The organism is Pseudomonas sp. GW823-FHT02C05, assembly GCF_058797595.1.
On record NZ_JBXAJU010000001.1, the window covers coordinates 600930 to 654973 of the forward strand.

Genomic DNA, 54044 nt, shown 5'->3' on the forward strand with positions numbered 1-54044 from the left:
GGGACTGTTCCAGGGGGGCGGGGGCAAAGTCCTGGGCCAGGAACTGCTGCATGCCTTCGGTGCTCCAGATCGCGGCGAAGTGCTCGCGGTAGGTGGCGCAGCCAATGGCCTGGAGGGTGTCGATGTCGCGGCTGTCGGCTTCACGGATGGTGATCATGCGTCATTCCTCGAGGGGCGGCTGGCCGGTGTCGCCGGGCTGGCGGCTGGCCCGCAATCCGGACGGGGCAGCTTACTCCGTTGCCCAAAGGGGCTCCAGCGTTCGGGCCGGGGCACGATGGCGGCGCGCCGTGGTCGTAGTTGCAGCCCCCTTTTTACCGGCGTGCGGGATGTTTGGCGCAGCGTCGGGTTCTTCCGGAGATGCCATGAGCCAGGCCGTACTTGCCACCGAAACCAACCGCCGCCAATTGCAGCAGATCATCTCCGGCCTGTCCGACGGGGTGATCCTGATCGAGACCGACAAGCCCCGGACCCTGCTCTGGGCCAATGAAGCGGCCCTGGCCATGCACGGCGTCAGCACGGTCGAGCAGTTGGGCGGCAATCTGCGCGAATACGCCCGGCGCTATGCCTTGCGCTACCGCAACAACCATCCACTGGGCCTGGACAGCTACCCCATCAACCGGGTGGCTGCCGGAGAGACCTTCAGCGACGTGGTGGTGGAGGTCCAGGCCGAGATCGACGGCGAACCCCGGCACTGGGTGCACCGGGTGCGCAGCATGATCCTCGAGGACCGCAATGGCGCGCCGGAGTCCCTGGTGCTGATCCTCAGTGACGCCACCGACTGGGCCAGCGCCGAGCAGCGCTTCGAGAAGACCTTCAACGCCAACCCGGCGCCGGCGGTGATCTGCCGCCTGGGGGATTTGCGCTACATCAAGGTCAACCAGGGCTTCCTGGAGATGACCGGCTATGCCCGGGACCAGGTGATCGGCCGTTCGGTCTACGAGCTGGACGTGCTGGAAGACGCCGAGCACAAGGAACTGGCCGTCGAACGCCTGGGGCAGGGTGCGACCATCCCGCAGATGCAGGCCGAGCTGCGCCTGCCCGAGGGCGGCAGCAAGCTGGTGATCGTCGCCGGCCAGCCGCTGGACATCAACGACGAGGACTGCATGCTGTTTTCCTTCATGGACCTGGAGCCGCGGCGCAAGGCCGAGATCGCCCTGCGCCAGAGCGAGGAGCGTTTCGCCAAGTCGTTCCGCCTGACCCCGGTGCCGACCCTGGTGTGCAGCGCCGAGCAGCAGATCGTCGATGTCAACGAAGCCTTTCTCGACACCTGCGGCTACAGCAGCGAAGAACTGCTGGGCAAGACCGTGCAGGACATCGGTTTTATCGCCGAGCCCCAGGCAGCCGAGCAGTTGTTCGGCCGCCTGGAGAAGAGCGGCAACGTCATGGGCCTGGACCTCAAGGTGCGCAAGAAGGGCGCCGAGCAGGTGGACTGCGTGGCCTACGCCGATACCGTGCTGATCCAGGACAGCCCCTGCTACCTGCTGGTGCTGATGGACATCAGCGAGCGCAAGCGCTCGGAGCTGGAGCTGGTGGGCGCCATCGAGGAGGTGATGCGTGATGCCTCCTGGTTCAGCCAGACCCTGATCGAAAAGCTCGCCAATGTGCGCAACACCCGCAGCGCGCAAGCCCCGGCGGTAACCTCTGCCGAGCTCACCACCCGCGAGCGCGAGGTCCTGGGGCTGATCTACCAGGGGCTGGCGGACAAGGAAATTGCCGCGCAACTGCAGTTGGCCCCCAACACCGTGCGCAATCACGTGGCCACTCTGTACTCCAAGCTCGATGTGCACAGCCGCGGCGAGGCCATTGTCTGGGCCCGGGAGCGCGGGCTGTTTGCCGGCAGTGCCGGCTGACCCAGTGCAAATGCACCAGTGCAACCAGTGCAAATGCGCCTTTTGCCCAGGGGCGGGCCTTTCTATCCTGTGATTCTGCGCAGGGCTCTGTATCGGGCCTCTGCCATTCATGAACCGCAGTAGAAGGAGCGCCAGCATGGCTAGCGAACAGATCAAGGGCACAGTGGGCAAGGTGGCCGGCAAGGCCGAGGCCGTGGTGGGTGAGTGGCTGGATGATGAGCAACTGCAAGCCCGCGGCATGGCCCGGGAAGCCGCCGGGCAATTGCAGGAAAAGTACGGCCAGGCCCTGGACCAGGGCGAGCGCTGGGTCCGGGACAAACCGCTGTTGAGCGTGGCCCTGCTGGCCGGCGTCGGCCTGTTGGCGGGCCTGCTGCTGCGGCGCCGCTGAAATGCCGGCGGCCGTCACCCTGGCGCAGTTGCGCGCTTGTATCGAGCAGCGCCTGGCGCCCCTGGCCTGCAGCTTCAGCAACGCCGGTGACGGCACCCTGACCCTGCGGGTGTTCGAGCCGGCCAGCGGCCGGGTCGACCTGGTGGTGACCGGGCTCAGCGCCCGGGCGCTGCAGAGCGAGGCCGATGTGCAGAAGATCATCGACGAACTGCTCTATGAGCTGGGCAGCAACTCCCTGGGCCAGCTCGATCTGGCGCCCTGAACCCGGCCTTGCACCGGGGCCGGTCGATGGCGACAGCCCACGGCCTGAACTATAAGCAAAGGGTCGACGGTCGGGTTCCCGGCCGTCATCTCCAGCCTTTTGCAGGTGCCCGGGCATGCCTTCAACCCTGTTGCCGCGCCGTATTTTCCTGATCACCTCGCTTTTCTGGATGGGCCCATGAACGCCCGGGCCCAGGGCTTGCCCCGGCGCCTGGAAAACATCGTGCTGGTGGCGGATCTGGCGGGCACTGCGGTGTTTGCCGTAGAGGGCGCGATCAGCGCCATGCGCGCCCAGCTGGACCTGCTGGGGGTGATGGTGATCGCCTTTATCGTCGCCCTTGGCGGAGGGGTGACCCGTGACCTGCTGATTGGCGCCACGCCGCCCAAGGCCGTGGCCGACTGGCGGTACCCGGCGCTGGCGCTGCTGATGGGCGGGCTGGCCTTCGTGGCACGGGACTGGGTGCTGGGGTGGTCCGGGCCGCTGCTGATTCTGCTGGACGCCGCGGGGTTGGGGCTGTTTGCCGTGGCGGGCACGCAGAATGCGCAGAACTTCGGCATCTCGCCCTTTGTCTCGATGCTCATGGGTACGGTGAGCGGGGTGGGGGGCGGGGTGATTCGCGACATTGTCCTGGCCCGCATTCCCCTGGTGCTGCAGGTCGACCTGTATGCCAGCTCGGCCTTTGTCGGCGCGGCCAGCCTGGTCATCGCCCGGCGCCTGGGCGTGCCGCCTTTATGGTCGGCCTGGCTGGCGGGCACCGTCTGTTTCGCCCTGCGCATGCTCTCGGTGCGCTACGGCTGGCAACTGCCCAAGGCCTTGTAGCCGCTGCCGCAGGCTGTGAACGGCTTGGGCGGCATTGCGACGCAGAAGACACCGGGAGCGTGAGAGCGCGGAAGGTTTGGCGCAAGATCGTCAAGCAAGGCCCTGCGTACCGAACGCGGCCCGGCCTTTCGCAGCTTCGCAGGCTCAGCAGTGGCTACAGGATCACAGGGTCACAGGCACCGGATCACAGGGGCGTGGAGGCCGGGCTCAATTGTCGGCAATCAGGCTCGGCCGGCAGTCCAGGCTCAGGCGCGCGCCGCCGCGTTCGCTGCTGCCCACCTCAAGCTTGAAACCGTGCAGGCTGACAATCGCCGCGACGATCGACAGGCCAAGGCCAAACCCGCCCTGGGCATTGTTTTCATCCACCCGGTAAAAGCGCCGGAACACCGCCGCCCGTTCCGCTGCGGGTATTCCGGGGCCTGAGTCGAGCACTTCCAGGCGCGGGCTGCCGTCGTCGTCGATCCCCCGCAGGATCACTTCGCCCCCCGGTGGGGTGAACTTGATGGAGTTGCTCAGCAGGTTGGCCAGGGCCTCGAACAACAGGGCGCGGTCACCGGTGAGGCTGGGCAGGCTCGCCGGTACATCCAGCACCAGGGTCAACTGGCCTTCCTCGGCCAGGGGTAGGTAGAAGTCATAGAGCTCGTGCAGCAGGGGCAGGGGGTCGAGCACCAGGAAGCCCGAGCGCCGCTGCTGGTCCTCCAGTTCGGAAATCCGCAGCAACCCGCGAAAGCGCGCCATCAGGGTGTCGGCCTCGGCCAGCAGCTGGTCCATCTGCAGGGCCTGGGGCGAGCCTTCCTCGGCCTGTTGCTGCAGGCGATAGAGCTGGGCCCGCAGGCGGGTCAGCGGGGTGCGCAGGTCGTGGGCGATGTTGTCGCACACGCCCTTGACCTCATGCATCAGCCGTTCGATGCGTTCGAGCATGGCGTTGACGATGGCCGCCAGCATGTCCAACTCGTCGCGCCGGTCCGACAGTGGCAGGCGCCGGGTCAGGTCGCCGGCGACTATGGCTTCGGCGCTGGCCTGGATCTGGCGGATGCGCCGCAAGGGCCGGCGGCGCAGCAGGTGCCAGCCGGCGGCGCCGGGAATGATGGTCAGGGAAATGCCCCAGAGCAGGGCGTGGAGAATGATCCGGGTCACCGCGAACAGCGAGCCGTTGTCGCGCACCAGCACCAGCCAGCGGCCATCCCGGGTGTGGGTGGCCACGGCGTCGCAGCTGTCGCGGGGCAGGCTCGGGTCGTCGGAGTCGATGCAGTTCTTCAGTTCGTGGATCTTGCCGTCCAGGGGCAGGTCGTCGGGTATCTGCCGGATCGGCCCGCTCAGGGGCCGGCGCTGCTCATCGAACAGGCCGTAGGCGTCGATGGCCCGCATGTCGAAAGTCATGCTGGTGGTCAGGGCTTCCACCAGCTGGTCGCCCTCGAAGCGCGCGAACAGGTGCTGGCGCTGCATCAGCGAGTGCTTGGCCAGGCTGTCCAGGTAGGTGGAGACCTCGTAGTACAGCACCCCCATGAGGATGCAGCTCCAGGCCACGAACAGCGTGCTGTAGAGCGCCAGCAGGCGGCTGCTGGAGGAACGCCAGCCTTTAGAGGGGTTCAGCAATGACATAACCCGAGCCTCGCACGGTGCGGATCAACGGGGTCATGCCGGGCGGGTCGATCTTCTTGCGCAGGCGGCCGATGTGCACGTCGATCAAATTGGTCCCGGGGTCGAAGTGATAGCCCCAGACCTCCTCGAAGATCATCATCCGCGAGAGGATCTGCCCGGTGTTGCGCATGAGGAATTCCAGCAGCTTGTATTCGGTGGGCAGCAGGCTCAGCAACTGGTCGGCGCGGGTTGCCTCGCGGCTGATCAGGTTCAGTTCCAGGTCCGCCACCCGCAGGCTGGTGTCGAAATCCTTGACCGTGTTCTTGCGCCGCAGCAGCACTTCGACCCGGGCCGCCATCTCGTCGGAGGCGAAGGGCTTGGTCAGGTAGTCGTCGCCCCCGGCCCGCAGGCCGCGCACCCGTTCATCGACGTCGGAGAGGGCGCTGATCATCAGGATCGGCGTCGACACACCGATGGTGCGCAGGGTGGTGACGATGGCCAGGCCGTCCAGTTCCGGCAGCATGCGGTCCAGGGTGATCAGGTCGTAGTCGCCGCTCACGGCGCGCACCAGGCCCTCACGGCCATTGTCCACCCAATCCACGTCGAGGCCGTGGCTGCTCAGTTCGGCGACGATTTCCCGGGCGGTCACGGCGTCGTCTTCGATGGTCAGAATGCGGGTCATAGGCGTTACCTGTTTGGCGGTTCGTGACACAGGCGGGCATTTTGCCAAGAAACGGCGGCCGCAATTCTAAAAAAACTTTCATCTGCGCCTCCAGGACTCTCTCCAGACCTTGAACAAGCCCCTGCCAGAGGCCGCGCTGCCTGATATTATCGCGCCACTTTTATGGCCAGGAGGCACATCCATGACGGGCCTGCCCCGGGTTGGCTGGAAGCCATTGTCCTTTCTCTGCCTGATGGTGCTGTGCAGCAGCGCGGTGCTGGCGGCCAACCAGCCCTGTTCCGGGCGCAAGGGCGGCATCGCCCGTTGCGACGGCGAGCTGTTCCTGTGCAACGACGGCTCCATCAGCGCGTCGAAAAAGAACTGCGCCCTGATGTCCGGCCAGCGCTCCACTACCCCGCGGGCCGAGCCCCTGCTGCGCGACGCCCAGGGATGCAGCTGTGGCAGCGGCAGTTTCTGCACCGGGCCCCGGGGCGGGGTGTACTGCCTGACCCCCAGTGGCAACAAGAGCTACAAGCGGCATTGAAAACCCGATTGACCTTCTGTGTATCAAGGTGTTGTGCAATGAACTACGCATCACGTTTCAAAGGACTGCTGTGGCTGCTGGTGGCCAGCCTGCTGTTGAGCCTCGCCGTGGATCTGGCGCTGCGCCTGCCCGGTTACCTGGAGGCCTATGCTGCCGACCCTCGCTATGCGCGCTGGATGCTGGCGTATCGCGGCCTGGACGTCCTGGTCATCGCCCTGATGGCGGTGGCCGTGCCGGGAATCATGCGGCTGCTGGATTTTCGTCGTTCGGCCTGGCTGGCATTGCCGCTCTTTACCTTGTGGGGGCAGGGTATCGGGCAATTGGCCCTGGTGGGCAACCTGCTGCTGGCCCTGTGGGTCCTGGTACTGGTGGTGCACCTGTGCTGGACCCGCGGCCGGGAGCTCTACCGGAGCCGGCAGGCCTGAGCACCGGGCGGGCCGTGCAGAACGCCCGCCCGAAAACTCCCGGGCCGGTAAATTGCACGATCCGGGATTGTCTTCTTATCGCAAGTCATTGAAATAAAAGCGCTTATAAAGTTCGTGCAACTGGCACGGTGGCTGCACTTGTCCCTTCGAGACGTGTAACACCATTTTTCATGCCTGGAGCTGAACAACAATGAACAGACCCTCTGAACACCTGCTGGCCACCGCAGATGCCTCGAGTCATCACTCGGGCGTGTCCTGGGCGGCGATCTTTGCTGGCGCCGCGGCGGCCGCCGCTCTTTCGCTGATCCTCCTGTTGCTGGGCTTCGGCCTGGGCTTTTCCGCGGTTTCGCCCTGGGCCGGCAGCGGCATCAGCGCCAAGGGCCTGGGCATTTCCAGCATTGTCTGGCTGGCCGTGACGCAGATCATCGCTGCCGGCCTGGGCGGTTACATCGCCGGGCGCCTGCGGGTGAAGTGGGCCAACCTGCATGGCGATGAAGTGTATTTCCGCGACACCGCCCATGGCTTCCTGGCCTGGGCCGTGGCCACCCTGGTCACCGCGACTTTGGTGGTGGGGTCGGTCAGCAGCGTCATCAGCGGCGGCGTGCATGCCGGCGCCCAGGTGGCTTCCGGCGCCGCCGGTGCCATGACCCAGGTGGCCGGCCATGCTGCCGCCCAGGGTTCCCAGGATGACTACGGCTACTTCGTCGACAGCCTGTTCCGCGACGATCGCCCGGCGGCGGTCAGCGATGACGCGGCCCGTGGCACGGTATCGCGGATCTTCGTGCGCACCCTGAGCAACGACGGCCAGTTGGCCCCTGAGGACCGCAGCTACCTGGCGCAATTGGTGGCCCAGCGTACCAACCTCAGCCAGGCCGATGCCGAGCGTCGGGTCGATGAAGTCTTCGCCAAGACCCGCCAGGCCGTGGAAGAAGCCAAGCAGGCCGCCAAGGAAGCTGCCGACACCGCAGCCAAGGTGGCTGCCTGGTCGTCGCTGTGGATGTTTATCGCGCTGTTGTGCGGGGCCTTCTTCGCCAGCCTCGCGGCGACCTTTGGCGGTCGTCGTCGGGACGCCGTGGTCTGGCTTGAAAGCGATGTCCAGCCGCGCACCGTAGCCCCCACCCCCGTTCACTGATCCAGGAGATTTCCCATGCGCTCATTACTCTTGTGGTTCCTCGGTGTGCCGATCCCGGTGATTATCCTGATCGCCCTGTTCATGCACTGATTCAAGCTATAAAGCCCGGCCCGAACGGGCCCGGGCCTTCCCGAACGCCGCTGCCGGCCATTGCCGCCAGCGGCGTTTTTGTGCGCGGTATCGCAGTTTTGCAAGGGCTGGCCACCGTCGGGTGCGAGGCAGCCGTTTGCTTGGCCCAGATCAATATCCGTGTCCGACAAACCGACTAGATTGGCCCGCGCTCGGTTCTGACAAACAGCTTGGGACCGGGACGTTGCCCGGTCCCGACCGCAGCAGCATGGACGGCGGGACGCCGGCAACCCCATTCATTTTTCACGGATGAACCCACAATGCGTCAGATAGACCGCAACTTCGATATTCAGCCGCTGCAGCATGCGGACATGACCATCAGCCTCAATGGCCAGCCAGTCACTGCCGCCCTGGGTGAAACCGTCCTCAGCGTGATCCAGGCCACCGGCCTGCGCCAGGTAGCGCGCAACGATCACGGGCAACTGGTCGGCGCCTACTGCGGCATGGGCGTGTGCCATTGCTGCCTGGTGCAGATCGACGGCCGGCACAAGCGCCGCGCCTGCCAGACCCTGGTCAAGCCGGGGATGCAGGTGCAGACACTGAGCAACCGCATCACTGAAACGGAGCCCACGTTATGAGCCTGAACCCGGTGATCGTCGGCGGTGGGCCGGCGGGCATGGCGGCCGCCATCGAACTGGCCGAGCACGGTGTGCGCAGCACCCTGATCGAAGAGGCCTCGCGCCTGGGGGGCGTGGTCTACCGCGGGCCGTTGCGCGACGGCGTGCAGCTGGATTACCTGGGGCCGCGCTACTGCGAAATGCTGGCCAAGCTGCACGGCGATTTCGCCGACCACGAACAGATGATCGACGTGCGCCTCAACAGCCGGGTAGTGGGCGCCGAGGGCACCCAGAGCCTGGTGCTGCTCGATGGCGAAGAGCAGGTGCAGCAGGTCAGCTACGAGCAGTTGATACTGGCCGCCGGCTGCCATGAGCGCAGTGTGCCGTTCCCCGGCTGGACCCTGCCCGGGGTCAAGCTCCTGGGTGGCCTGCAATTGCAGATCAAGAGCGGGGTGGTCAAGCCCCAGAGCCCGGTGGTGATCGCCGGTACCGGCCCCTTGCTGCCCCTGGTGGCGTGTCAGCTGCATGCTTCCGGCGTGCGCGTGGCGGGGGTCTACGAGGCTTGTGCCCTGGGCAAGATCGCCAAGCAGAGCCTGGCCATGCTCAACAAGCCGCAACTGTTTCTCGACGGCCTGAGCATGCTCGCCTACCTCAAGCTGCACGGCATTGCCCTGCGCTATGGTTGGGGCGTGGTCGAAGCCCAGGGCCAGGACGCCCTGAGCGTGGTCACCGTGGCGCCGTACTCCAGCGACTGGCAGCCGGACATGGCCAAGGCCCAGCGCATTGCTGCCCAGACCCTGGCGGTGGGCTACGGCTTCATCCCGCGCACCCAGTTGAGCCAGCAGATGGGCCTGGAACACAACTTCAGCGACGACGGCTACCTGCGCGCCAGCGCCAACGCCTGGCAGCAGAGCAGCGAGCCCCACGTGCACTTGGCCGGCGACATGGGCGGCATCCGCGGCGGCGAGGCGGCCATGCTCAGCGGGCGTATCGCCGCGCTGTCGATCCTCATGCAGCGTGGCGTACTGAGCAACGAAGCGGCCCTGCAACGGCGCCAGGGTTACGAGCGCAAGCTGGCCTCGATCCTGCGTTTTCGTGGTGCGGTGGACCGCTATACCGCGCGTGGCGCCGGGCAGGTAGAGCTGCCCAAGGGCGACACCGTGATCTGCCGTTGCGAACACACCACCCGCAACGACATCGAGCGTGCCCTGAGCCAGGGCGTGCAGGACATGGCCAGCCTGAAAATGCGCACCCGGGTGAGCATGGGCGACTGCCAGGGGCGGATGTGCGTGGGCTATTGCAGCGACCGCCTGCGCCAGGCCACCGGGCGCAAGGACGTGGGCTGGATCCGCCCGCGCTTCCCCCTGGACCCGATTCCGTTTTCCGCGTTCCCGCCGTCTGACCAGGAGGTCTCCCAGCATGATTAAGCATTACGACGTGGTCATTGCCGGTGGCGGCGTGATCGGCGCTTCCTGCGCCTACCAGTTGTCCAAGCGCAAGGACCTGAAGGTGGCGCTGATCGACGCCAAGCGCCCGGGCAACGCCAGCCGCGCTTCGGCCGGCGGCCTGTGGGCCATCGGCGAGTCGGTGGGGCTGGGCTGCGGGGTGATCTTCTTTCGCATGATGTCGGCCAACCGCAAGCGCGAGGCCCAGGGTTCGGCGGTGGTGGTGGATTCCAGCACTCCGCACATCCTGCCGCAGTCGTTCTTCGACTTCGCCCTGCAGTCCAACGAGTTGTACCCGCGCCTGCACCGCGAGCTGATGGGCCTGCACAACATGGATTTCAAGTTCGAGCAGACCGGGCTCAAGTTCGTCATCTATGACGAGGAAGACCGGCTGTACGCCGAGCACATCGTCGGCTGCATCCCGCACCTGAGCGACCAGGTACGCTGGCTCGACCAGGCGGCCCTGCGCGCCGCGGAACCCAATGTCAGCCATGAAGCCCAGGGCGCCCTGGAGTTCCTCTGCGACCACCAGGTCAACCCGTTCCGCCTCACCGACGCCTACACCGAAGGCGCACGCCAGAACGGCGTGGATGTGTACTTCAACACCAACGTCACCGGGGTCCTGCACCAGGGCAATCGGGTCAGCGGGGTGAAGACCGACGTTGCCGGGTTGTTCCGCTGCACGACCCTGATCAACGCCGCCGGCGCCTGGGCCGCCGAGCTGAGCCTGCAGGCCACGGGCATCGAGATTCCGGTGAAGCCGGTGAAGGGCCAGATCCTTCTCACCGAGCGCATGCCCAAGCTGCTCAACGGCTGCCTGACCACCAGCGACTGCTACATGGCGCAGAAGGACAACGGCGAGATCCTGATCGGCAGTACCACCGAGGACAAGGGCTTCGACGTCACCACCACCTACCCGGAGATCAACGGCCTGGTGCAGGGCGCAGTGCGCTGCGTACCGGAGCTGGCCCATGTCAACCTCAAGCGCTGCTGGGCGGGGTTGCGCCCGGGTTCGCCGGATGAGCTGCCGATCCTCGGGCCGATGGATGGGGTCGAAGGCTACCTCAATGCCTGCGGGCACTTCCGCACCGGCATCCTGACCTCGGCCATCACCGGCGTGTTGCTGGACAAACTGGTGAACGACGAAGCCCTGCCGCTGGACATCACCCCCTTCCTGGCCCGGCGCTTCGCCACTACCCCCGTGAAGAAACAGCCCGAACCGGCCTGACCGCTCTGTAGGCGCTGGCTTGCCAGCGAAGGCGTTTTCGCCGGCAGCCGGCTCCTACGGGGATATGGGGTTGCTGTAGGAGCTGGCTTGCCAGCGAAGGCGTTTTCGAAGGCGCTGCAAGGCTTGCGGGCCTCTTTGCCGGCAAGCCGGCTCCTACGGGGATATGGGGTTGCTGTAGGAGCTGGCTTGCCAGCGAAGGCGTTTTCGAGGGCGCTGCAAGGCTTGCGGGCCTCTTCGCCGGCAAGCCGGCTCCTACGGGGAGGGTGTGGCTCAGGTGGCGGGGGTGGCGAGGAACACCGGCAATTGTTCGGCGTACTCGGCAAAGCCGCGTACTGCCGGGAATTGCCCGGGGTTGAACTGGTCCGCCACCATCATCTGGCTGAAACTCCAGGCCACCGCCAGGCTGATGCCGGCCTGGCCCAGGGAGCCGTCCCGGGGCAGGGGCTGTTTCTGCAACTCCTGCTCCAGCTCGCCATAGGCGGCTTGCAACTGGCCGCCAACCCGCTCCAGCCAGGGGCCGTGCTGTTTCTCCGCGGGGCGCAGGTTGCGCTCGTAAACGATCTGTACCGACTTCTCGCAGGCCGCCAGGGCCAGGCCGACCAGCCGCAGTTCACGCAGGCGCTGGGGCAGGGCGGTGGGCATCAGGCTGCGTTGCGGGCCGGCCAGGGTTTCCAGGTAGTCGATGATCAGGCTCGAATCCATCAGCACTTCACCGCCCTCGCAGACCAGGGTCGGGGCCTTGACCACCGGGTTGATCGCCTTGAACTGCTCGAAGGTGCTGAACACCGAAAGCGAGTGATGCTCGAAGGGCAGGCCCAGGCTCTTGAGGCTGATGGCGACGCGGCGCACGTAGGGTGAATCGAGCATTCCAATAAGCTTCATCACGTATTTCCTTGTCTTGAACGGCACAACGGATGGGAAAGGCGCGGCCAATTTAGCGGTATTGAAGCGGCCTTGCACAGTGCAAACCTGTAGCCGCTGCCGCAGGCTGCGAACGGCTCCGAAGGAGATGCGGGGATATTGAAGGCGCTAGAGGTTCGGCTGGAGGCCGCCACGCAAGGCCCTGCGTACCGAACGCGGCCCGGCCTTTCGCAGCTTCGCAGGCTCAGCAGCGGCTACAGGGGTGCAGGAAGGCGTTCCGAGCCGGCGCCTATTGCCGCCGTGGCCGCAGGCACCACCAGGCCAGCCCCAGGGCCAGGCTGAACAGGCCGGTCAGGGCCTGCAGCGAGCCCGCCGGGCTGTCCGCCAGCAGGCTGGCCAGCAGCCCGCAGCCGGCGGTCATGGCCATCTGGATAAAGAAGAACAGACCCGAGGCGGTGCCCGCCACCGCCGCATAGGGCTGCAGGATCGCCAGCTGGCAGGCGGGAATCGCCAGGCCCACCGAGAGCATCAGCGCCAGCATCGGCAGCACGATGGCCCACAGGCTGTCGGGCCACAGGTTGCGGGTGAGCAGCAACAGGCCGGCGCCGGCCAGGTTCAACAGGCAGGCCGCAGTGATCAGGCGGTCGGCACTGTGGCGTACCCCCAGGCGCTGGAACAGTCGCGACCCCATCAGGTAGCCGGCCACGGTGGCGGCGAACACCAGGGCGTAGGCCGTGGGCGACAGCCCCAGCTGGCGCTGCAACAGCGCCGGCGATTGCACAATGAACGGGAAGTAGGTGCAGTACAGGCAGCCGATGGCCAGGGAATAGCGCATGAAGTAGGCCTCGCCCAGCAGGCGCAGGTACAGGCGCGGCAGGCTTTTCACGGCCACTGGCGCGAGCTGCGGCGGGCGGGTTTCGGCCAGCCGCTTGAACATCAGCAGCCAGGCCGCCGCGGCCACCAGGCTCAGGCACAGGAACAGGCCACGCCAGCCCAGCAACTGGTCGATCAGGCTGCCCAGGGGCGGTGCCAGCATCGGCGACAGGGCAATGCCCATGGACAACAGCCCCAGCAGCCGCGGCTGCTCCTCGGGCGGGCAGCGGTCGCGGACCATGACCCGGCCCACCAGGGTGCCGCAGCAACCGCCCAGGGCCTGCAGCAGGCGGGCGGCCATCAGTACTTCGACACTGGCGGCCAGCATGCAGGCCAGGCTGGCCGCGAGAAACAGCGCTGTGCCCGCCAGCAGTACCGGGCGCCGGCCATAGCGGTCGCACAGCGGGCCACCCAGCAGCATCGACAGGGCATAGCCGAGCATGTACAGGCTCAGGGTCAGTTGCAGCTGGGCGTCGCTGGCCCCCAGTTGGTCGGCCATGGCCGGCAGCGCCGGCAAGTACAGGTCGATGCTGATCCGCGGCAGGCAGACCACCACCAGCAGCAACAGGGTCCAGAGCCAGGGGGCGAGGGGGCGTTCAACAGCGATGGAGCGGGTGGTGATGGGGCTGGCGGGCGGCATGGCAGGCTCGGGGCAGAGGGCGATGGCGCTGAAATTAAGGGGTTTGTGGTTTAATGCCGAGCACCATTTAGGCCGCTTTTGACTGGACCACTATGAGCCGTGGAAAACACCCCGTGCCCCTCGACCTGCCGCTGCCCCAGCACTGCGATGAAGCCCTGGGCAAACAGGACAGCGCCTACAGTGCCCTGCGCCAGGCGATCCTGGAAAAACGCCTGCCGGCCGGCTGCCGCTTGCCCTCGACCCGCACCCTGGCCCAGCGCTGGGGCCTGTCCCGGGGCACCCTGGAAGTGGTCTTCGACCGCTTGCGCAGCGAAGGTTATGTGAGCCGGGCCAGCGGTTCCGGGACCCGGGTCTGCGCGGTGGTGCCGGACCTGTACCTGAGCGCCCCGGCACGGGCGGCGGCACCCATCGTCAGCGAGAGCGAGACGCCGTACCTGCCGCTCAGCGTGCGGGCCGGCCAGCCGTTTGTCGCCCGGCTGGCCGACCCGGCGCTGTTTCCCCTGCAACGCTGGACCCGCTCCCTGACCCGGGCCCTGGGCAATGCCTCGGCGCAGTCGCTGTGGGACGCCGACCCCGGCGGCCTGCCGGCCCTGCGCCAGCAGATCGCCCAGTACCTGGGGCAGCACCGGGGCATCGCCTGCGAGCCGCAGCAGGTGATGATCACCACCGGCATCCGCCATGGCCTCGACCTACTGGCCCGCAGCCTGCTGCAAGCGGGCGACAAGGTGTGCCTCGAAGACCCCGGCTACCTGTCGGCCCGGAGCCTGTTCGCCCTGGCCGGAGCGCGGCTGGTGCCGATTCCGGTGGAGGAGGACGGGATCGATGTACAGCAGCTGCAACACCATCAGGATGCCCGCATGGTCTATGTCACCCCGGCCCATCAGGCGCCCCTGGGCATGACCATGCCGGTGTCCCGGCGCCTGGCCCTGCTGGAGTGGGCCCGGCACAGCGAGGCCTGGGTGGTGGAGGACGACTACGACAGCGAATTCAACTACCAGAGCGCGCCCCTGGCGGCCCTCAAGTCCCTGGACCGGGACGACCGCGTCATCTACTGCGGCAGCTTCAACAAGACCCTGTTCGCCGGCCTGCGGGTGGGCTTCATGCTGCTGCCCGAGCGCCTGCGCCCGCGGTTGCTAGCCACCTTGCAGGACACCGGGCGCTCGGTGGGGGTGATCGAGCAACTGGCCCTGGCCGACTACATCGCCAGCGGCGCCTTCCTGCGCAATCTGCGGGCGGCGCGCCAGGCCTATCAGGAACGCCGCGACCTGCTGCTGGCGATCCTCGCCAGTGAAGCACCGGGCTGCTACAGCATCAGCGGCCAGCAGGCCGGGCTGCATCTGCTGCTGACGTTGCCGCCGGGCAGCGATGAGGCGCGCTTTCGCCAGCGCGCGGCCCAGCAGGGCCTGCTGTTGCAGGGCCTGGCCGAGCACTGCCAGCAGGTGCGCCGGCCGGCGGCGGTGATCGTCGGCTACGCGGCCCTGAGCCTGGCGCAGATCCGCTTCAGCGGCTCGCGGCTGGCGGCGCTGCTGGTGGCCGAGGCAGGGCCTGTAGAGGGCCGCTGACTGTCATCTGGCTGTCATGTGGCTCAGGCACCCTCGGCGCCCCGGCCTCCGGCCTTTGTGGATTACAGGGACGTCATGATCATTGTCACCGCCGGCGCGACCTATCTGGATATCGACGCCTACGCCGGCTGCATTGCCTATGCCGAATGGCTCAACCTCAGCGGCCGCCCGGCCCGGGCCCTGAGCAGCGCGCCGCTCAACGAGAGCATCCCGGGCACTTTCCGCCAGCGTCTCAAGGGGCTGGACGCCCATGTTCCGCAAGGGACCGAGCAGTTCGTGCTGGTGGACATTTCCAACCACCTGCACCTGGACCCGCTGGTGGACCTGGACCGGGTGGTGGAGGTCATCGACCATCACCCGGGTTTCGAGGCCTTCTGGAACGAGCGCCTGGGCCAGCACGCGGATATCCGCCAGATCGGTGCCGCCTGTACCCAGGTCTACCAGCGCTGGCGCGACTCCGGGTTGCTGCCCAGGATCAGCCGCGACAGCGCGCAACTGCTGGCGGCGGGCATTCTCGACAACACCCTGAACTTCACCGACCAGGGGTGCACCGCGGCGGACCGCCAGGCCTACGCCGACCTGACCGCGCTGGCCGGCCTGGGCCCCGACTGGCCCGAAGACTATTTCAAGCAGTGCCAGCAGCAGATCGAAGCGCAATTGCCCGAGGCCCTGCTCAAGGACCTGAAAGTGTTCGAAGCGTCCAGCAACCTGCCGCGGCGTTTCGCCCAACTGACCCTGTGGCATGCCCAGGGCCTGCTGGTGCGCCAGCGCAGCCTGATCGAGCAGGTGCTGGGGCAGTGGGGCGATGACTGGCTGCTGAACCTGATCAGCCTCGGCGAAGGCACGAGCTACCTGCTGACCGGCAGCCCGGGCAGTGCCCGCAAGCTGGAACGGCTGCTAGAGTGCAGCACCCTGGACGGCGTGCATTGCCCGGGCCGGCCGATCCTGCGCAAGGAACTGCTGCGCAAGGGCCTGGCGCTCCAGGCAACGTCCTGACGCCGGAGAGCCCCAATGGACCTTGAACAACGCTTGCAGCAGGTGCATGACGAGCAGAGCTTCCTCGACTTCGTCCAGGCGCTGATTGCCGACCGCCGCCAGGCGCAGCGCATGGCCCAGGCCGGCGAGGCCGACAGTTGGCAGAACCATTGCATCGAGGATTTTCTCGACGGCGCCCACGCCTGGGCCGAGGCCACCGGCATCGGTGCCACCCAGGGGCTGGTGGAGGCTTCGCCCTGGCAGCGCTTCGCGGTGTTCCTGTACTGCGGCAAGATCTACGAATAGCGCCGCGCCAGCCGAAGGGTTAGTCGTCGAAGCCGCCCTGTTCGTGAATCTCGTCCATCTTCAGTTCCAGGCGGTAGGCCACGGCAATGAACAGCGCCTGGCACAGGCACAGGGTGGCGCTCAGTGAGCGGAAGGCGAAGGAGCTGCCCTCGTTGACCAGCAGCACGCTGTTGGCGCGCTTGGCCAGGGGCGACAGGGTGCTGTCGGTGATGATCAGGGTCTTGGCCTGGTTGTGCTGGGCAATGCGCAGGCAGTGCTGGGTTTCCTTGGCGTAGGGGGTGAAGCTGATGGCGATCACCAGGTCGTTGGGGCGGATACTGCGCATTTGCTCGCGGTAGCTGCCCCCCAGCCCCGACACCAGGTGGATGCGCTTGTTGGTGTGCTGCAGGTTGTACACCAGGTAGTCGGCCACGGCGAAGGAGCGGCGCACCCCCACCACGTAGATGTTGTCGGTATTGACCACCAGGTCCACGGCCTGCTCGAAGGCCGCGTCGTCCAGTTCCAGGCCCAGGCGCTCGATCCCCGACAGGGTGGCGCTGATGCAGTCGCGCGCCAGGTCGCCGTCGCTGGCCTTCTGCGACTTGTTGGCGATCAGGCTGCGGATGCGCTGCTGGTAGTTCTGCACCGGCGTGGCCTTGTGGGTGTAGGCCTGGCGGAACAGCGCCTGCATTTCACTGAAGCCGCTGAAGCCGAAACGCTGGGAAAAACGCACGATGGCCGAAGGGTGCACCTCGCATTCGCGGGCGATGTCGCTGATCCGGTCGACCATGATCCGGTCGCTCTGCTGGCTCATGTAGCTGGCGATGCGCTTGAGCTGGCGCGGCAGGCTCTCGTACTCCTCGGTGATCAACTGCAGCAGCCGCTCGGCATTGGCCGGAGGGCTGGCAAGGTCGCTCTCGGGCGTGCGATCGGACAGGGCCGGCTGATCGGTGCGGGACATAACGGATCCTTCTGAGGGTACTGATGGGAGCGACCGCGGGCGTCGCCCCCTGACAATAAATGGGCTGCGGGCAGTCTACAGGGTCGGCGCCGGGAAAATCTTGAGGGGCCGGGCCCCGGGCGCCTTGCTGAAACGATGCACGGCACAGCCTTGGGCTTTGCAGAAAAGTTTAATGGAAAAAATATTCCACGCAAAAAATTTATAGAATAAATATTGATTGGTGCCGGGAGACGTTCTAGTCTGCATCCACCAAGTAGGCCTGCCGGGGCAGTGCGCGACGGCAGGCAGCGGCTGATAAAAATAACAGGAGCCAGCATGGGCCAGACTCGTTTTGCCAGTGGGCGTCAATTGGATCTGATCTGCCTCGGACGCCTGGGCGTCGACCTCTACGCGCAGCAAGTGGGGGCCCGGCTGGAGGACGTCGCAAGCTTTGCCAAATACCTCGGCGGCTCGTCGGCGAACATTGCCTTCGGCACCGCACGGCTGGGCCTCAAGTCGGCGATGCTGAGCCGGGTCGGTGATGACCACATGGGGCGCTTCCTGCTGGAGTCGCTGGTGCGCGAAGGCTGCGACGTCAGTGCCGTCAAGGTCGATCCGCAGCGCCTCACCGCCCTGGTCCTGCTGGGCCTCAAGGACCGTGAAACCTTCCCCCTGGTGTTCTACCGCGAGAACTGCGCGGACATGGCGCTGTGCGCCGCCGACATCGACGAAGCCTTCATTGCCTCCAGCAAGGCCCTGCTGATCACCGGCACCCATTTCTCCACCGACGGCGTCTACCGGGCCAGCCTGCAGGCCCTGGACTACGCGCAAAAGCACGGGGTCAAGCGGGTCCTGGACATCGACTACCGGCCGGTGCTCTGGGGCCTGGCGGGCAAGGCTGACGGCGAGACCCGGTTCGTGGCCGACCCGCAGGTCAGCCAGCATGTGCAGGGCATCCTGCCGCGCTTCGACCTGATCGTCGGCACCGAAGAGGAATTCCTGATTGCCGGCGGCAGCGACGATCTGCTGACGGCCCTGCGCACCGTACGTTCACTGAGTGCCGCGACCCTGGTGGTCAAGCTTGGTCCGCAAGGGTGCACGGTGATCCACGGCGAGATTCCGGAGCGCCTGGAAGACGGGGCGATCTACCCCGGTGTGCGGGTGGAGGTGCTCAACGTGCTGGGCGCCGGCGATGCTTTCATGTCCGGCTTCCTCAGTGGCTGGCTGGAAGAGGCCAGTGATGAGCGCTGCTGCCAGTTGGCCAACGCCTGCGGCGGCCTGGTGGTGTCGCGCCACGCCTGCGCCCCGGCGATGCCGACCCGGGCCGAACTGGACTATCTGTTCAGCAGCCCGGTGCCCATCACCCGTCCCGACCAGGACCCGGTGCTGCAACGCCTGCATCAGGTCAGTGTGCCGCGCAAGGCCTGGAAGCCCCTGTTCGTCTTTGCCTTCGACCACCGTGGGCAACTGGTGGAACTGGCGCAGCAAGGTGGGCGCGAGCTCAAGGCCATCGGTCAGCTCAAGCAACTCTTCATAGAAGCGGTGCAGCGGGTCGAAGCCGACCTGCGGCGCCGGGGCATCGAGGCCGATGTCGGCCTGCTGGCCGACCAGCGCTTCGGCCAGGAGGCGCTGAACGCCGCCACCGGGCGCGGCTGGTGGGTGGCGCGGCCGGTGGAAGTGCAGGGCTCGCGGCCCCTGGCGTTCGAGCACGGGCGTTCGGTGGGCAGCAACCTGATCGCCTGGCCCCAGGAGCAGATCATCAAGTGCCTGGTGCAATTTCACCCGGACGACGAACCCCTGCTGCGCCTGGAGCAGGAAGCACAGATCCGGGGCCTGTACCAGGCGTCCCAGGTCAGCGGGCATGAACTGCTGCTGGAAATCATCCCGCCCAGGGACCTGCCCGGCGCTCATCCCGAGGTGCTCTACCGCAGCCTCAAGCGCCTGTACAACCTGGGCATCTACCCCGCGTGGTGGAAGATCGAAGCGCAGTCGGCCGAGGAATGGAAAAAGCTCGATGAGCTGATCCAGGAGCGCGACCCCTATTGCCGTGGCGTGGTGCTGCTGGGCCTGAATGCCTCGGCCGAAGCCCTCGCCGAGGGCTTCCGGCAAGCGGCCGACAGCCGCACCTGCCGGGGGTTTGCCGTGGGCCGCACGATTTTCCAGGAGCCCAGCCGAGCGTGGCTGGCGGGGGAGATCGACGACGACATCCTGATCCGGCAAGTGCAGGGCACCTTCGAGCAACTGATCAACGCCTGGCGCAGCGCCCGCCCTGTGTAGGAGCCGGCTTGCCGGCGAAGAGGGTCTTGAGCCTGGTGCCAGGCTCGCCGGTGCCTTCGCTGGCAAGCCAGTTCCTACCAGTGCAAGGCCGTTCTCCACGCTTTCATGAATAACAACAAAAGGTGCAGCCATGCCCGCGATCCGAATTGGCATCAACCCGATCTCCTGGAGCAACGACGACCTGCCGGCCCTGGGCGGTGAAACGCCCTTGAGCACCGCCCTCAGCGAAGGGCGCGAGATCGGTTACCAAGGCTTCGAACTCAACGGCAAGTTCCCCAAGGACGCCAAGGGCGTGGGCGATGTGTTGCGCCCTTATGACCTGGCGCTGGTCTCGGGCTGGTACTCCAGCCGCCTGGCCCGGCGTTCGGTGGCCGAGGAAATCGACGCCATTGCCAGCCACGTCGAACTGCTCAAGCGCAACGGCGCCTCGGTGCTGGTCTACGGCGAAGTGGCCGACTCGATCCAGGGCTTGCCGGTGCGCCTGATCGAGCGCCCACGGTTCCACAGCGAGCAGGCCTGGCAGGACTACGCCGACAAACTCACGGAGCTGGCGCGTTTCACCCTGTCCCAGGGCGTGCGCCTGGCCTATCACCACCACATGGGCGCCTACGTCGAGTCCCCGGCGGACATCGACACGCTGATGCGCCTGACCGGCGAGGAAGTCGGCCTGCTGTTCGATTCGGGCCATTGCTACATGGGCGGCGGCGAACCCCTGGAGGTGCTGCGCCGGCATATCGGGCGGGTGTGCCATGTGCACTTCAAGGACGTGCGCAAGCCGGTGGTGCAACTGGCGCGCAACAACCTGTGGAGCTTCCCGGACTGCATCATCAACGGCACCTTCACCGTGCCCGGCGATGGCGACATTGACTTCGCCGCCTTGCTCGATGTGCTGCTGGACGCAGGCTACCAGGGCTGGCTGGTGGTGGAGGCCGAGCAGGACCCGGCGGTGGCGCCGAGCTATGTCTACGCGAAAAAAGGTTACGACACCCTGCGGGCCCTGCTGGACGCTGGCCTGCAACGCAGGAGGGCTGCCCAATGAGCCTGCTGGTTAAAAGCGCTGCAAAGGGCCGGACCATGGTCCAGTTGCAAGAGGGCGCCCTGGAATACGTGGGGTTCAGTGCCTACCGCCTGGGCCTGGGGGAAAGCCTGCCGGTCAGCGCCGGCGACAAGGAGCTGTGCCTGGTGCTGCTCAGCGGCCGTATCGATGTGCAGGGCGAAGCGCCCCAGGGCGCCTTCCAGTGGTCCAACCTGGGTGACCGGCAATCGGTGTTCGAGGACAAATCCCCCTTTGCTGCCTACCTGCCGCCGGGCAGCCGGGCCCGGGTCACGGCCTTGAGCGATGTGCAGATCGCTGTGTGTGCCGCCCCGGGGGCAGTCGATAACGACCTCGGCCCTCGGCTGATCCGCCCGGAACAGTGCAGGCGCAGCGTGCGTGGCAAGGGCGCCAATACTCGCTACGTCTGCGACATCCTGCCCGACAGCGAGCCGGCCCATTCCCTGCTGGTGGTGGAGGTGCGCACGCCGTCCGGGCATTCCTCCAGCTACCCGCCGCACAAGCACGACACCGACGACCTGCCGCACCAGAGCTTTCTGGAAGAGACCTATTACCACCAGCTCAACCCGCCCCAGGGCTTCGTCTTCCAGCGGGTCTACACCCACGACCGCAGCCTGGACGAGGCCATGGCGGTGGAGCACCACGACCTGGTGGTGGTGCCCAGGGGGTACCACCCGGTCAGCGTGCCCTATGGCTACGAGTCCTATTACCTGAACGTGATGGCCGGGCCGAAGCGGGTCTGGCAGTTCCATAACGACCCCCGGCACAGCTGGCTGCTGGATCTGTGAGCGACGCACCTTTGCCGATTTTCGGGGAGCTGGAAGATGACTCAGCCTTTGCGTTTTGCCTTGAACCGAATGGTCGCACCGCACCTGCCTCTGGCGGATTTTCTTGACCTGGCACTGGCCTTGAAGATCGATGGGGTGGAGCTGCGCAATGACCTCAAGGGTGTGGAGATCGAGGATGGCACGCCCCCCGAGCAGGTCCGCGAGCTGTGTGAGCAGCGTGGCATCCGGCTGCTGTCGATCAATGCCCTGTACCCCTTCGACCTGTGGGATGAACAGCGCCGCCAGCAGTTGCTGCACCTGGCCGGTTATGCCCGCGCCTGCGGTGCCGAGGGCCTGGTGTTGTGCCCGCTGAACGACCCCGGCGACCGGCGCAGCGCGGGCCAGCGGGCCCAGGGGCTGGCGGCCGCCCTGACCCGGATCGCGGAGGTTCTTCGCCAGCATGGCCTGCGCGGTTTTGTCGAACCCCTGGGGTTTGCCGAGTGCGCCTTGCGTGACAAGCGCAGCGCCGTGGACGCGATCCGCGCCGTTGGCGCGCTGGATGTGCTGAGCCTGGTGCACGACACCTTCCACCACACACTGGCCGGCGAACCCCAGCTGTTCGCCGAGCTTACCGGGCTGGTGCACCTCTCCGGTGTCGAGGGGCCGCCACTGCCTCTGGCAGCGCTGCGGGACGGTCATCGGGTGCTGGTGGGCGCGGCGGACCGGCTGGGCAACACGACGCAGATCGCCGCGTTGCTGGCGGGCGGTTACCGCGGCTACCTGTCCTTCGAGCCCTTTGCCGCGAGCGTTCACGATCGACCGGACCTGCAGCAGGCTCTGGAACGCAGTATCCAGCACTTGCGCCAGGCCCTGGCCTGACCCCCCTTGTAGGCGCCGGCAAGCCGGCTTCCGCACAAAGAACAGTGAGAGTGCTGTATGGCCATTGAAGGAACACAGATGAGCACGATTCGACTGACCATGGCCCAGGCCCTGGTGAAATTCCTCGATAACCAGTACGTCGAGGTGGACGGGCAGCAGAGCCGGTTCATTGCCGGGGTCTTTACGATCTTCGGCCACGGCAATGTGCTGGGCATCGGCCAGGCGCTGCAGCAGGACCCGGGCCAATTGCGGGTGCACCAGGGCCGCAACGAGCAGGGCATGGCCCATGCCGCCATCGGGTTTGCCAAGCAGCACCTGCGGCGCAAGGTCTATGCCTGCACCGCTTCGGTGGGCCCCGGCGCGGCCAATATGTTGACCGCTGCGGCCACCGCCACGGCCAACCGCATTCCCTTGCTGCTGTTGCCCGGCGACGTGTTCGCCAGCCGCCAGCCGGACCCGGTGCTGCAACAGATCGAGCAGTTCCATGACCTGGGCATCAGCACCAACGATGCCTTCAAGGCGGTGAGCAAATACTGGGACCGGATCAACCGCCCGGAGCAGTTGATGAGCGCGGCGCTGCAGGCGATGCGAGTGCTGGCCGACCCGGCCCAGACCGGCGCGGTGACCCTGGCGCTGCCCCAGGATGTGCAGGCCGAGGCCTACGATTACCCGCTGAGCTTCTTCGCCCGACGGGTGCATCGCATCGACCGGCGGCCACCCACCGAAGCGATGCTGGCGGACGCCGTGGCGCTGCTGCGGGGCAAGCGCAAGCCGTTGCTGATCTGCGGTGGCGGGGTCAAGTACGCCGCGGCCAACCAGGCCCTGCAGGCCTTTGCCGAGCGCTTCGCGATCCCGGTGGCCGAGACTCAGGCCGGCAAGAGCGCGCTGCTGTCCAGCCATCCATTGAACGTGGGCGGCATCGGTGAAACCGGCTGCCTGGCGGCCAACCTGCTGGCCCGGGAGGCCGACCTGATCATTGGCGTCGGTACCCGCTACAGCGATTTCACCACCTCGTCCAAGTGGCTGTTCCAGCACCCCCAGGTGCAGTTTCTCAACCTCAATATCAACCCCGGCGATGCCGTGAAGCTCGATGGCGTGCAACTGCTGGCCGATGCCCGGGCCGGCTTGCAGGCACTGGGCGAGGCCCTGGCCGGCAGCGCCTACCGCGCCGGCTGGGGCACTCGGGTGGCCGAGGCCAGGGCGCAGCTGGATGCCGAGCTGGAGCGGGTCCACGGCGTGCATTATCAGGGCGAGGATTTTGTGCCGGAGGTCAAGGACGCGCTGGACCCGGCGGTGCTGCGCGAGTTCATCGAGCTGACCGGCTCCTGCCTGACCCAGAGCCAGGTGCTGAGGGTGCTCAACCAGACCCTGGCCGACGATGCGGTGATTGTCGCCGCTGCCGGCAGTTTGCCCGGGGACCTGCAACGCAGCTGGCGCAGCAAGGGGCTCAACACCTACCACGTGGAATATGGCTATTCGTGCATGGGTTATGAAATTGCCGCGGCCCTGGGGGTCAAGCTCGCCGCCCCCGAGCGCGAGGTCTATGCCCTGGTGGGCGACGGCTCCTACCTGATGCTGCATTCGGAGCTGCTGACCTCGATCCAGGAGCAACGCAAGATCAACGTGGTGCTGCTGGACAACATGGCCTTCGGCTGCATCAACAACCTGCAGCTGGGCCAGGGCCTGGACAGCTTCGCCACCGAGTTCCGCTACCGCAACCCAGACAGCGACCAGCTCGACGGTGGCCTGATCCCGGTGGACTACGCCATGAGCGCCGCGGCCTACGGCTGCAAGACCTACAAGGTGAGGAACCTGGAGCAGCTCCACGCCGCCCTGGCGGACGCCCGGCTGCAGCGGGTCTCGACCCTGATCGATATCAAGGTGCTGCCCAAGACCATGCTCCACGGCTACCTGTCCTGGTGGCATGTGGCGGTGGCCGAGGTCAGCGGCAGTGAGAGGGTGGCCGCCGCGGCCGCCGCCATCGATCAGCAGTTGGCCAAGGCGCGCCAGTACTGAAACTCCCCAACCGAACAACCACAGGAGTACACCCATGTCTTTGCAGCTAGGCGTTATCGGCACTGGTGCCATAGGTCAGGATCACATTCGGCGTTGCAGCCAGACCCTGCAGGGCTGCCGGGTGGTGGCGGTAACCGACATCGACCCGCAGCAGGCGGCCCGGGTGCTGGCCGGGCTCACGCTTGAGGCCGAGGTCTACCCCGACGGCCATGCCCTGATCCAGGCGCCGGAGGTCCAGGCGCTGCTGGTGACGTCCTGGGGCCCGAGCCACGAAGAGTTCGTGCTGGCGGCCATCGCCGCCGGCAAGCCGGTGTTCTGCGAAAAGCCCCTGGCGGTGACCGCCGCCGGCTGCCGGCGCATCGTCGAGGCCGAGATTGCCCACGGCCGGCGCCTGGTGCAGGTGGGGTTCATGCGCCCCTACGACGCCGGCTACCAGGCGCTCAAGGCGGTGCTGGACAGTGGGCGCATCGGTGAGCCGCTGATGCTGCACTGCGCTCACCGCAACCCGCGGGTGGGGGAGAACTACAAGACCGACATGGCCATCACCGACACCCTGATCCACGAGCTGGATGTGCTGCGCTGGCTGCTGGCGGACGACTATGTGTCGGTGCAGGTGCTGTTCCCGCGCAAGACCGGCAAGGCCCACGCCCAACTGCGCGACCCGCAGATCGTGCTGCTGGAAACCGCCCGGGGCACGCGGATCGATGTGGAGATCTTCGTCAACTGCCAGTACGGCTACGACATCCAGTGCGAAGTGGTGGGAGAGAGCGGCATCGCCCGCCTGCCGGAGCCGCCCCAGGTCCAGCTGCGCAGCGCGGCCAGCCTGTCCAGCGCGATCCTGATGGACTGGAAGGAGCGCTTCATCGCCGCCTATGACGTCGAGTTGCAGGCCTTTGTCGATGGCGTGCGCGCTGGCCGGGTGGGTGGGCCCTCGGCCTGGGACGGCCTGGCCGCGGCGGTGGCGGCCGACGCCTGCATCGAGGCCCAGCAGAGCGGGGCGATCGTCCCCATCAGCCTGCCCCAGCGCCCGGCGCTCTACGCCTGAACCCCGGGATTTCTGTAGGCGCCGGCTTGCCAGCGAAGGTGTTTTCCAGGGCGCTGCAAGGCGTGCGGGCCCCTTCGCCGGCAAGCCGTCTCCTGCGGGAAGCGAGGGATCTGGCTGCTGGAAATGCAATTGCAGTAAAATTCTAAAATGAGTTGATATAGAAATTATTTTCCAATAAAGTCGTTTCCAGGTAGCCGACCCTACAAGGTTCCCATGGCCTTCAAGCCCCGCTTGAGCCCTGGAGAACCCACCAACAAGAACAAACAGGTGCCGTCGATGAAAACCTTCCGCTCTGCTCTGCAATGGCTGTCCCGTACCCGGGGCGCCGCCTCCCGCGATCTGCCCGTCACTCCCTGGTCCTCTCGTTTATTGACCCTGCTCAGCGGCCTGTGTGTCGAACACCAGGGCGCGCTGCTGGGCTGCATGCCCGGGGCCCCGGTTCTGTATTCGCCGGCCTGAGCACGGCCACCCACCAACAAGCATGTGGAGAACGACTCTTAATGAACATTCAGAACCGAGTGGCGTGTCTTGCCCTGTCGCTGATGCTGTTCAGTGGCGCGGCGCTGGCCCAGGTGCGCATCGGCGTGAGCATGTCGCAGTTCGACGACACCTGGCTGACCTACCTGCGCGAGTCCATGGACCAGAAGGCCAGGTCCATGCCCGAAGGCGTGCAGTTGCAGTTCGAGGACGCCCGCAGTGACGTGGTCAAGCAGCTGAGCCAGGTGGAAAGCTTCATCAGCCAGAAGGTCGACGCCATCGTGGTCAACCCGGTGGATACCGCCGCCACTCGCAAGATCACCGAGGCGGCAGTCAAGGCCGGGATTCCCCTGGTCTACGTCAACCGTCGCCCGGACGACCTGAACCTGCCCAAGGGCGTGGTCACCGTGGCCTCCGACGACCTGGAGGCAGGCAAGATGCAGATGCAGTACCTGGCCGAGAAAATGGGCGGCAAGGGCAGCATCGTGATCCTTCTCGGCGACCTGGCGAACAACTCCACCACCAATCGCACCAAGGGGGTCAAGGAGGTGCTGGCCCGGTACCCCGGGATCAAGGTCGACCAGGAACAGACTGGCGTCTGGCTGCGGGACAAGGGCATGACCCTGGTCAACGACTGGCTGACCCAGGGCCGCGAGTTCAATGCGGTGGTGGCCAACAACGACGAGATGGCCATCGGTGCGGCCATGGCCCTGAACCAGGCCGGGGTGGCCAAGGGCAGCGTGCTGATCGCCGGGGTCGACGGCACCCCCGACGGGCTGCGCGCGGTGCAGCGCGGCGAGCTGGCGGTGTCGGTGTTCCAGGACGCCAAGGGCCAGGCCGACGGCTCGGTGGAAACCGCGGTGAAGATGGCCAACAAGCAGCCGGTGGACGCCGCGGTGTGGATTCCCTACCGCCTGATCACGCCGGAAACGGTCGCCCAGTTCAAGTAGGCGCCGGCCCTTCAATCACACGCGGGCCGGGCGGCGCTGGCTGCCCGGCCGCTGGAGTAGCTGATCATGAACGCTTGTGCTTCTGCTTCGAGCCTGCACTCCCTGAGCCCGGCCGTGGCGCCCCAGGAGCCCTACCTGCTGGAAGTGCTGAATGTCAGCAAGGGCTTTCCCGGGGTGGTGGCCCTGGCCAACGTGCAACTGCGGGTACGCCCCGGCACGGTCCTGGCGCTGATGGGCGAGAACGGTGCCGGCAAGTCGACCCTGATGAAGATCATCGCGGGCATCTATCAGCCCGACTCTGGCGAACTGCGCCTCAAGGGCCGGCCTGTGACCTTCGCCACGCCGCTGGCGGCGCTGCAGGCGGGGATCGCCATGATCCACCAGGAACTCAACCTGATGCCGCACATGAGCATCGCCGAGAACATCTGGATCGGCCGCGAGCAACAGAACCGCCTGGGCCTGATCGACCACCGGGAAATGCACCGCTGCACCGCCGCCTTGCTGGCGCGCCTGCGCATCGAACTGGACCCCGAGGAGCAGGTGGGCAACCTGAGCATCGCCGAGCGCCAGATGGTGGAGATCGCCAAGGCGGTGTCCTACGACTCCGACGTGCTGATCATGGACGAACCGACCTCGGCCATCACCGACAAGGAGGTGGCGCACCTGTTCTCGATCATTGCCGACCTCAAGGCCCAGGGTAAGGGCATCGTCTATATCACCCACAAGATGAACGAAGTGTTCGCCATCGCCGATGAGGTGGCGGTGTTTCGCGATGGCGCCTACATCGGCCTGCAACGGGCCGACAGCCTGGACGGTGACAGCCTGATCTCGATGATGGTGGGGCGCGAGCTGAGCCAGCTGTTTCCCCAGCGCGAGAAGCCTATCGGCGAGCTGCTGCTCAAGGTCCGCGACTTGCGCCTGGACGGGGTGTTCAAGGGCGTGTCGTTCGATCTGCATGCCGGGGAGATCCTCGGCATTGCCGGGCTGATGGGCTCGGGGCGGACCAATGTCGCCGAAACCCTGTTCGGCATCACCCCAAGCGATGGCGGCGAGATTGTCCTCGACGGCCAGCCCCTGCGCATCGGCGACCCGCACCGGGCGATCGAGAAGGGCCTTGCCCTGCTGACCGAGGATCGCAAGCTCAGTGGCCTGTTCCCCTGCCTGTCGGTCCTGGAAAACATGGAAGTGGCGGTACTGCCGCACTACGCCGGCGGCGGTTTTGTCCAGCAGAAGGCCTTGCGCGCCTTGTGCGAGGACATGTGCAGGAAGCTGCGGGTCAAGACCCCGTCCCTGGAGCAATGCATCGACACCCTGTCCGGGGGCAATCAGCAGAAGGCCCTGCTGGCGCGCTGGCTGATGACCCAGCCGCGGATCCTGATTCTCGACGAGCCGACCCGGGGCATTGACGTGGGGGCCAAGGCTGAGATCTACCGCCTGATCGCCAGTCTGGCCGGTGAGGGCATGGCGGTGATCATGATTTCCTCGGAACTGCCCGAGGTGCTGGGCATGAGCGACCGGGTCATGGTCATGCACGAAGGGCAACTGATGGGCACCCTGGACCGCAACGAGGCGACCCAGGAACGGGTCATGCAACTGGCTTCGGGCCTGAACTAGACGACATTCAACCCAAGGGTGGTGGCTGGCAATGAACGCGATAATCGACAACAAACCCGCGGCGGTGGCAGTCAAGCCCCGGCGACGACTGCCCACCGAGCTGAGCATCTTCCTGGTGCTGATCGGTATCGGCCTGGTGTTCGAGCTGTTTGGCTGGATCGTCCGCGACCAGAGTTTCCTGCTCAATTCCCAGCGCCTGGTGCTGATGATTCTCCAGGTCTCGGTGATCGGCCTGCTGGCCATCGGCGTGACCCAGGTGATCATCACCACCGGCATCGACCTGTCTTCCGGTTCGGTGCTGGCCCTGTCGGCGATGATTGCCGCAAGCCTGGCCCAGACCTCGGACTTCACCCGGGCGGTGTTTCCATCCCTGACCGACCTGCCGGTGTGGATCCCGGTGCTGGCCGGGCTCGGGGTCGGCCTCCTGGCGGGGGCGATCAACGGCAGTGTGATTGCCTTGACCGGCATTCCTCCCTTTATTGCCACCCTGGGGATGATGGTCTCGGCCCGGGGGCTGGCGCGTTACTACACCCAGGGCCAGCCGGTGAGCATGCTCTCCGATTCCTACACCGCCATCGGCCACGGGGCGATGCCGGTGGTGATCTTCCTGGTGGTGGCACTGATCTTTCATATCGCCCTGCGCTACACCAAGTACGGCAAGTACACCTATGCCATCGGTGGCAACATGCAGGCGGCGCGGACCTCGGGGATCAACGTCAAGCGCCACCTGGTGATTGTCTACAGCATTGCCGGGCTGCTGGCGGGGCTGGCCGGGGTGGTGGCCTCGGCGCGGGCCGCCACCGGGCAGGCGGGGATGGGCATGTCCTACGAGCTGGACGCGATTGCCGCGGCAGTGATCGGCGGCACCAGCCTGGCCGGCGGGGTGGGGCGCATCACCGGCACCGTGATCGGCGCGCTGATCCTCGGGGTCATGGCCAGTGGCTTCACCTTTGTCGGGGTCGATGCCTACATCCAGGACATCATCAAGGGCCTGATCATCGTGGTGGCGGTGGTCATCGACCAGTACCGCAACAAGCGCAAGCTCAAGCGCTGAGCAGGGGAGAGGCGCCGGCTGGTGCAGGAGCCGGCGTGCCAGCGCATACGCTCCCGAGCCCTGACCCGCTCCAAAGGCCTCTTCGCCTGCCGGCCGGTGCCCCTGGAAATCGTTGAAAACGGCCAGAATCCGCCGTCCGGCACTGCCGTTTGTCTTCTAACAGACCCATGGCTATGGAATTTTTTGTTATAAACGCACTCCAATAAACGCCACCAAAGCCCGCATTTGCGGGCTTTGTGCGGTTTGTCGGACAGATTCGCTGTCATTTCAGTTGCTGCGCCCTCAAACCGGCCTTAGACTGCCGCCCCTCGTAAATTGAGTGCCGGGTGGCGCTTGGAAGGTATGGCGCCTTTCTGATGACCTGACGGGTCAACCGGAAACAGTTTGAATTCGCCTTAATGCACGTATTTTTTATAGAGAAATCAATGACCAAGGAAAAGTTGCTGGCCATGCCGGCGGATGACTACATGAATGCCGAGCAGCACGCTTTTTTCAGCGACCTGTTGCAAGCCATGAAGGTGGAAACCCACGAGCGCATCGAACAGAACCGGATCGCCATTGAAAGCCTGGACACCCCGGCTGACCCGGCCGACGCCGCTTCCGTCGAAGAAGAGCGCACCTGGTTGGTCAACGCCATTGATCGCGACCAGCGCATGCTGCCGCAACTGGAACAGGCCCTGGGCCGGATCAGCGACGACAGCTTCGGCTGGTGCGACGACAGCGGCGAGCCGATCGGCCTCAAGCGCCTGCTGATCAGCCCCACCACCAAGTACTGCATCGAGGCCCAAGAGCGCCACGAGCAGATCGACAAGCATCAGCGTCAAGCCTGATCGCCAGCCCCCGCCACAGCGGGGGCTCTGTTTTTTCGGGCAGTGCCCGCCCGCACATTCTCTTGATCTGCTGCAAACCCGCGACTAAGGGACCATGGATAATGGCCCTCTAGTGGCGTCTAATGCCGCAAACAATTAGAACGATGTGGGGTGACACAGATGTCAAGAGATGGATCTCTAGCGGCGCCGGTCGCACAGCCGCTGGCAACACCCGAAACCGCCGCCCGCTGGTGGGCGCCGTCCTTGCAGAGCGCGGCGCTGATGGCGCTGTTCGCCGGCCAGGCCCTGGGCGGCTGGTCGCTGTACCTGTGCCTGCCCGTGGCGGTGCTGGTGATCTGGCTGCCGCGGTTGCGCGGGCGCGGGCGGCCCCTGGTGGCGAACGCGACGGCTGACGATCAGTTGTCGGCGCTGACCCGCGACCTGTCCTACGGCACCACCCATAACGCACTGTCCGCGGCGGGCGTGGCCTACTCGGTGACCCAGCTGGCAGGCAAGCTGCAATCCCAGCTCGACGCCGCCGCGCGCATCGTCGGCAACGCCGAAGTGATGATCAAGACCGAGCAGGTCACCTCCCAACTCAGCCAGCAGGCCCTGGGCGCCGCCAGCGAGGCCCATGCCAGCAGCGCCGAAGGGCGCACGGTGCTGGGGGAATCCATCAGCCGCATGCACCTGCTCAGCCAGCGCGCCAATGGCAGCCGTGAGCTGATCGAGGCCCTGAGCCAGCGCAGCGAGGAGATCCAGCGGGTGACCCTGGTGATCCAGTCCATCGCCAGCCAGACCAACCTGCTGGCGCTGAATGCGGCCATCGAGGCAGCCCGGGCCGGGGAACACGGGCGCGGTTTCGCGGTGGTGGCCGATGAGGTGCGCGGGCTGGCCGGGCGCACCGCCGCGGCCACCGACGAGGTCGGGGTGATGGTGGCGGATATCCAGCAGCGCACCAGCGACGTGGTGGAGCAGATCCGCCAGCTGGCCGACGACCTCAACCTGGGGGTCGAGCAGGTGGAGCACACCGGTCGTCACCTGGACAACATCGCGCGCCTGGCGGCCGGGGTGGAAGGGCAGGTCAGCGAGATCGCCCGGGGCGCCGAGACCAACCGCGAGCAACTGGACAGCCTGTTTCATGCCGTGGAGCAGATGCGCAGCGACCTGGCGGTCAGCGACCAGCAGACCCGCAGCCTGGCGCAGGCCGCGGTGCAGATGGAAGGGCAGGCGGAAACCATCAGCGAACGCCTGGCGGCGGTGGGCCTGGATGACTATCACCAGCGCATCTACGACCTGGCCCGCGAAGGCGCGCGGCGCATTGCCGAGCAGTTCGAGGCCGACCTGGAGCAGAACCGCATCAGCCTCGACGATCTGTTCGATCGTCACTACCAGTTGATCGCCAACACCGACCCGGCCAAATACCAGACCCGCTTCGACCGCTACACCGATCAGGTGCTGCCGCCGATCCAGGAATCCCTGCTGCCGCGCCACGATGGCCTGGTGTTCGCCATCGCCTGTACCCAGGAAGGCTACGTGCCGACCCACAACAAGGTTTTTTCCCAGCCGCTGACCGGCGATCCCGAGGTGGACAACCTGCATAACCGCAGCAAGCGCAAGTTCGCCGACCGCACGGGGATCCGCTGTGGCAGCCACCAGCAACCGCTGCTTCTGCAGACCTATACCCGGGATACCGGCGAGCTGATGCATGACCTTTCGGTGCCGATCATGGTTCGCGGCCGGCACTGGGGCGGGCTGCGCCTGGGTTACAAACCCGAGCAGGCGCCAGGCTCGGGCAAGGGCTGAGGCCTCCATTGTTACGCTATCGGTAATGCTGCAATGCAGGAACAGGCTGTTCCAGGGGCCGGCAAGTTAGTTAGTATGCCAACATCGTTAGGCAGCTAACTAATTTTCTGGAGGTAGCTCCATGCACAGCAAAGTCGATGTAGCGGTGATGATTGGCAGCGGCGTGCCAGCCAGCCTGCGGGCCCAGGGCCGTCGTGCGTGCTGGGTGGTTCTGGTCAATGGCGAACAGCGCGGCACGGCCTTTGCCAGCCGCGCCGAGGCCGAGGAGTGCCGGCTGGCCTGGCAGCAGCAGCTGCAGGTGCTGCTGCCCGGCGGCCGGCACCTGCGGCATTCGGCTTAACCGGCCTGGTGCAGGCGCAGATTGAGCTCGTCCACCACGGGCGCCCAGTCGGCGTCTTCGCGCAGTTGCTGTTTGAGAAAGGCCGCTTGCTGGGGCGTCCAGAAGGGGGCGTCGATCATTTTCAGGTCTTCGTCCAGGGGCGAGTGCCGGGCGATGAAACCATCGATGGCGGCGGGGCTGGAATCCAGGCCCAACTGGTCGAACAGCCCTTCGAGGTTATGGGTGGGCGCTTCCATGGTGATCTCCTTGGGTGACGGGCAGCACCGGCGCTGCCTCAGTGCATCTGAGGCATGGCGGGCGCGCAAGTTCGATCCAAGGGTTCAGGCCAGGGTGCCGCTCTCGGCCTGGAACAACGCCGTCTGGGCCATGGACAGGGCAGTGCTGTAGGCCATGACTTGGGCCCGGGCGGACGACAGGGCCATGGCCCGGCCGGTGTCGGAGCCGGAACTGGCGCCCTTGACCGTGGCCAGGCGGGCCTTGGCCCGCTGCAGTTTCTGTTGCAGCAGCTCGATCTGCTTTTTCAGTTGGCGGATGCGTTTTTTCTTCGCCAGCAACAGCGCCTCTTCCGGGGTTTGCGCGCTGGAGCGGCTCAGGACCAGGGTCTCGCCGTCGTCCGAGGCTTCCAGTACCGCAGTGCTTGGATCCGGCTTGAGAAAGTCGGCCAGGCGAGATGGGGGTTTCAAGTCGATCATCATGATGCTCTTAAACGGATCTCGCCTTTGTATCGGTCGCGCTGTCGGATCCTTGACTGGCGCTGTCTGTCAGGCGTTCAGGGCGCCCTGGTCGATGGCCTGCTTGAGGGCCTTGGCCGACGCTCTGGCTGCCGCGGCAGCGTCTTCCGAGGTCTTGAACCAGCGATCGCGTTCCACCTGGTGGAAGGTGACCTGGGTCAGTGGGGGTTTGGCGCGCATGGCAATCACGGCCTGGAACTCGCCTTCGACTTCTCTGCACTCGCCACGAATGAAAAACTCGCCAATATCTAGTTCGGTCACTTCTAGCCTTCCCTTGGAGATGAGTGAGTGCTTGAACGCCCCCCAAGAGGGGGGCATTCAATCAATGGCGGAGTATGGCAGTTGTTGGGTGATGGCGGGCTGAGTTATATCATTTGGATTCTAGGTGGCGATTATTCTGATGATCTAATCTGAAACTTCCTGCTTCTGTTGCTGGGTAATATTACCGGCTGCGCGTCAACTCCGGCTTTTGCTGAAGTGGGTGCGCGCGAAGCCGGTGTGCGCTTTAAATAGTCGAAATGCACAAAGTTGCTCTAGAATTGCCTCTGCAACCCGAAGTGGCTGCCGACCGGGGGAATCGTGACCCGGGTGCATCCGGCCAGCAGGCCTGTTCCAGCACCCACCCCCGACGACGCGCCGCCACGCTTTGCGGGTCAGAGCTCACTCCTCACGCCTTCGACATGTGCCTGATGCATCGGCGAAATGCCCCTTGCTCAGTGCCGCCGCCAGCGTCGTGGCCAGGAGTGCCAGCTGCACTTGTGTGTATTGGGTAACCGATTGGGGTGACTACGCCGTCATGGCGGTTTTTTCGTGCCGTCCGTTTTTTTCCGGGCGACATCATTTTGAGTATCGGGGAGTGTTCCTTGGCAGTAAGTAATCTTGAAATGCATGCATTGTTCGTGTTGGGTGATTTGCGCGCAAAGCTGGTCAAGCAGTTCCAATCTCGTTTTGTCTACCTCACCGAACAGTCCGCCGAAGGCATCTACGTCGCCGAGATCGACACCGAGACGGCCCTGGTGGTGGACGACAAGCCGCGCCTTGAACTCAAGGTCGGCGATCATTTTCGCGCCGCCGTGCTGCCCAGCCGTGAAGGCGGCAAGATGGAGATCCGCTTTCGCGAGATCAAGCTGACGGTCTACGGCCTGGGCGACTACGCCTTTGTCAGCAGCCCCCTGGGGCAGGGCATCCTGTTCAAGGAAGGCCATTCGGTGGTGACCGTGTTTGCCGCCAACGAGCAGTTGCAGGAAGGCCTGACCAAGACCCTCAAGGCGGTGACCGCCAAGGCCGCCAAATGGCGCAAGGGCGAACTGGTGAGCTTCAAGGCCAGCGAGTGATGAGCCAGGGCCGCGCCGCGTTTCACCATGAGCATCAACAGGCCGCGAGCGCTGAAGCCCAGCGCCTGTTCGCGCAGAAGACCGTGCTCCAGGGCGCCTGGCTGAACTGGGTCGCCGCCCAGCTGTACAACCTGCGCCCCGCGGCCTACGCCAGCATGGTGCGCCGCGAGTTGCAGCGGTTGCAGGAGCCTCCGGCCTCTTGAGCGGCCATCCGGGAATGGCCTGGGGTTGAAACTACTGAACCTCTACTACAGTCAGTTGACTTAATGCTTTGGGGGCCGTGCGCTTAGGCGCTGCCTGCCCCTGTGGCCCAGGTCCTGACCCAAGAGGTGTACCCCGATGAAAGGAATCCGCGCGCTGCTGGCCAGCAGCCTGTTGAGCCTTGCCGCCCTGAGTACGGCGCAGCCGGTTGTGGCGGCGCCGCAACCGATTCATTTCGCCGACCTGAACTGGGAAAGCGGCAGCCTGATCACCGAGATCCTGCGGATCATGGTGGAGCAGGGCTATGGCTTGCCCACCGACACCTTGCCCGGCACCACCATCACCCTGGAAACGGCCCTGGCCAACAACGACATCCAGGTGATCGGCGAAGAGTGGGCGGGGCGCAGCCCGGTGTGGGTCAAGGCCGAGGCCGAAGGCAAGGTGCAGGCCCTGGGGGATACGGTCAAGGGCGCCACCGAAGGCTGGTGGGTGCCGGAATACGTGATCAAGGGCGACCCGGCCAAGGGTATAAAGCCGCTGGCGCCGGAGCTGCGCAGCGTGACCGACCTGGCCCGCTACAAGGACGTGTTCAAGGACCCGGAGAGCCCGGACAAGGGGCGTTTCCTCAACAGCCCGATCGGCTGGACCTCGGAGATCGTCAACCAGCAGAAGCTCAAGGCCTATGGCCTGCAGGACAGCTACGTGAATTTTCGCAGCGGTTCCGGAGCGGCCCTGGATGCGGAGATCAGCTCGGCGATCCGTCGCGGCAAGCCGATCCTGTTCTACTACTGGTCGCCCACGCCGCTGCTCGGGCGCTTCAAGCTGGTGCAACTGCAAGAACCGCCCTTTGACGCCGAAGCCTGGAAGACCCTGACCGACGCCGCCAACCCCAACCCCCGGCCAACCCGTTCCCTGGCCTCCAGGTTGTCGATCGGGGTGTCCACGCCATTCCAGAAGCAGTACCCGCAATTGGCGCAGTTCTTCGCCAAGGTCGACCTGCCCATCGAGCCCCTGAACCGCGCCCTGGCGCAGATGAGCGAGAACCACAGCGCCCCGCGGGACGCGGCCCGGGCCTTCCTCAAGCAGCACCCCGACGTCTGGCGCGCCTGGGTGCCCCGGGACGTGGCGGACAGGATCGCCGCCACCTTGTAGGCGCCGGCGTGCCGGCGAATGGGCCCTTGAACCTTGCGCCCGGCGGGTGCAGGGCAGGGGTCAGAAGCGGGTCTGCACCGCCACCTCGAAGGTTCGCGGCTGGCCCAGGTAGTACGCCGGGGACACATGGGCGAACTGGCCATAGACCTCGTTGGTCAGGTTGCGCACCCGGCCGGTCACTGTGGTGTGGCTGTCGACCTTGTAGCGCAGGAAGCTGCCGTACAGGGTGTAGGCGGGCATCCGCAGGGTGTTGGCGTTGTCGGCGTATACCGAGGCCACGTAGCGCGCATCGACCCCGGTCTGCCAGTTGGGCGACAGGTCATAGGTCAGCCACAGGTTGGCCAGCCGGTCCGGTACGTTGGTCGGCGTGTTGCCCTTGCGTGAAACCACCGCGCCGCTGGCGATCTTCTCGTTGAACTCGCCGTACTCGGCATCCACCCAGGCGAAGTTGGCTTGCGCCAGTAGCTTGGGGGTGATGTGCAGGGAACTGGCCAGCTCGATGCCCCTGGAGGTCTGCTGGCCCACCGGGATGCTGTTGGCCGGGTCCAGGGGATCGGTGACGGCAAAGTCCTTGCGCTCGATGCGATAGGCGGCAACGGTCGCCGAACCCCGTCCTTGCAGGTAGTCGAACTTGCTGCCCACTTCCCATTGCTTGCCCGTGGACACCTCGAAGTTCTGAGTGCCACTGGGCTGCTCGGCGGCGGTGCTGTACTGCACGTAGACATTGGCGCTGGGCAGGAACTGCCAGGTCAGGCCCAGGCGCCCGGTGACCGGTTCCCAGCTGCGCTTGAGGTGGCGCGGGTTGCTGGCGGTGATCAGCCGGTGGTTGGTCACGTCCAGGTCGATGGCGTCGTAGCGCAGGCCGCTGAGCAGTGACAGCTCGTCGGTCAGGGCCAGGCGGTTCTCGACGAACAGGGCGCGGGTGGTGACCTGGTTGGTCTTGTCCTTGGCCCAGCCCTGGCGGGTGCCCTTCAGGTCATAGAAGTACCCCGGCTGGAAGTTGCCGGGATCGACGCTGTTGCTGGCCGGCACGTTCCAGGGCGAGTTGGTGGTGCTGTTGACCTTGTACTCAACCCCCCCGGACCAGGTGGTGTCGAGGCCGAACAGCTGATCATCGTGGCGCAGTTCGAACTGGTTGCCGTCCTGCTGGCCCTGGTGCCGTACCAGGTAGGCGGTCGAGCGGTTCACCCGGCTGTTGTCGGCGTTGTACTGGTAGGTCTCCAGGTTGCGATAGTCGCGCTGGCTGTCCAGGTGGTAGAGGGTGTTGCGCAGGCTGGTGCTGGGGTTGATCCGGTAGTCGATGATCGAGCGCAGCCACACCGTGCGTTGCTCATACAGGCCATCGGCGACGTTGTAGTTGTTGAAGCGGTTGTGCTTGTCGATCTTCAGCTCACCGGCCTTGGGATTGAGCACCGGGGTGCCCCAGTAGGGGCTGTCCTCGTGTTCATCCTGGTATTCCACCGCCAGGGTGTGGGACAGGTCCGGGGTCAGGTCGCTGAGCAGGGAGAAGGCCAGGCTCCAGGCATCCCTTTCCTGGCGGTCGATGTAGCCGTTGCTGGTGTTGTGGCTGACGTCCAAGCGCGCGTAGTGCTGCACCTCGGCGCCGGCCGGGCTGAGGGCGTGGTTGACCCCGAAAGCGGTCTGCGTGGTGTCGTAGCTGCCGTAGCCGAGCAGGCCTTCGGCAGCCTGTTCGCGTCGGTCCGCAAGCTTGGTCACGTAGTTCAGCGAACCGCCCACGGAGCCGGCGCCATTGATCAGCGACGAGGGGCCGCCCACCAGTTCCACCCGGTCGTAGATCCAGGCGTCCACGGGCCGGGCCAGGCCGGTGGCGATGTTGATGCCGTTGAACATCTGGGTGATCTGGCTGCTGGTAAAACCACGGTAGGAGACGAAGCCGCCGAACCCCGGCGGCGCACTGGCGTTGACCCCGGGCAGGGCGTTGGCCGCTTCCTGGAAGGTGCGGGCGCCGCTTCGCTCCAGGTCCTGGCGGCTGGCCACGGCCACCGAGGCCGGGGTTTCGCGCAGGCTCAGGCCCAGGCGCGAGGCCATGCCGCTGGACTGGTCCAGGTTCAGGCCCGGCTCGGCATCGGCCTCATCGGCGCCGATGGTGGTGGGGGCCAGTTCGAGGCTCGGCTGGCCCCAGGCATTGATCGACAGGCAGCCCAGCAGGCTCGCCAGCAAAGGAAGGTGTTTCATCGGTGCATCCTGAATTCTTGGCTAGGAAAAGGCCCACGAACGCGCGCCGCGCGACAGCGCAGTGGGCAGGTTGAGCACGAGCAGGAATCAGGCGAGAGGCGGTGCCCGGGGATGGGCCGCGGGCCAGGTGGAGCGGGCGGGGAGGTCGGTCTTGGCCAGGGTGCGCGCAGGCGGGGCCTGGGGCTGCGGCAGCAGGGCCAGGGTCAGGCTGGAGTTCAGGGCCGGGCCCATGCCGCCGGTGGAGCACAGCGGGCAACCGAAGGCCTTGGAGAGAGTGGGCAGGGAGCCCTGGTCGGCCGGTTTCTGCAGCGGCGCCTGGGTGGCAGGGTCGACGCTGCAGAACTGCCCGCCGATGCCGTTGAGCTGCATGCCGAGCATCTGCCCGTGGCCGATGCTGCAGGCGAACACGTTGAACAGGACGCAGCAATAGAGCATCCAGGCAACGAGCGAGCGATCGGAACGGGCAAATTTCATGGGGCGGCACTTTATCATCGAAGGCGACGAACGTACTTACAAAAACGGTCAATCGAGTCCATTCTTCAGCGACATTTTCTGCACGGACGTCTGAACATGAATCTTCTGCTCGCACAGGGGGTGGCTGGCAGCTTCCTGTTGATCAGTCTGATCCATCTGTACTGGGCTGCGGGTGGCAAGCGTGGCAGTGATGCGGTGATCCCCGAGGTGCCGGGGCCGGGGCCCGGGATGACCCAGCCGGCGTTCCGCCCGCCGGCCCTGGCCACGATGCTGGTGGCAGTGGCTTTGTTGCTGGTGGCGATGCTGGTGTGCCTGAGGGTCGGGCTCTACCTGCCGACGGTGACCCACCCGTCTCTGCAGTGGGTGATCAGCGCCATTGCCTTGCTGATGTTCGCCCGGGCCATCGGCGACTCCGAGCTGGTGGGTTTTTTCAAGGAAGTCCGGGATTCGAAATTCGCCCGCCTCGACACCCTGTTCTATTCCCCCCTGTGCGTGGTGCTGGGGGCCGGGTTGCTGGTGCTGGCCTGGGCCTGAGGGCAGTCAGTCGGCGCTGGCCAGTGCAGGTGCTGGCTGGTGCAGGAGCTGGCTTGCCAGCGAAGGCGTTTTCGAAGTCGCCGCAAGGCTCACGGGCCTCGTCGCCGGCAGCCGGCTCCTAGGTGCAGCGGATGTGCTCAGTTGCCGGTTTCGCTGCGTTTGCTGCTGATTTCCGCCGGTACATCGTCGCCGGCCATGCGCTTGCGAAACAGCGCGGCCCGCGCTAGCAGCAGGGTGGTCACCGGTACGGTGATGGACATCAGCACCGGGATCAGCCAGGCGTGCAGCACCGGCCCGGACTTGAGCGCGGAAAAGTACAGGATCGACGCCAGGGCCACGGCCCAGGAGCCCATGGTGGAGGCCAGGGCCGGCGGGTGCATGCGCTGGAAGTAGCTCTTCATGCGCAGGATGCCCAGGGCCCCGATCAGGGCAAACACACTGCTGATCACCAGCAGCAGGGCCACCAGCACTTCCACCCACAGTGGCAATTGTTCCAGGCTGTTCATTCGATCACCTCGCCACGCAGAAGGAATTTGGCCAGGGCGAAGGAGCCGACAAAGCCGAACAGGGCGATCAGCAGCGCCGCCTCGAAGTAGGTGTCACTGGCGTAGCGCACGCCCAGCACCAGCATCATCAGCATCGCCAGGATGTACAGGTAGTCCAGGGCCAGAACCCGGTCCTGGGCCGAGGGGCCCTTGAACAGGCGCACCAGGGTCAGGACCATGGCCAGGGAAAAAATGAACAGACTCAGCAAGATCGCGTTGGTCAGCAGGACACTCATTCGAAAATCTCCATCAGCGGGCGCTCGTACGTGGCCTTGAAGTGCTGGATGAATTGCGCCTCGTCCTTCAGGTCGAAGACGTGCAGCAACAGCAGGCTGCGGTCCAGGGACAGCTCGGACCAGACCGTGCCCGGCACCACCGTGGTGATGGTGGACAGCGCCGCCAGGCCATTGGCGTCCCGCAGGTCCAGGGGGATCTTGACGAAGGCCGAGTGCACCGGGCGCCGGCCGTTGTTGAGCACGCCCCAGGCCACCAGCAGGTTGGACACCAGCACGTCGCGGCCCACCACCAGGAACAGGCGCAGGATGGTGCCCGGGCGGCGGATGCGGATCGGCAGGGGCCGCAGGGGCTGCATCAGCAGCGGCGCGAGAAAGCCCAGCAGGGCGCCCAGCAGCAGGTTGCCCGGGCTGAGGGACAGGTTCAGCACCAGCCAGAGCAGCCACAGTGCCAGGGACAGGAATGGCGCGGGGAACAGGCGCTTCATGGGTGCACCTCCACTGCCGCTGCGGTCTTGGATTCAGGGCTGAGCACGGTGCGGGTGCCGAGCACCGCCATCACGTAATGCTCCGGGTGGTTGAGGCTGTCGGCGGTGGCCTGGGTGAAGCGCAGCAACGGCTCGGCCTTGAAGCTGAGCAGCACGCAGAGCCCCAGCAGCGCCACGATCGGCAGGCACTCCAGGCGCCGCAGCACCGGCGAAGGGCGTTCCTCCGGGGTCCAGAAGCGCTGCACACCCAGGCGGGCAAAGGCAATCAGCGAGGCCAGGCCCGAGAGGATCAACAGCGCCAGGAAGCACCAGGCCGCCGGGGTGATCGGCGCGCCCTCGCTGGCCCCCAGGCCCTTGGGGTTGAGCAGGGCGGCAATCAGGTTGAGCTTGCCGATGAAGCCCGATAGCGGCGGCATGCCGATGATCAGCAAGGCGCAGGCGATGAAGCTCAGGCCGAGGAAGGCCATGGTCCAGGGGATCACCTGGCCGACCACCACTTTCTGTTCATCGTCGAGGTTGCTGCCCCGTGGCGGGTGCAGCGACTCCATGGGCCGCGGCAGGATCTCGCCTTCATCCTCCAGGGGGATCTCGTTGGCCGAGCGCGAACGCTCGATCAGTTCTGCCAGCAAAAACAGCGCGCACATCGCCAGGGTCGAGCTGAACAGGTAGAACAGCGCCGCGCCGGTGAGGGCCGGCTGAGCGAAGCCGATCACCGAGATCAGGATGCCGGCCGACACCAGGATGCTCAGGCTGGCCATGCGCTCCAGGCGCTGGGCCGGAAGAATCGCCAGGGCCGCGCAGAAGATCGTCGCCATGCCGCCGTACACCAGCCACTGGCTGCCGAAATAGGCCGAGGCCCCGGCTTGCCCGGAGAACAGCAGGGTCCATAGGCGCAGTACGGTGTACACACCGACTTTGGTCATGATGGCGAACAGTGCCGCCACCGGCGCGCTGGCCGAGGAGTAGGCGGGCACCAGCCAGAAGTTCAGTGGCCACATCCCGGCCTTGGCCAGGAAGGCGATCGCCAGGATCGCCGTACCGGCGTGCAGCAGGCCGCGGTCCGCTTCCGGCACCAGGGGGATCTTCATCGCCAGGTCGGCCATGTTCAGGGTCCCGGTGACCCCGTAGATCATCGCCGTGCCGATCAGGAACAGCGATGAGGCCAGCAGGTTGATGGTGATGTAGTGCAGCCCCGAAGACACCCGCGCGCGCCCCGAGCCGTGCAGCATCAGGCCGTAGGACGCCGCCAGCAGCACCTCGAAGAACACGAACAGGTTGAACAGGTCGGCGGTCAGGAAGGCCCCGTAGAGGCCCATCAGCTGGATCTGGAACAGGGCATGGAAACTGGCCCCGGCGCCGTCCCAGCGGGCCATGGCGAACAGCAGCGCGCTGACCCCGATGATACCGGTGAGCACCAGCATCAGCGCCGACAGGCGATCGACCACCAGCACGATGCCGAACGGCACCTGCCAGTTGCTGGGCAGGTACACGCCGAAGGAACCGGTGGCGCCCTGGACCTGGGTCCAGTACAGCAGGTAGCCCGCCAGGCACAGGCCCAGCAGGGTGGAGAGCAGGTTGATCCGGGCTTTCAGCGGGCGATGCTTTTCCCCCAGCAGCAACATGATGCCCGCGGTCAGCAGCGGCAGGAGGATGGGGGCGACGATCAGGTGCGACAACGGATTCATTCCTTGGGCTCCCGGCCATCGACGTGGTCGGTGCCGGTCAGGCCCCGGGAAGCCAGGAGCACCACCAGAAACAGCGCGGTCATGGCGAAGCTGATGACGATGGCCGTGAGCACCAGCGCCTGGGGCAGCGGGTCGGTGTAGTGCAGCAGGTCCTGGGGCACGCCGTCCTTGACGATCGGCTCCTTGCCGATGAACAGGCTGCCCATGCTGAAGATGAACAGGTTGACCGCATAGGACAGCAGGCACAGGCCCATCACCACCTGGAAGGTCCGCGGGCGCAGCACCAGCCAGACTCCGGAAGCGGCGAGGACCCCAATGGCGATTGCGATGACTTCTTCCATCAGGCGGCTCCGTTCTGAGTCAGGGATTTGGCCTGGCTGGCCGGCTTGTGGGCCCGCACCGACTGGTGCGCCAGGGCCGTGAGGATCAGCAGGGTCGCGCCCACCACCACGGCGTACACGCCGATGTCGAAGAACAGCGCGCTGGCGATGTGGATATCACCGAACAGCGGCAGGTCCACATGCAGCGTGTGGGTGGTCAGGAACGGGTAGCCCCAGGCCAGGGCGCCGAGGCCGGTGGCCAGGGCGACCAGCAGGCCGGTACCCATCCAGCGCAACGGCCGCAGGCTCATCTGCGCCTCGACCCACTGGGTGCCCGCCACCATGTACTGGAGGATGAAGGCCACCGACATCACCAGCCCGGCGACGAAACCGCCACCCGGCAGGTTGTGCCCGCGCATGAACAGGTAGAAGGACACCACCAGGGCAATCGGCAGCAGCAGGCGCACCAGCACCGCCGGCACCATCATGAAGCCCAGGGCGGTGTCGCTGGCCTGGCGCGGGTTGACCAGGTCGGTGACCACGTCCGGGGCCAGCAGGCGCTGCTGCGCCGGCAACTGCATGCTTTCCTTGGGCGGGCGGAAGCGGCGCAGCAGGGCGAACACGGTCAGGGCCACCGCCGCCAGCACGGTGATCTCGCCCAGGGTGTCGAAGCTGCGGAAGTCCACCAGGGTCACGTTGACCACATTGGTGCCGCCGCCTTCGGGCAGGGCGCGGCTGAGGTAGAACGAGGAAATGTCGTTGGGAGTGGGGCGGGTCAGCATGGCGTAGGACAGCACTGCCATGCCCAGGCCCACGGCCACCGACAGGCTCAGGTCGCGCAGGCGGCGGATGCGCGCCTTGGGCACGCTGCTGGGCAGGGGCGAGACGTCCTCGATCCGCCGTGGCAGCCAGCGCAGGCCGAGGAGGATCAGCACCGTGGTCACCACTTCCACCACCAGCTGGGTCAGGGCCAGGTCCGGCGCCGAGAACCAGACGAAGGTCACGCAGGTCATCAGGCCGCAGACGCTGACCATGGTCAGGGCGGCCAGACGGTGGTACTTGGCTTGCCAGGCGGCGCCCAGGGCGCAGGCGATGGCCAGCAGCCAGAAGGTCACGAAGACGATGGAACCGGGGATCTTCGGCCGGTCGCCCCAGGTCAGCTGGCTGTAGAGCATGGGGATCAGCCCGGCGATCACCGCCGCCAGGATCAGCACGAACAGCTGGGTCTGCAGGCGCTTGGTGCTCAACCGGCGTTCCAGGCGCCGGGCCAGGCGGGTCATGCCCACCAGGCTGCGCTCGAACAACAGCTTGCCGTTGAGACGGCCCACGCCCGGCGGGTAGGCGAAACGGCCCGCCACCAGCGGCTTGTGCAGCAGCAGGTAGAGGACGATGCCGCAGGACATGGCGATCAGGCTCATGATCATCGGCGCATTGAGGCCGTGCCAGATGGCCAGGCTGTACTCGGGCAGGGTCCCGCCCACCACCGGCAGCGCCGCGGCGGCCAGCAGCGGGCCGATGATCTGCGCCGGGAAGATCCCCACCAGCAGGCAGGTGAACACCAGCAGTTCAACCGGGGCACGCATCCAGCGCGGCGGCTCGTGGGGCGTGTGCGGCAGGTCGGTGGCCGGCTCCCCGAAGAACACGTCGACCGTGAAGCGCAGGGCGTAGGCGACGCTGAAGGTCCCGGCGATGGTAGCGATCACCGGCAGGGCGATTTCCACCCAGGCGCTGGAGTTGATGAACACCGTCTCGGCGAAGAACATCTCCTTGGACAGGAAGCCGTTGAGCAGCGGCACCCCGGCCATGGAGGCGCTGGCCACCATGGCCAGGGTCGCGGTGTAGGGCATCAGCTTGATCAGGCCGTTGAGCTTGCGGATGTCACGGCTGCCGCTTTCGTGGTCGATGATCCCGGCCGCCATGAACAGCGAGGCCTTGAACGTGGCGTGGTTGAGAATGTGGAACACCGCCGCCACCGCGGCCAGCGGGCTGTTCAGGCCCAGCAGCAGGGTGATCAGCCCCAGGTGGCTGATGGTGGAATAGGCCAGCAGGCCCTTGAGGTCGTTCTGGAACATCGCGCAGTAGGCGCCCAGCACCAGGGTGCAGGCCCCGGCGCCGCTGACGATGTAGAACCATTCTTCAGTGCCGGACAACGACGGCCACAGGCGGGCCAGGAGAAACACCCCGGCCTTGACCATGGTCGCCGAGTGCAGGTAGGCCGAGACCGGGGTCGGTGCGGCCATGGCGTGGGGTAGCCAGAAGTGGAAGGGGAACTGCGCGCTCTTGCTCAGGGCGCCCAGCAGGATCAGGGGCAACAGGATCGGGTAGAGCGCGTGGGCGCGTATCTTGTCTCCGGCAGCCAGTACCTGGTCCAGGTCGTAGCTGCCCACCACATGGCCGAGCAGCATGACCCCGGCCAGCAGGCACAAGCCCCCGGCACCGGTGACCATCAACGCCATGTAGGCGCCGCGGCGGGCATCGGAGCGGTGGTGCCAGTAGCCGATCAGCAGGAAGGAGAAGAGGCTGGTGAGCTCCCAGAAGAACACGATCTGGATCAGGTTGCCGGAAATCACCAGGCCGAGCATGGCCCCCATGAAGGCCAGGAAGAAGGCGAAGAAACGCGGCACCGGATCTTGCGGCGACATGTAATAACGCGCGTAGAGCGCCACCAGGCTGCCGATGCCCAGCACCAGCAGCGAGAACAGCCAGGCGAAGCCGTCCAGGCGCAGCACGAAGTTCAGCCCCAGGCTCGGCAGCCAGGCATACTCCTCGCGAATCACCCCGCCATCGGCGATCTGCGGGTACAGCAGAGCCACCTGGATGGTGCCGATGAGTGCCACCAGGCCGGCCAGCAGAGATTCGGTGTTACGTGCGTTGTGCGGCAACAGGGCCGCCAGACAGCTGCCGATGAATGGCAGAAGCAGTAGAACTATCAGGGACATAGGCTTCTAATCTGCGGAAAAGTATGACGCATAATACGTGCCAGGCCCTGGATCACCAACCGCCATGCGCGGCCCGGGCCCCCTAAGAAATGTTACATACGCTTTCAAAGGTAGGAGACAAATGCCTGATGCGCCCGTTCACCGGGTGCTGTGGGGCAAATGCCCTGCCCAGTTCAAGCCGCCACAAGGATCGACAAGGGTGCACATGATTAAAGGATCGGCCTTGGGCCGGCTGTTTCGACGGGGCGCGTTCGCCGTGCTGTTCACCGCCTTTGGTGCGGCATCGGGCATTGGCCTGGAGCATTATCTGGACCGCCCCGACATGCTCAAGACCCGCCAGACGCTGGTCATCGAAGGCCCGCAGGGGGATGAGCGCAACTATGTGCTGCCGCCGGGCACGGTGCTCTATTTCGACCGCGCCTTTGCCGAGGGGCACGCGCTCTACCACGCCTACTTCTACTATCACGGCGAGCCTGAAAATGACCGGGTACTGCTGGAGCCCAAGCACAAGGGCTCCCTGACCGTCCCCACCTGGCTCTACGCCCCCGGGGACCCCGCACTGTAGGCGCTTGCCTGCCAGCGAGAGCGCCTGCAAGAGCACCTTCGCCGGCAAGCCGGCTCCTACAGTCCCCACCACTACCCCAGCCAGCCGTAGGCGCTGGCTTGCCAGCGAAAGGGCCCTCAAGAGCTCCCTCACCAGCAAGCAGCCCCCGCAGCGGGCCGTTGCTCAGGACTCCACCGCCTCGCCGCTCTGCTGTCCGGCTTCTGCCTTGGGCTTCCATTCGCTGATGATCACCGCCAGCACGATCAAGGCGCCGCCCAGCAACGCCAGCCCCGGCAGGCGCTCCCCGGCGATGCGCCCGACAATCCCGGCCCACACCGGCTCGCCGGCATAGATCAGGGTGGCGCGGGTCGGCGAGACGCTTTTCTGCGCCCAGTTCATTGCCAGCTGGATCACCGCGCTGGCAGCCCCCAGGCCCAGGGCGCTGGCCAGCAGCAGCCAGGAAAACCCAGGCAGCGCTTCCCCGGTCGGCCACACCATGGCGAACGCCAGCAGCGAGGTGACCGCCAGTTGCACCACGGTGACCCGGCGCACATCCACCCGCCCGCCGAAGCTGCTGATGAGGATGATCTCCGCGGCAATGGCCACGGTACTGATCAGGGTGGCGATCTCCCCGGGGCTGAAGTCCAGGGAGGCGCCATTGGGCCCGGACAGCAGCATCAGCCCGGTGAACGCCAGCATGATGCCGATACTCGGCAGCAACCCCGGGCGCTTGCCCATGAACAGCCATTGCAGCAGCGGCACGAAGGGCACATAAAGGGCGGTGATGAACGCCGACTGGCTGCTGGGAATGCTTTGCAGGCCCACGGTCTGCAAACCGTAGCCGAGCATGATCGCGGTGCCGATAAAGGCCCCGGCGCGCAGTTCGAACAGGGTCAGGCCGCGCAAGTGGCGCAGTGAGAATGCACCGACCATGCACGCCGCTGCGGCAAAGCGCAGGCCGACGAAGAACATCGGCCCGCTGACGCTCATGGCGTTCTGCACCAGCAGGAAGGTGCCGCCCCAGATCATGGTGATCAGCACCAGCACGGCTTCGGCCTTGCTCAACTTGAACTGGAATCCGCGGGAGGGCGTTGCTGTCATGGCCTTGCGTGCTACCTGAGGGGGACGCACAATGCGCCGGAAGTTGGGCAGTATACTGCGCAGGCCCCAGGAGTGAGCAATATAGTGCACAAAGAAAACGTCCAGCGGGCCTCGGTCCTGCAACATGTCAGCCTCAACGTCCGCCGCCTGCGCAATGCCGCGGGTTTGAGCCAGAGCGCCCTGGCGGAAAAATCCAATGTCAGCCGGCGGATGCTGGTGGCGATAGAGGCGGGGGAGAAGAACGTCAGCCTCGGCACCCTGGACCGGGTGGCCGAAGCCCTGGACGTGGCCTTCAGCGACCTGATCCAGGCCCCGGAATCCCGGGATTCGAGCCGCATCAACGAGCTGGCCTGGGCCGGTGCTATCCCCGGCAGCAAGGCGCTGCTCCTGGCCAAGGCCGAGGCCACCCGTGAAGTGGAGCTTTGGGAATGGCAGCTGGAGCCTGGCGAGGTCTATCACTCGGAGTGCGACGCCGAGGGCTGGAGCGAGCAGATCTACGTCTTCGAAGGCTGCCTGACGGTGTTCTTCGGCGACACTGAACGGCGCCTGGAATGCGGTGACTTCTTCATGTTCGCCAGCCACGTGCCCCACGGCTACCGCAACGACGGCACCCGGGCCACGCGCTTCGTGCGCAACGTGGTGATCTGATGCCCCGTGGCCCGGCAAGCGCTGTTTGCCCAGCAACAGCAGTTGGACATTTTGCCTGTTTTCAGTTGATGTCTTTTAGCTGAATTATCAAGCAAGCTGCTGATATTAAAGGTTTTTATATTTAGGCACGACTCCTGCAATTGTCCTGGAAAGAACCCCGCGACGGGTGTTCACCTTGATGTTCAGGAAGCGGAGTCGGCCCATGACAGCCCCAGCCCAACCCTCTCGCAGTGCCCATCTCATCCAGAACGATGCGCAAGCCATCAGCGTGGCCCGGGCCCTGGCCCAGCGCTTTGCCGTGGAGGCGGCGCTGCGTGATCGCGAGCGGCGCCTGCCCCGGGCAGAGCTCGACCAATTTTCCGCCAGCGGCCTGTGGGGCATCACCATCCCCAAAGAGTACGGCGGCGCCGGGGTGTCCTACGCCACCCTGGTGGAAGTCATCAAGCTCATTTCCGCCGCCGACCCGTCTCTCGGCCAGTTGCCGCAGAACCACCTGGGAGTGGTGGACATCCTGCTGCAGACCGCCAGCGAAGAGCAGAAGCGCCATTACTTCGCCAAGGTGTTGCAGGGCTACCGCTTCGGCAATGCGTTTTCCGAGGCCGGCAGCAAGCACGTCGGCGCCTTTGAAACCCAGATCCGTTTCGACGGCGAACAGGCGCAGATCGACGGCGAGAAGTTCTACTGCACCGGGGCGCTGTTCGCCCACATCGTCCCGGCGGTGGCGGTGGACGAACACAACCAGGCGCACATTGCCTTTATCGAGCGCGACAACCCTGGCCTCACGGTGATCGACAGCTGGGACGGCTTCGGCCAGCGCACCACCGCCAGCGGCGGGGTCAGCCTCAAGGCGGTGCGGGTGCCGCGCAGCGCGGTGATCCCGGCCCATCGGGCCTTCGACCAGCCCACCGCCGATGGCCCGATCTCGCAAATCATCCAGGCCGCGGTGGACACCGGCATCGCCGTCGCCGCCCTGGAAGACGCCAAGCACCATGCCCGGCAATCCCGGCCGTGGATCGACAGTGGCCTGGACCATGGCTGGCAGGACCCGTTCACCATTGCCGCCATCGGCGACCTGGAATGGCGGGTGCACGGCACCGAGGCGATCCTCGCCAAGGCCGCCGAGGCGGTCGATCAGGCCCTGGCCCAGCCCGGTGAAGACAGCGTCGCCCAGGCCTCCCTGGTGGTGGCCCAGGCCAAGGTGCTGTCGGCGGAGAGTGCCTTGCTCGCCGCCAGCAAACTCTTCGAGCTGGCCGGCACCCGTTCGGTGTCGGGCAAGTACAACCTCGACCGCCACTGGCGCAACGCCCGCACCCACACCCTGCACGATCCGGCGCGCTGGAAATATCACCTGATCGGCAACTACCTGCTCAACGGCATCAAGCCGGCCCGCCACGCCTGGAACTGAAGGACTGCGCCATGAATGCACTGACCCGCCCCGACACCCCCCAAGCGGCCCTGGAACACAACGCCCAGGTCCTGCAGCGGGCCCGCGTCCTGCTGCAGCAAACCCTGGATTTCATCCGCGAGCAGGCCCGGCCCTGGAGCGGCAGCGGCCTGGCCAGGGCCAGCGACGACCCCTATGTGATCAGCCGCTTTGGCGACCTGAACATCCGCATCGACCTGGCCGCGGCCCTGCAGGAGCGGGCCCAGCGCCAGATAGAACAAGAGCCGGACCCGGCGGAAGTTGCGGTGGCCCTGGCCGAGGCGGCGATTGCCGCGGGCCAGGCGCTGCTGGCGGCCAGCGACGCCGAGTTCGAACTCACCGGTCAGCGCAGCCCGCAGCCCCAGACCCTGGATGACCCGCTGCGCTGGAAATACCAACTGATCGGCAACTACCGCCTCAATGGCGTGCCACCCCAAGGTTTCAGGAGTGTTGTGTGATGTCCCGTGAAATCCGCCTCAATGCCTTCGACATGAACTGTGTCGGCCACCAGTCGCCGGGCCTCTGGGCCCACCCCCGGGACCGCTCCTGGCAGTACAAGGACCTGGAGTACTGGACCGACCTGGCGAAAATTCTCGAAAAGGGCAAGTTCGACGGGTTGTTCATCGCCGATGTGCTGGGCATCTACGACGTCTACAACGGCAACGGCGAGGCAGCGATCCGCCAGGCCGCCCAGGTCCCGGTGAACGACCCGCTGCAGCTGATCCCGCCCATGGCCCTGGTCACCGAGCACCTGGGCTTCGGCCTCACCGCGTCGCTGTCCTTCGAGCACCCGTACCCCTTCGCCCGGCGCCTATCCACCCTCGATCACCTGACGAAGGGCCGCGCCGGCTGGAACATCGTCACCTCCTACCTGGAGAGCGGGGCCAAGAACATCGGGCAGCAGGCCCAGACCGAACACGACGCTCGCTACGACTACGCCGAGGAGTACCTGGAGGTCTGCTACAAGCTCTGGGAAGGCAGTTGGGAAGACGGCGCGATCCTGCGCGACCGCGAGCGACGGATCTTCAGCGACCCGAGCAAGATCCACGAGATCCGCCATGTCGGCAAACACTTCCAGGTGCCGGGCATCCACCTCTGCGAGCCGTCGCCGCAACGTACCCCGGTGCTCTACCAGGCCGGGGCGTCCAGCCGGGGCAAGCAGTTCGCCGCCGAGCAGGCCGAATGCGTGTTCGTCGCCGCGCCGTCCAAGGTGCTGCTGAAAAAGACCGTGGCCGACATCCGCCGCCGGGCCGCCGAGGCCGGGCGCGATCCGTCGAAGATCCTGATCTTCAACCTGCAGACGGTGATCCTGGGCGAGACCGACGCCAAGGCCAAGGCCAAGTTCGAGGAATACAAATCCTGGGTCAGCTACGAGGGCGCCATGGCGCTGATTTCCGGCTGGACCGGCATCGACTTCAGCCGCTTCAAGCCCGACGAGCCCCTCAAGCACGTGCACACCAACGCCATCCAGTCGGCGGTGGAGGCCTTCTCCACGGCAGACCCGAACAAGGTCTGGACACCCCATGAACTGGCGGACTGGGTGGGCATCGGCGGCTTTGGCCCGTTGTTCGTCGGTAGCCCGGAAACCGTCGCCGACCTGCTTCAGGAATGGGTGGAAGAAACCGACGTCGACGGCTTCAACCTGGCGTATGCGCTGACCCACGAAAGCTTTATCGACGCCGTGGAACTGCTGGTGCCGGAGTTGCAGAAGCGGGGCGTCTACAAGACCGAATACGCCCCGGGCACCCTGCGGGAAAAACTCTTCGGCGCCGGCCCGCGCCTGCCCGAAAGCCACCCGGGCAGCGCCTGGCGCAACCTGGGCGGGCAACGCCAAACAGCCGCATAACGTGCCAGCGCCTGAACCCCGCGCCCTGTAGGAGCTGGCTCGCCAGCGAAGGGGCCCACGCCTTCGCCGGCAAGCCGGCTCCTACAAGCGAAAAGGCCCACAAGGCCCCCGTTCATTTCCAGCCAGCGGACCACCGCACGCGATTGCCAAGAGATCGAGGTCAACTCATGAGCGTGCATGAACTCAAGCGTGCGCCGAGCGCGGATTCGCCAGCGCCCCAGGCCCGGCTGCAGTTGAGCGGGGCCCTGGAGCGGTTGCACCACTGGGCCCAGGTCAGCCCGTTGCACAACGCCTTGCGCCACAAGCGCCACGGCCACTGGTACGCCTGGCGCTGGATCGACGCCCTGCGGGACGTCGAGCGCCTGGCCGACGGCCTGCGCCAGCAGGGCCTGACGCCGGATTCGCGGTTGGCAGTCAGCGCCCGCTTCGAACCGGACCTGCTCCTGCTGGCCCTGGCGGCCCACAGCCTTGGCGCCGAGGTGCTGAGCCTGGACGACGAGCTGCCGCCCCAAGCCCTGCGCCAGACCCTGTGGCGCCTGCAACCGAGCCACGCCTTCGTGCATTCGCGCCAGCAGGTGCTGGATTGGGTCGCCGCCAGTGAAAACGCTCTGGCCCCGCAGTTGCTGATTGCCGGGCAAGCCTTGCCGCGCCTGCCGGAAGGCGCGCATCTGCCCTTGCTGGAATTGCGCGAGCTGCTGGGCCGGGGCGAGCCCCCCCGGCGCCAGGCCAATTGGCGCGCCCCGGTCGGCAGCGGCCAATTGTGGAGCGAGGAGGGCACGCAATGGCAGGAGGGCCTGACGGTGCTGCTGGAGCAATGGCTGGGCAGTGGCCAGTGCCTGGCCTTCGCCGAAAGCCGCGGCTCGACCAGCCGCGACCGGCGGGAGGTGGCCCCCAGCGGCCTGCTGCTGTCGCCCCAGCGCCTGCAACGCCTGGCGGACGAGATCGAGAGCCGCCTGGCGCCCCCCGACAGTTGGCGCCGACGCCTGTGCGAGTGGGCCTTGGCCCATCCCCAGGGCCTGTTGGCGCGCCTGCTCAAGCATCGGGTGCGCCGCCTGCTGGGCTTTGCTCGCCTGCAATTCATCTGGCAGGCCCCCCAGGCCACGACGCCACCGGCCACCCCGGCCTGGATCGTCGAATTCACACGGAACATTGCATGAGCCACGCCGAATCCATTTTGCAAGTCAGTGACATCTCCCTGTCGTTCAAGGGGGTCAAGGCCATCAATCAACTGTCGTTCGAGGTGCGCCGGGGCGAGATCTGTGCCCTGATCGGCCCCAATGGCGCGGGCAAGAGTTCGCTGCTCAACGTGCTCAACGGGGTCTATCGCTTTGACGCCGGGACCATCGTGTTCGAGCGCCAGCCGTTGCAGCGCATCGACCCGCTGGACGCCGCGCGCCGGGGCATCGGCCGCACGTTCCAGAACAACGCGCTGTTCAAGAAGATGAGCGTGCTGGACAACCTGCTCACCGGCCTTTCGCGCCACTCCCGCGCGCGCTTCATCGAACAGGCCCTGGGCTTGCCCCGGGCCCGCCGTGAAGCCCGGGCATTCCGCCAGCTGGCCGAAGGCATCCTGCAGTTTCTGGAATTGCAGGCATTGCGCGATGTGCCGGTGGGCAACCTGGCCTATGGCCTGCAAAAGCGCGTCGAGTTGGGCAGGGCGCTGATCGCCGGGCCCAGCCTGTTGCTGCTGGACGAACCCCTGGCCGGAATGAATGCCGAGGAGAAGCAGGAAATGGCCCGCTTCATCGCCGACATCAACCGTGACCTGGGCACCACCGTGGTGCTGATCGAGCACGACATGGCGGTGGTCATGGACCTGTGCGACCACGTGGTGGTGCTCGACTACGGACGCAAGGTGGGCGATGGCACACCGGCCGAGGTCCAGGCCAACCCCGAGGTGATCGCCGCTTACCTGGGGGCCGTGCACTGATGGCATTCTTCTTCGAAACCCTGCTCGGCGGTCTGCTGGCCGGCACCCTGTATTCACTGGTGGCCATCGGCTTCGTGCTGATCTACAAGGCCAGTGGCGTGTTCAATTTCGCCCAGGGCTCGATGCTGCTGTTCGCCGCGCTGACCTTCGTCAGCCTGCACGAGCAGGGCGTGCCTTTCGCCCTGGCACTGTTGCTGACGGTGCTGGTGATGATCCTCGGCGCCTGGCTGATCGAACGCCTGGTGCTGCGGCCCTTGGTCAACCGTTCGCCGATCACCCTGTTCATGGCCACCCTGGGCCTGTCGTTCATCATCGAGGGCCTGGCCCAGGGCCTGATGGGCTCCCAGGTGCGGGCCCTGGACCTGGGCATCGACGATGTGCCGCTGTTCCTCGGGCCGCTGATGGTCAGCCAGTTCGACCTGATTGCCGCGGCCACCGCCCTGGTGCTGGTGACGGTGCTGGCGCTGCTGTTCAACAAGACCCGCATCGGCATCTCGCTGCGGGCGGTAGCCGACGACACCACGGCGGCGCTGTCCATCGGCATCAACCTCAACCGCATCTGGCAGATCGTCTGGGCGGTGGCCGGGGTGGTGGGGCTGGTGGCCGGGCTGCTCTGGGGGGCCCGGCAAGGGGTGCAGTTCTCTCTATCGCTGGTGGTGCTCAAGGCGCTGCCGGTGCTGATCATCGGCGGCTTCACCTCGATCGGCGGGGCGATTGCCGGCGGCCTGATCGTCGGCGCCGCCGAAAACCTGGCGGAGGTCTATATCGGCCCGCTGATCGGCGGCGGCATCAGCCCCTGGTTCGCCTATGTCCTGGCCCTGGCCTTCCTCTACATCCGCCCCGCCGGCCTGTTCGGCGAGCGGGCCATCGAGCGAGTGTGAATTGATGTCCCTTCTTCTGACGCGGCAAACCGCCCCCTTGCTGCTGGTCCAGCGCCGCCTGCCCTGGGGCCTGGCCGGCCTGTTGCTGCTGGCCTTCGGCGTGGTGCCGGTGCTGGGCAACGACTATTGGCTCAACGCGATCCTGATTCCGTTCCTGGTGCTGTCCCTGGCCGGGCTCGGGCTCAACCTGCTGACCGGCTACACCGGCCAGACCTCGGTGGGCGCCGCCGGCTTCATGGCCGTGGGGGCCTTTGCCACCTACGGTATTCTGCTGCGCCTGCCGCAGCTGGGGCTGCCCCTGGCCCTGCTCGGCGGCGGCCTGATCAGCGCCCTGGTGGGCTGGCTGTTCGGCCTGCCCAGCTCGCGGATCAAGGGTTTCTACCTGATGGTCAGCACCCTGGCGGCGCAGTTCTTCCTGGAGTGGCTGTTCGTCAAGTTTCCCTGGTTCTACAACTACGGTTCCTCGGGCACCATTTCGGCGCCGCAGTTGAGCCTGCTGGGCCATGACCTGAACCACCCCCAGGGGCGCTACCTGCTGACCCTGGTGACGGTGCTGCTGTTGACCTGGGTCGCGCAGAACCTGGTGCACAGCCA

Annotated in this window: 57 protein-coding genes (2 of these 57 cut by a window edge); 39 read left to right on the forward strand and 18 right to left on the reverse strand. The window is 66.1% G+C overall.

Translation table 11 applies throughout. From position 1 onward, the window contains the following. A protein-coding gene (locus AC1RGE_RS02965) for a GNAT family N-acetyltransferase (RefSeq protein ID WP_053151015.1) crosses the window boundary here: on the reverse strand, positions 1-157 show its 5' portion. Its footprint begins 386 nt before the window's first position; only the first 157 of its 543 coding nucleotides appear in the window; the start codon lies at positions 155-157; its stop codon lies off the left edge, out of view. 205 nt (positions 158-362) lie between these two features. Between AC1RGE_RS02965 and AC1RGE_RS02970 the strand changes: the two genes are divergently transcribed. The 4 genes from AC1RGE_RS02970 to AC1RGE_RS02985 all read left to right on the forward strand — a co-directional run bounded on the left by AC1RGE_RS02970 (position 363) and on the right by AC1RGE_RS02985 (position 3319). Beyond that, on the forward strand, positions 363-1850 hold the full coding sequence (locus AC1RGE_RS02970) for a PAS domain S-box protein (protein ID WP_041117729.1): 1488 nt from the start codon (positions 363-365) through the stop codon (positions 1848-1850). A gap of 136 nt (positions 1851-1986) precedes the next feature. Beyond that, entirely contained in the window at positions 1987-2238 is a 252-nt protein-coding gene (locus AC1RGE_RS02975) for a CsbD family protein (RefSeq protein WP_072442217.1), read from the forward strand. A gap of 1 nt (position 2239) precedes the next feature. Next, positions 2240-2500, forward strand: a complete 261-nt coding sequence (locus tag AC1RGE_RS02980; protein ID WP_492583303.1) for a DUF1652 domain-containing protein — start codon at positions 2240-2242, stop codon at positions 2498-2500. A 177-nt stretch (positions 2501-2677) separates the two neighbouring features. Next, the gene (locus AC1RGE_RS02985) at positions 2678-3319 is read left to right on the forward strand and encodes a trimeric intracellular cation channel family protein (RefSeq protein WP_492583305.1); all 642 of its coding nucleotides are present in this window, start codon (positions 2678-2680) and stop codon (positions 3317-3319) included. Positions 3320-3526: 207 nt separating this feature from the next. Here the strand turns inward: AC1RGE_RS02985 and AC1RGE_RS02990 are convergent, their stop codons facing one another. Further along, positions 3527-4921, reverse strand: coding sequence for a sensor histidine kinase (locus AC1RGE_RS02990; RefSeq protein WP_011060868.1), 1395 nt, complete (start codon positions 4919-4921; stop codon positions 3527-3529). Further along, on the reverse strand, positions 4899-5582 hold the full coding sequence (locus AC1RGE_RS02995) for a response regulator transcription factor (protein WP_011060869.1): 684 nt from the start codon (positions 5580-5582) through the stop codon (positions 4899-4901). Before AC1RGE_RS02995 ends, AC1RGE_RS02990 begins: the two co-directional genes overlap by 23 nt. 181 nt (positions 5583-5763) lie before the next feature. Between AC1RGE_RS02995 and AC1RGE_RS03000 the strand changes: the two genes are divergently transcribed. The 6 genes from AC1RGE_RS03000 to hcnC all read left to right on the forward strand — a co-directional run bounded on the left by AC1RGE_RS03000 (position 5764) and on the right by hcnC (position 11021). Next, positions 5764-6105 carry a YdcA family protein gene (locus AC1RGE_RS03000; RefSeq protein ID WP_019094279.1) on the forward strand — a complete coding sequence of 114 codons (342 nt, stop codon included), beginning with the start codon at positions 5764-5766 and terminating at the stop codon, positions 6103-6105. Positions 6106-6143: 38 nt separating this feature from the next. After that, complete coding sequence (locus AC1RGE_RS03005; protein ID WP_019094280.1) at positions 6144-6530, forward strand: hypothetical protein; 387 nt, start codon at positions 6144-6146, stop codon at positions 6528-6530. 190 nt (positions 6531-6720) lie between these two features. Next, positions 6721-7662 carry a membrane protein gene (locus AC1RGE_RS03010; protein ID WP_011060872.1) on the forward strand — a complete coding sequence of 314 codons (942 nt, stop codon included), beginning with the start codon at positions 6721-6723 and terminating at the stop codon, positions 7660-7662. Between the two features lie 389 nt (positions 7663-8051). Next, positions 8052-8369: a cyanide-forming glycine dehydrogenase subunit HcnA gene (gene hcnA, locus AC1RGE_RS03015; RefSeq protein WP_011060873.1), complete on the forward strand. Its 318-nt coding sequence runs from the start codon at positions 8052-8054 to the stop codon at positions 8367-8369. After that, positions 8366-9775 carry a cyanide-forming glycine dehydrogenase subunit HcnB gene (gene hcnB / locus AC1RGE_RS03020; RefSeq protein WP_011060874.1) on the forward strand — a complete coding sequence of 470 codons (1410 nt, stop codon included), beginning with the start codon at positions 8366-8368 and terminating at the stop codon, positions 9773-9775. The genes hcnA and hcnB overlap by 4 nt, the downstream gene beginning before the upstream one ends. Then, the gene (gene hcnC / locus AC1RGE_RS03025) at positions 9768-11021 is read left to right on the forward strand and encodes a cyanide-forming glycine dehydrogenase subunit HcnC (protein ID WP_072442211.1); all 1254 of its coding nucleotides are present in this window, start codon (positions 9768-9770) and stop codon (positions 11019-11021) included. The genes hcnB and hcnC overlap by 8 nt, the downstream gene beginning before the upstream one ends. Positions 11022-11291: 270 nt before the next feature. Here the strand turns inward: hcnC and AC1RGE_RS03030 are convergent, their stop codons facing one another. Next, positions 11292-11903, reverse strand: coding sequence for a glutathione S-transferase (locus AC1RGE_RS03030; protein WP_011060876.1), 612 nt, complete (start codon positions 11901-11903; stop codon positions 11292-11294). Between the two features lie 268 nt (positions 11904-12171). Further along, positions 12172-13395 carry a multidrug effflux MFS transporter gene (locus AC1RGE_RS03035; protein ID WP_011060877.1) on the reverse strand — a complete coding sequence of 408 codons (1224 nt, stop codon included), beginning with the start codon at positions 13393-13395 and terminating at the stop codon, positions 12172-12174. A 92-nt stretch (positions 13396-13487) separates the two neighbouring features. On the opposite strand from AC1RGE_RS03035, the gene pdxR reads away from it, so the two are divergent. The 3 genes from pdxR to AC1RGE_RS03050 all read left to right on the forward strand — a co-directional run bounded on the left by pdxR (position 13488) and on the right by AC1RGE_RS03050 (position 16238). Beyond that, a complete protein-coding gene (gene pdxR, locus AC1RGE_RS03040; protein WP_492583307.1) occupies positions 13488-14957 on the forward strand; it encodes a MocR-like pyridoxine biosynthesis transcription factor PdxR in 1470 nt (489 codons plus the stop codon). A 75-nt stretch (positions 14958-15032) separates the two neighbouring features. Further along, positions 15033-15953 carry a DHH family phosphoesterase gene (locus AC1RGE_RS03045; protein ID WP_492583309.1) on the forward strand — a complete coding sequence of 307 codons (921 nt, stop codon included), beginning with the start codon at positions 15033-15035 and terminating at the stop codon, positions 15951-15953. 15 nt (positions 15954-15968) lie between these two features. Further along, the gene (locus AC1RGE_RS03050) at positions 15969-16238 is read left to right on the forward strand and encodes a DUF7660 family protein (RefSeq protein ID WP_011060880.1); all 270 of its coding nucleotides are present in this window, start codon (positions 15969-15971) and stop codon (positions 16236-16238) included. Between the two features lie 19 nt (positions 16239-16257). Here the strand turns inward: AC1RGE_RS03050 and AC1RGE_RS03055 are convergent, their stop codons facing one another. Continuing rightward, positions 16258-17178, reverse strand: a complete 921-nt coding sequence (locus AC1RGE_RS03055) for a MurR/RpiR family transcriptional regulator (protein ID WP_011060881.1) — start codon at positions 17176-17178, stop codon at positions 16258-16260. A 315-nt stretch (positions 17179-17493) separates the two neighbouring features. On the opposite strand from AC1RGE_RS03055, the gene AC1RGE_RS03060 reads away from it, so the two are divergent. The 13 genes from AC1RGE_RS03060 (at position 17494) to AC1RGE_RS03120 (ending at position 32245) form a co-directional block, all read left to right on the forward strand. Then, complete coding sequence (locus AC1RGE_RS03060) at positions 17494-19434, forward strand: bifunctional 5-dehydro-2-deoxygluconokinase/5-dehydro-2-deoxyphosphogluconate aldolase (RefSeq protein WP_492583311.1); 1941 nt, start codon at positions 17494-17496, stop codon at positions 19432-19434. Between the two features lie 130 nt (positions 19435-19564). Next, on the forward strand, positions 19565-20473 hold the full coding sequence (gene iolE / locus AC1RGE_RS03065) for a myo-inosose-2 dehydratase (RefSeq protein ID WP_072442201.1): 909 nt from the start codon (positions 19565-19567) through the stop codon (positions 20471-20473). Further along, complete coding sequence (gene iolB / locus AC1RGE_RS03070; RefSeq protein WP_492583313.1) at positions 20470-21276, forward strand: 5-deoxy-glucuronate isomerase; 807 nt, start codon at positions 20470-20472, stop codon at positions 21274-21276. Before iolE ends, iolB begins: the two co-directional genes overlap by 4 nt. Positions 21277-21312: 36 nt before the next feature. Further along, entirely contained in the window at positions 21313-22134 is an 822-nt protein-coding gene (locus tag AC1RGE_RS03075) for a TIM barrel protein (RefSeq protein WP_093408691.1), read from the forward strand. A gap of 78 nt (positions 22135-22212) precedes the next feature. Further along, positions 22213-24150, forward strand: coding sequence for a 3D-(3,5/4)-trihydroxycyclohexane-1,2-dione acylhydrolase (decyclizing) (gene iolD / locus AC1RGE_RS03080; RefSeq protein WP_492583315.1), 1938 nt, complete (start codon positions 22213-22215; stop codon positions 24148-24150). 34 nt (positions 24151-24184) lie between these two features. After that, complete coding sequence (gene iolG / locus AC1RGE_RS03085) at positions 24185-25195, forward strand: bifunctional inositol 2-dehydrogenase/D-chiro-inositol 1-dehydrogenase (RefSeq protein ID WP_053157967.1); 1011 nt, start codon at positions 24185-24187, stop codon at positions 25193-25195. Positions 25196-25408: 213 nt separating this feature from the next. Then, the gene (locus AC1RGE_RS03090) at positions 25409-25654 is read left to right on the forward strand and encodes a hypothetical protein (RefSeq protein WP_011060888.1); all 246 of its coding nucleotides are present in this window, start codon (positions 25409-25411) and stop codon (positions 25652-25654) included. Between the two features lie 41 nt (positions 25655-25695). Then, on the forward strand, positions 25696-26622 hold the full coding sequence (locus AC1RGE_RS03095) for a sugar ABC transporter substrate-binding protein (RefSeq protein WP_011060889.1): 927 nt from the start codon (positions 25696-25698) through the stop codon (positions 26620-26622). Between the two features lie 66 nt (positions 26623-26688). Further along, complete coding sequence (locus AC1RGE_RS03100) at positions 26689-28236, forward strand: sugar ABC transporter ATP-binding protein (protein ID WP_093408673.1); 1548 nt, start codon at positions 26689-26691, stop codon at positions 28234-28236. Between the two features lie 31 nt (positions 28237-28267). Continuing rightward, positions 28268-29290 (forward strand): ABC transporter permease, encoded by a 1023-nt coding sequence (locus AC1RGE_RS03105; protein WP_011060891.1) that lies wholly within the window; start codon positions 28268-28270, stop codon positions 29288-29290. A 425-nt stretch (positions 29291-29715) separates the two neighbouring features. Next, complete coding sequence (locus tag AC1RGE_RS03110; protein ID WP_011060892.1) at positions 29716-30120, forward strand: TraR/DksA family transcriptional regulator; 405 nt, start codon at positions 29716-29718, stop codon at positions 30118-30120. A gap of 546 nt (positions 30121-30666) precedes the next feature. After that, the gene (locus AC1RGE_RS03115; protein ID WP_374046142.1) at positions 30667-31905 is read left to right on the forward strand and encodes a methyl-accepting chemotaxis protein; all 1239 of its coding nucleotides are present in this window, start codon (positions 30667-30669) and stop codon (positions 31903-31905) included. Positions 31906-32026: 121 nt separating this feature from the next. Continuing rightward, positions 32027-32245, forward strand: a complete 219-nt coding sequence (locus AC1RGE_RS03120) for a hypothetical protein (protein ID WP_019094291.1) — start codon at positions 32027-32029, stop codon at positions 32243-32245. Here AC1RGE_RS03120 and AC1RGE_RS03125 read toward each other — a convergent pair. The 3 genes from AC1RGE_RS03125 to AC1RGE_RS03135 all read right to left on the reverse strand — a co-directional run bounded on the left by AC1RGE_RS03125 (position 32242) and on the right by AC1RGE_RS03135 (position 33237). Further along, the gene (locus tag AC1RGE_RS03125) at positions 32242-32481 is read right to left on the reverse strand and encodes a DUF2789 domain-containing protein (RefSeq protein WP_011060895.1); all 240 of its coding nucleotides are present in this window, start codon (positions 32479-32481) and stop codon (positions 32242-32244) included. The two genes, AC1RGE_RS03120 and AC1RGE_RS03125, sit on opposite strands and share 4 nt — an antisense overlap. Before the next feature lie 84 nt (positions 32482-32565). Further along, positions 32566-32928, reverse strand: coding sequence for an HlyD family secretion protein (locus AC1RGE_RS03130; protein WP_169891827.1), 363 nt, complete (start codon positions 32926-32928; stop codon positions 32566-32568). Between the two features lie 78 nt (positions 32929-33006). Then, the gene (locus AC1RGE_RS03135; protein ID WP_026020108.1) at positions 33007-33237 is read right to left on the reverse strand and encodes a hypothetical protein; all 231 of its coding nucleotides are present in this window, start codon (positions 33235-33237) and stop codon (positions 33007-33009) included. Positions 33238-33839: 602 nt separating this feature from the next. Here AC1RGE_RS03135 and AC1RGE_RS03140 point away from each other — a divergent pair. The 3 genes from AC1RGE_RS03140 to AC1RGE_RS03150 all read left to right on the forward strand — a co-directional run bounded on the left by AC1RGE_RS03140 (position 33840) and on the right by AC1RGE_RS03150 (position 35663). Next, positions 33840-34310, forward strand: coding sequence for a hypothetical protein (locus tag AC1RGE_RS03140; protein WP_026020109.1), 471 nt, complete (start codon positions 33840-33842; stop codon positions 34308-34310). Next, entirely contained in the window at positions 34310-34513 is a 204-nt protein-coding gene (locus AC1RGE_RS03145) for a hypothetical protein (RefSeq protein WP_015635322.1), read from the forward strand. The genes AC1RGE_RS03140 and AC1RGE_RS03145 overlap by 1 nt, the downstream gene beginning before the upstream one ends. A 136-nt stretch (positions 34514-34649) precedes the next feature. Continuing rightward, positions 34650-35663: an ABC transporter substrate-binding protein gene (locus AC1RGE_RS03150; RefSeq protein WP_015635323.1), complete on the forward strand. Its 1014-nt coding sequence runs from the start codon at positions 34650-34652 to the stop codon at positions 35661-35663. 60 nt (positions 35664-35723) lie between these two features. Here AC1RGE_RS03150 and AC1RGE_RS03155 read toward each other — a convergent pair whose 3' ends face one another. Together AC1RGE_RS03155 and AC1RGE_RS03160 are read right to left on the reverse strand one after the other, a co-directional pair. Beyond that, positions 35724-37859: a TonB-dependent receptor gene (locus AC1RGE_RS03155; protein WP_492583317.1), complete on the reverse strand. Its 2136-nt coding sequence runs from the start codon at positions 37857-37859 to the stop codon at positions 35724-35726. A gap of 87 nt (positions 37860-37946) precedes the next feature. After that, a complete protein-coding gene (locus AC1RGE_RS03160) occupies positions 37947-38333 on the reverse strand; it encodes a DUF2946 domain-containing protein (RefSeq protein ID WP_026020110.1) in 387 nt (128 codons plus the stop codon). A gap of 96 nt (positions 38334-38429) precedes the next feature. On the opposite strand from AC1RGE_RS03160, the gene AC1RGE_RS03165 reads away from it, so the two are divergent. Next, positions 38430-38867, forward strand: coding sequence for a DUF3995 domain-containing protein (locus tag AC1RGE_RS03165; protein WP_019094294.1), 438 nt, complete (start codon positions 38430-38432; stop codon positions 38865-38867). Between the two features lie 137 nt (positions 38868-39004). On the opposite strand, the gene AC1RGE_RS03170 is transcribed toward AC1RGE_RS03165, so the two are convergent. Genes AC1RGE_RS03170 through AC1RGE_RS03195 form a run of 6 tightly spaced genes read right to left on the reverse strand, consistent with a single transcriptional unit; the run spans position 39005 to position 45077 of the window. Beyond that, entirely contained in the window at positions 39005-39373 is a 369-nt protein-coding gene (locus tag AC1RGE_RS03170) for a Na+/H+ antiporter subunit G (RefSeq protein ID WP_011060902.1), read from the reverse strand. Further along, complete coding sequence (locus AC1RGE_RS03175; RefSeq protein WP_011060903.1) at positions 39370-39648, reverse strand: K+/H+ antiporter subunit F; 279 nt, start codon at positions 39646-39648, stop codon at positions 39370-39372. The genes AC1RGE_RS03170 and AC1RGE_RS03175 overlap by 4 nt, the downstream gene beginning before the upstream one ends. Beyond that, a complete protein-coding gene (locus AC1RGE_RS03180) occupies positions 39645-40133 on the reverse strand; it encodes a Na+/H+ antiporter subunit E (RefSeq protein WP_011060904.1) in 489 nt (162 codons plus the stop codon). Before AC1RGE_RS03180 ends, AC1RGE_RS03175 begins: the two co-directional genes overlap by 4 nt. Continuing rightward, the gene (locus tag AC1RGE_RS03185) at positions 40130-41818 is read right to left on the reverse strand and encodes a monovalent cation/H+ antiporter subunit D (protein WP_492583319.1); all 1689 of its coding nucleotides are present in this window, start codon (positions 41816-41818) and stop codon (positions 40130-40132) included. The genes AC1RGE_RS03180 and AC1RGE_RS03185 overlap by 4 nt, the downstream gene beginning before the upstream one ends. Then, positions 41815-42159: a Na+/H+ antiporter subunit C gene (locus AC1RGE_RS03190; RefSeq protein WP_011060906.1), complete on the reverse strand. Its 345-nt coding sequence runs from the start codon at positions 42157-42159 to the stop codon at positions 41815-41817. Before AC1RGE_RS03190 ends, AC1RGE_RS03185 begins: the two co-directional genes overlap by 4 nt. Next, a complete protein-coding gene (locus AC1RGE_RS03195; protein ID WP_011060907.1) occupies positions 42159-45077 on the reverse strand; it encodes a monovalent cation/H+ antiporter subunit A in 2919 nt (972 codons plus the stop codon). Before AC1RGE_RS03195 ends, AC1RGE_RS03190 begins: the two co-directional genes overlap by 1 nt. 205 nt (positions 45078-45282) lie before the next feature. Between AC1RGE_RS03195 and AC1RGE_RS03200 the strand changes: the two genes are divergently transcribed. After that, a complete protein-coding gene (locus AC1RGE_RS03200) occupies positions 45283-45642 on the forward strand; it encodes a hypothetical protein (RefSeq protein WP_492583321.1) in 360 nt (119 codons plus the stop codon). Positions 45643-45804: 162 nt separating this feature from the next. Here AC1RGE_RS03200 and AC1RGE_RS03205 read toward each other — a convergent pair whose 3' ends face one another. Next, on the reverse strand, positions 45805-46812 hold the full coding sequence (locus tag AC1RGE_RS03205) for a DMT family transporter (protein ID WP_072442447.1): 1008 nt from the start codon (positions 46810-46812) through the stop codon (positions 45805-45807). Here AC1RGE_RS03205 and AC1RGE_RS03210 point away from each other — a divergent pair. From AC1RGE_RS03210 to AC1RGE_RS03245, 8 genes are all read left to right on the forward strand, one after another. Further along, on the forward strand, positions 46807-47370 hold the full coding sequence (locus AC1RGE_RS03210; protein WP_011060910.1) for a helix-turn-helix domain-containing protein: 564 nt from the start codon (positions 46807-46809) through the stop codon (positions 47368-47370). The two genes, AC1RGE_RS03205 and AC1RGE_RS03210, sit on opposite strands and share 6 nt — an antisense overlap. A gap of 202 nt (positions 47371-47572) precedes the next feature. Further along, complete coding sequence (locus tag AC1RGE_RS03215; protein ID WP_492583323.1) at positions 47573-48775, forward strand: SfnB family sulfur acquisition oxidoreductase; 1203 nt, start codon at positions 47573-47575, stop codon at positions 48773-48775. A gap of 11 nt (positions 48776-48786) precedes the next feature. After that, entirely contained in the window at positions 48787-49251 is a 465-nt protein-coding gene (locus AC1RGE_RS03220) for an acyl-CoA dehydrogenase (protein ID WP_011060912.1), read from the forward strand. Next, positions 49251-50639: an LLM class flavin-dependent oxidoreductase gene (locus AC1RGE_RS03225; protein ID WP_346624177.1), complete on the forward strand. Its 1389-nt coding sequence runs from the start codon at positions 49251-49253 to the stop codon at positions 50637-50639. The genes AC1RGE_RS03220 and AC1RGE_RS03225 overlap by 1 nt, the downstream gene beginning before the upstream one ends. Before the next feature lie 167 nt (positions 50640-50806). Further along, a complete protein-coding gene (locus AC1RGE_RS03230) occupies positions 50807-51796 on the forward strand; it encodes an AMP-binding protein (RefSeq protein WP_123397415.1) in 990 nt (329 codons plus the stop codon). After that, complete coding sequence (locus AC1RGE_RS03235) at positions 51793-52569, forward strand: ABC transporter ATP-binding protein (protein WP_011060915.1); 777 nt, start codon at positions 51793-51795, stop codon at positions 52567-52569. The genes AC1RGE_RS03230 and AC1RGE_RS03235 overlap by 4 nt, the downstream gene beginning before the upstream one ends. Then, the gene (locus AC1RGE_RS03240) at positions 52569-53450 is read left to right on the forward strand and encodes a branched-chain amino acid ABC transporter permease (RefSeq protein ID WP_011060916.1); all 882 of its coding nucleotides are present in this window, start codon (positions 52569-52571) and stop codon (positions 53448-53450) included. Before AC1RGE_RS03235 ends, AC1RGE_RS03240 begins: the two co-directional genes overlap by 1 nt. 4 nt (positions 53451-53454) lie before the next feature. Then, on the forward strand, positions 53455-54044 hold the 5' portion of the coding sequence (locus AC1RGE_RS03245) for a branched-chain amino acid ABC transporter permease (protein ID WP_047336614.1). It continues 460 nt past the right edge of the window; only the first 590 of its 1050 coding nucleotides appear in the window; its start codon is at positions 53455-53457; the stop codon falls past the right edge of the window.

Bases quoted from the DNA above. Each gene is read 5' to 3' on its own strand.
- iolE (WP_072442201.1), top strand. From the start codon at position 19,565: ATGCCCGCGATCCGAATTGGCATCAACCCGATCTCCTGGAGCAACGAC.
- iolG (WP_053157967.1), top strand. From the start codon at position 24,185: ATGTCTTTGCAGCTAGGCGTTATCGGCACTGGTGCCATAGGTCAGGAT.
- AC1RGE_RS03060 (WP_492583311.1), top strand. From the start codon at position 17,494: ATGGGCCAGACTCGTTTTGCCAGTGGGCGTCAATTGGATCTGATCTGC.
- AC1RGE_RS03050 (WP_011060880.1), top strand. From the start codon at position 15,969: ATGGACCTTGAACAACGCTTGCAGCAGGTGCATGACGAGCAGAGCTTC.
- AC1RGE_RS03240 (WP_011060916.1), top strand. From the start codon at position 52,569: ATGGCATTCTTCTTCGAAACCCTGCTCGGCGGTCTGCTGGCCGGCACC.
- AC1RGE_RS03200 (WP_492583321.1), top strand. From the start codon at position 45,283: ATGATTAAAGGATCGGCCTTGGGCCGGCTGTTTCGACGGGGCGCGTTC.
- AC1RGE_RS03030 (WP_011060876.1), bottom strand. From the start codon at position 11,903: ATGAAGCTTATTGGAATGCTCGATTCACCCTACGTGCGCCGCGTCGCC.
- AC1RGE_RS03235 (WP_011060915.1), top strand. From the start codon at position 51,793: ATGAGCCACGCCGAATCCATTTTGCAAGTCAGTGACATCTCCCTGTCG.
- AC1RGE_RS03035 (WP_011060877.1), bottom strand. From the start codon at position 13,395: ATGCCGCCCGCCAGCCCCATCACCACCCGCTCCATCGCTGTTGAACGC.
- AC1RGE_RS03045 (WP_492583309.1), top strand. From the start codon at position 15,033: ATGATCATTGTCACCGCCGGCGCGACCTATCTGGATATCGACGCCTAC.
- AC1RGE_RS03225 (WP_346624177.1), top strand. From the start codon at position 49,251: ATGTCCCGTGAAATCCGCCTCAATGCCTTCGACATGAACTGTGTCGGC.
- AC1RGE_RS03095 (WP_011060889.1), top strand. From the start codon at position 25,696: ATGAACATTCAGAACCGAGTGGCGTGTCTTGCCCTGTCGCTGATGCTG.
- AC1RGE_RS02970 (WP_041117729.1), top strand. From the start codon at position 363: ATGAGCCAGGCCGTACTTGCCACCGAAACCAACCGCCGCCAATTGCAG.
- hcnA (WP_011060873.1), top strand. From the start codon at position 8,052: ATGCGTCAGATAGACCGCAACTTCGATATTCAGCCGCTGCAGCATGCG.
- AC1RGE_RS03160 (WP_026020110.1), bottom strand. From the start codon at position 38,333: ATGAAATTTGCCCGTTCCGATCGCTCGCTCGTTGCCTGGATGCTCTAT.
- iolD (WP_492583315.1), top strand. From the start codon at position 22,213: ATGAGCACGATTCGACTGACCATGGCCCAGGCCCTGGTGAAATTCCTC.
- AC1RGE_RS03110 (WP_011060892.1), top strand. From the start codon at position 29,716: ATGACCAAGGAAAAGTTGCTGGCCATGCCGGCGGATGACTACATGAAT.
- AC1RGE_RS02995 (WP_011060869.1), bottom strand. From the start codon at position 5,582: ATGACCCGCATTCTGACCATCGAAGACGACGCCGTGACCGCCCGGGAA.
- AC1RGE_RS03220 (WP_011060912.1), top strand. From the start codon at position 48,787: ATGAATGCACTGACCCGCCCCGACACCCCCCAAGCGGCCCTGGAACAC.
- hcnC (WP_072442211.1), top strand. From the start codon at position 9,768: ATGATTAAGCATTACGACGTGGTCATTGCCGGTGGCGGCGTGATCGGC.
- AC1RGE_RS03100 (WP_093408673.1), top strand. From the start codon at position 26,689: ATGAACGCTTGTGCTTCTGCTTCGAGCCTGCACTCCCTGAGCCCGGCC.
- AC1RGE_RS02980 (WP_492583303.1), top strand. From the start codon at position 2,240: ATGCCGGCGGCCGTCACCCTGGCGCAGTTGCGCGCTTGTATCGAGCAG.
- pdxR (WP_492583307.1), top strand. From the start codon at position 13,488: ATGAGCCGTGGAAAACACCCCGTGCCCCTCGACCTGCCGCTGCCCCAG.
- AC1RGE_RS03145 (WP_015635322.1), top strand. From the start codon at position 34,310: ATGAGCCAGGGCCGCGCCGCGTTTCACCATGAGCATCAACAGGCCGCG.
- AC1RGE_RS03175 (WP_011060903.1), bottom strand. From the start codon at position 39,648: ATGAGTGTCCTGCTGACCAACGCGATCTTGCTGAGTCTGTTCATTTTT.
- AC1RGE_RS03185 (WP_492583319.1), bottom strand. From the start codon at position 41,818: ATGAATCCGTTGTCGCACCTGATCGTCGCCCCCATCCTCCTGCCGCTG.
- AC1RGE_RS03075 (WP_093408691.1), top strand. From the start codon at position 21,313: ATGACTCAGCCTTTGCGTTTTGCCTTGAACCGAATGGTCGCACCGCAC.
- iolB (WP_492583313.1), top strand. From the start codon at position 20,470: ATGAGCCTGCTGGTTAAAAGCGCTGCAAAGGGCCGGACCATGGTCCAG.
- AC1RGE_RS03120 (WP_019094291.1), top strand. From the start codon at position 32,027: ATGCACAGCAAAGTCGATGTAGCGGTGATGATTGGCAGCGGCGTGCCA.
- AC1RGE_RS03150 (WP_015635323.1), top strand. From the start codon at position 34,650: ATGAAAGGAATCCGCGCGCTGCTGGCCAGCAGCCTGTTGAGCCTTGCC.
- AC1RGE_RS03055 (WP_011060881.1), bottom strand. From the start codon at position 17,178: ATGTCCCGCACCGATCAGCCGGCCCTGTCCGATCGCACGCCCGAGAGC.
- AC1RGE_RS02990 (WP_011060868.1), bottom strand. From the start codon at position 4,921: ATGTCATTGCTGAACCCCTCTAAAGGCTGGCGTTCCTCCAGCAGCCGC.
- AC1RGE_RS03105 (WP_011060891.1), top strand. From the start codon at position 28,268: ATGAACGCGATAATCGACAACAAACCCGCGGCGGTGGCAGTCAAGCCC.
- AC1RGE_RS03005 (WP_019094280.1), top strand. From the start codon at position 6,144: ATGAACTACGCATCACGTTTCAAAGGACTGCTGTGGCTGCTGGTGGCC.
- AC1RGE_RS03155 (WP_492583317.1), bottom strand. From the start codon at position 37,859: ATGAAACACCTTCCTTTGCTGGCGAGCCTGCTGGGCTGCCTGTCGATC.
- AC1RGE_RS03180 (WP_011060904.1), bottom strand. From the start codon at position 40,133: ATGAAGCGCCTGTTCCCCGCGCCATTCCTGTCCCTGGCACTGTGGCTG.
- AC1RGE_RS03165 (WP_019094294.1), top strand. From the start codon at position 38,430: ATGAATCTTCTGCTCGCACAGGGGGTGGCTGGCAGCTTCCTGTTGATC.
- AC1RGE_RS03000 (WP_019094279.1), top strand. From the start codon at position 5,764: ATGACGGGCCTGCCCCGGGTTGGCTGGAAGCCATTGTCCTTTCTCTGC.
- AC1RGE_RS03010 (WP_011060872.1), top strand. From the start codon at position 6,721: ATGAACAGACCCTCTGAACACCTGCTGGCCACCGCAGATGCCTCGAGT.
- AC1RGE_RS03170 (WP_011060902.1), bottom strand. From the start codon at position 39,373: ATGAACAGCCTGGAACAATTGCCACTGTGGGTGGAAGTGCTGGTGGCC.
- AC1RGE_RS03090 (WP_011060888.1), top strand. From the start codon at position 25,409: ATGGCCTTCAAGCCCCGCTTGAGCCCTGGAGAACCCACCAACAAGAAC.
- hcnB (WP_011060874.1), top strand. From the start codon at position 8,366: ATGAGCCTGAACCCGGTGATCGTCGGCGGTGGGCCGGCGGGCATGGCG.
- AC1RGE_RS02985 (WP_492583305.1), top strand. From the start codon at position 2,678: ATGAACGCCCGGGCCCAGGGCTTGCCCCGGCGCCTGGAAAACATCGTG.
- AC1RGE_RS02975 (WP_072442217.1), top strand. From the start codon at position 1,987: ATGGCTAGCGAACAGATCAAGGGCACAGTGGGCAAGGTGGCCGGCAAG.
- AC1RGE_RS03125 (WP_011060895.1), bottom strand. From the start codon at position 32,481: ATGGAAGCGCCCACCCATAACCTCGAAGGGCTGTTCGACCAGTTGGGC.
- AC1RGE_RS03195 (WP_011060907.1), bottom strand. From the start codon at position 45,077: ATGTCCCTGATAGTTCTACTGCTTCTGCCATTCATCGGCAGCTGTCTG.
- AC1RGE_RS03215 (WP_492583323.1), top strand. From the start codon at position 47,573: ATGACAGCCCCAGCCCAACCCTCTCGCAGTGCCCATCTCATCCAGAAC.
- AC1RGE_RS03190 (WP_011060906.1), bottom strand. From the start codon at position 42,159: ATGGAAGAAGTCATCGCAATCGCCATTGGGGTCCTCGCCGCTTCCGGA.
- AC1RGE_RS03115 (WP_374046142.1), top strand. From the start codon at position 30,667: ATGATCAAGACCGAGCAGGTCACCTCCCAACTCAGCCAGCAGGCCCTG.
- AC1RGE_RS03230 (WP_123397415.1), top strand. From the start codon at position 50,807: ATGAGCGTGCATGAACTCAAGCGTGCGCCGAGCGCGGATTCGCCAGCG.